The organism is Vibrio sp. 2033 (genome assembly GCF_033339735.1).
Window position 1 is genome coordinate 115,343 of sequence record NZ_JAWOVC010000009.1, and the last position, 51,659, is coordinate 167,001.

Consider the following 51,659-nt stretch of genomic DNA (forward strand, 5'->3'; position numbering starts at 1 on the left):
TAGCCTATTGTTTTTCTGTTACTTTCAAGTACCTTGAGCAAGGTTAAGATGCATAGTTGTGCATCTCAATAACATGCCATACTTCCATAAAACGAATTAACTATCGGGGTACTCGGTGAGCAAGTTTCAAGATCTCTCCACTCTAATCCAGCAAATTGGCCAAGCCGAAGAAGCGGATCAAGTCGCAACGCTCAATGAATCTATTGAAGCGGGCCTCGAGCCCGGCGCGGTTGCCCTGATTCTAGAAGCCTTTCCAATCGACGATCGTGTTCGCTTATGGCGAGCTTTACCACTAGAGCTACATATCGACGTGTTAACGGAAATGCGTGCGGACGTACGTTTCTCTATCATCAACGCGTTATCTGAAGTCGAGCTAAAACTCACTCTCGCTAAACTCGACAACTTGTCGCTCATCGAATGGGCCGATTCGTTGCCAGAGTCGATCATCAACGAAGCGCTCTCGTTGATAGAAAAAGATGAGTTGGAACTTTACGATCAAGCAAACGAGTATGCTGATGAAGAACTCGGCCACTGGGCTGAACGTAAGATCATCACCCTGCCCTTCAACATTACGATTGGGACAGCTAAGCAGTTAATGGAGCGCTATAGCTACGACACGCCTCAACAGGTATATCTGATTAATCGTAATAAACAGTATCGTGGAACGGTCAATTACTTCGATATCTTACGTGGTGACCCCGATACTCGCTTAAAAACACTCGTTATTGAGGCTGTGACGGTTCTAGACAGTAAAATGATGCTTCCTGAAGCGGTAGAGGCATTAGAACACAGCACACTGCCCGCTCTCCCTGTAACTGATGCAGACCAAACACTGATAGGTGAAGTCGATTGGCAGTTTGCATTGAGTACACAGCGTGAAATCTACGAAGCACGTTTGATGGCCGGTACAGGTATGGATGAAGGCGATGACTTGTTTGCGCCAGTATTAAAAAGCTCGCAAAAGCGCGGTGTTTGGTTAGGCATCAATTTGCTTACTGCGATTTTGGCGTCTGTCACTATCGGACTATTTGAAGATGTAATTGCGCAGGTGGTGGCTTTGGCGGTGCTCATGCCAATTGTTGCATCCATGGGGGGCATTGCTGGCAGCCAAACGCTCACTCTAATGATTCGTGCGATGGCGCTTAATCAGATCACCCCAGGTAACCGTTTCAAGCTATTGAAAAATGAGTTGGGTATTGGCTCTCTGAACGGCATTGCTTGGGCGTTAATCATCGGCGGGCTCGCCGGATTGTGGTTTCAATCTCCGGTTCTTGGGGGAACCATCGCGCTGGCCATTATCGTCAATATTATTACCGCAGCTTTATTTGGTGTGCTGATTCCCATTATTCTGGATAAGTTTAAATTGGACCCCGCTTTGGCTGGCTCGGTGATTCTAACAACAGTGACAGATGTAGTTGGTTTTTTCGCCTTTTTAGGAACGGCGAGTTTAGTCATGCTTTAAAAGGTTCATTGTTTATTAATCAATCATTAGCATAATAGAGTCAAATTGCATAACGCAGTTGCAAATTGCAAACATACTCAAACTTTAAGCAACGCATGTCACAGAAACTACGTATTTTAGGGCATATTAAAGTTGGCACAGTAACTGCATTATATAAATCGACCCTTCTTAAGCCGAGGGTCACCTAGCCAACTGACGTTGTTAGTGAACTTGATTTTGTTCACATGTATATAAGCCAATCGCACTCTTTGCGGTTGGCTATTTTTTTATGTGGCTATTGCCCTCTTATCCTCTGACCGAGCTCGGTTGTACTTTTCTTACCCACAACAGATTGTTTACTGTTTATAAAATTCAAATATTCGCCCACTAAGCCATTAGAAATGCCAGCTTCAACAAAAATAAATCACCTACATAAAATAAAACCAAGAAAACACACCCAAGAAAAGAACAAATAACGTCCAAACCAAAAACCTCATCATGAAATCGTTTTCTTTTCATAGAAATCGACTGAACAATCCAGAGTTATAGATAAATTTAACCCATAAAAACAAATAGCAATTCAAAACATTAATTTCACATAGAAAACCTGTCTATAAATCATAGAAAATACGTAAAAACAAACTTTCCAATTTTAGAATTTAAAAACCAAACCATTGTTATTAAAAGAAAAAATACATATAAAAAACCAAGCAAACGTTTAAATTTCAATTTTATAATTGACTATTAAATTTACATCACGATAATACGCGCCGTTTGCCTGAAAATCAGGTGCTATAATTTAATATTTCAATGTGCGGAGGCAATAATGGCTGGAGACAATAACTACAGTCTTGGACCAGTTCCCAACACGGCCAGAAAAGGCGTGGCGTCACTAACCATGGTGATGTTAGGACTCACTTTTTTCTCCGCAAGTATGTGGACAGGGGGTTCTCTCGGTACTGGGCTCTCCTTTAATGATTTTTTCCTCGCTGTTCTCATCGGTAACCTAATCCTCGGTATTTACACTTCTTTCCTCGGTTACATCGGCGCTTCTACTGGTCTCTCTACCCACCTTCTTGCTCGTTTCTCTTTTGGTTCTAAAGGCTCTTGGCTTCCTTCCGCTCTTCTTGGCGGTACTCAAGTTGGGTGGTTTGGAGTTGGTGTCGCCATGTTTGCGATTCCGGTGCATAAAGCAACGGGCATCGATACCAACACGTTGATCCTTGTATCCGGTTTGCTCATGACCGCGACCGTTTACTTTGGCATCTCCGCACTGATGGTGTTGTCAGCAATTGCCGTTCCTGCCATTGCGCTACTTGGCGGCTACTCTGTCATCGAGGCAGTAAATAGCGTTGGTGGTATTGGCGAACTACAACAAGTTCAACCAACCGAGCCACTCGATTTTTCAATAGCTCTCGCGATGGTTGTCGGCTCTTTTGTCAGTGCTGGTACATTAACGGCGGATTTCGTGCGCTTTGGTAAAAAGCCGCGCAGCGCCGTGATGATCACCATGGTGGCATTTTTCATCGGTAACTCGTTAATGTTTATCTTTGGCGCGGCAGGTGCGTCGGTGACGGGTCAATCAGACATCTCTGAAGTGATGATCGCGCAAGGTCTTCTTATTCCAGCTATCATCGTTCTTGGCTTGAACATCTGGACGACCAACGACAACGCGCTCTACGCATCAGGTCTTGGATTTTCCAACATCACAGGCTTACCAAGTAAATACATCTCGATGGCGAACGGTCTTGTTGGCACACTTTGCGCTCTCTGGCTCTACAATAACTTTGTTGGCTGGCTGACCTTCTTATCTTTGGCAATTCCACCGATTGGCGGTGTGATCATCGCTGACTTCTTCACGAACCGTAAACGCTACGCAAACTTTGAAGCCGCCCAATTCCAAAACGTTAACTGGGCTGGCATTATCGCTGTCGTGATTGGCGTTGGTGCGGGACACTTCCTGCCTGGCGTAGTGCCGATTAACGCTGTACTTGGCGGCGCAATTAGCTTCCTGATTCTTAATCCTATTCTTAACAAAAAAGCACTGGCTACACAGCCAGCGTAAGGAACCATCATGACAACACTACTGATCAAAAACGTAACGCTAAAAGGACAAGAAGGTCTGCAGCAAATTTTGATTGAAGATGGTCAATTCAAGCGCATTGAAAGCAACGATGTGGAGCTTAGTCATAACGGTGACATCATCGATGCTGAAGGTGGTATGGCGGTTGCGCCTTTCTGCGAGCCACACATTCACTTAGATACAACTCAAACCGCAGGCGAGCCTAGCTGGAACATCTCTGGCACATTGTTTGAGGGTATTGAACGTTGGGCTGAGCGCAAAGAAATGCTGTCGATTAAAGACGTGAAAGCGCGCGCAAAACAAACCTTAAAATGGCAGATAGCAAACGGCGTACAACACGTTCGTACCCACGTCGATGTTTCAGACCCTACCCTAATTGCCCTAAAAGCGATGGTAGAAGTGCGTGAAGAGATGAAAGAGTGGGTAGATATCCAAATCGTCGCCTTCCCGCAGGAAGGAATTCTCTCTTACCCAAATGGCAAAGAGCTGCTAGAAGAAGCCGTCAAATTAGGTGCGGACGTGATTGGCGCGATTCCACACTTTGAATTCACACGCGAATATGGCATTGAATCGCTGCACTACGTGTTCGAATTAGCGCAAAAATACGACCGTCTGATCGACGTGCATTGTGATGAAATCGATGACGAACAATCTCGCTTCGTTGAAACACTGGCAGCATTAGCGCACAAGTTTGATATGGGGAATAAAGTCACGGCCAGTCACACCACAGCGATGGGTTCCTACAACGGTGCATACGCATCTCGCCTGTTCCGTTTATTACGCATGTCCGGTATCAACTTCGTGGCAAATCCATTGGTGAACATTCACTTACAAGGCCGTTTTGATGATTACCCAAAACGTCGCGGCGTAACACGAGTGAAAGAGATGCTGAATGCCAACATCAACGTCTGCTTTGGACACGATGATGTATTTGACCCTTGGTACCCACTAGGCACTGCAAACATGCTGCAAGTGCTGCATATGGGTCTGCACGTGTGCCAGGTGATGGGTTACGACCAAATCAACAACTCACTGGATCTGATCAGCACCAATTCAGCACGTACACTGAACATTCAAGATAAGCACGGCATAGAAGAAGGCAAACCTGGTAGTTTACTGATTCTTCCCGCAGAAAATGGTTTTGACGCAGTACGTCGCCAAGTGCCGGTTCGTTACTCTGTTCGTCACGGTAAAGTGATTGCAGAAACACAGCCTGCGACGACTCATATTCATCTTGAACAAGCAGAGCAAGTAACGTTCAAACGCTAAAAAGATCGGCGAAACGAGCAAGGCCTGACGACATCGTCAGGCCTTTTTTCTACTGGTAAACATCACTGCTCGCTCTGTCTATTCTTGTCTCATAAACCGCTGAACACATTGAAAGGCCATATAAAACGGCTCAGTACCAAACGTTGCACAAGGTTCTGGTGGCTGAATCTCAATTACACCATCGCACTTGGAAATTATTCTAAGCGTTGGGCATACTTCTGACTTCATTTTAGTTGTAGATATGAACCATGACGTCATTAAACCAGATAGAACTGCAATTTTTGGAATTTATGCAGCAAGAGATGCAAGTAGATGCAGCTCATGATCTTAAACACGTAAAACGCGTGGTCAAAACAGCGAAACAGCTCTGCAAAGAAGAAAATGCAGACATCGCGATTGTATTACCGGCTGCCTATTTGCATGATTGCTTTACTTACCCGAAAGATCACCCAAATCGCAAAGAGAGCTCAATCATCGCAGCCAAAAAAGCGGTCGCATTTTTAGAGAGTATCGATTATCCGCAGCAATATCATGATGCCATTGCTCATGCGATAGAGGCACACAGCTTTAGCGCAAACATCAGGCCAAATACGTTGGAAGCTAAAATCGTCCAAGATGCCGACCGTCTGGACGCTTTAGGCGCAATTGGCGTGACGCGATGCATTCAAGTCAGCACTCAATTTAACGCGCAACTTTACAACGACAGCGATATATTTGCCGAAGAACGTGAACTTAACGATAAACAATTCACTCTGGATCACTTTCAAACCAAGTTATTCAAAATCGCTGAAACCATGAACACAGAGTCAGCAAGACGCGAAGCGCAAAAACGCAAAACCTTTATGCAAACGTACCTAGAGCAGTTACACGACGAGGTAACAGCGTAAATGTCAGAAAGCTATACGTTAATTAAAGAGCTTAAACGCCAACTAAAGTTAGCTGGGCTGCATTATGCCGATGTTGCACAACACCTTGATTTAAGTGAAGGAAGCGTCAAACGTTTACTCGCTGAAGGTCAACACATTAGTCTTGAACGCTTAGAACGCATTTGCCAATTGATTGGTTTAGAAATGGCGGAACTGTTTAAGCTTGCGGCTGCGCACAATAAAGGTCTAGAGTCGCTAACGTTAGAGCAAGAAAAGCAGTTGGTTAACGATAAAGCCCTGCTACTCGTGGCAATCTGTGTTGTAAATGGCTATCAGTTTGAACAAATCGTTCAGCAATACACCTTCAATGAGTTGGAACTGGTGCAAAAGCTTGCTCATTTGGATCGTCTGAACATCATCAACTTGCAGCCAAATAACAAAATTCGTTTGCGTATATCTCCGACATTTAAGTGGCAGATGGGCGGCCCTATTCAACGGTTCTTCCAACAGCAAGTTCAAGACGCCTTTTTCCAAAGCTACTTTTCTGGTGAAGATGAAAAGTTCTCCATGGCAACAGGATTGATGAGTGTACCAACCAACAAGAAGCTACAACAGAAACTGCAAAAGGTCATCGATGAGTTTTATCAGGCTTGCCAAAGTGATAGCTCTCTCGATATGGACGAAAAACACGGCACCTCTCTGATTATTGCGATGCGTCGCTGGACGTTCCCTTTATTTGAACCATGGGAAAGAAAACTCACCAATAAGTCTCGCAATTAGTAACTCAATAAACAAATGGAAATAAAAGTAACGAATTTCGTTACTTTTGGTGGCATACAACGTCACTTGAAAGAGAAAGCTGGTTTAATCGTTCATTGAGCATAAAGTGCTCCCATCTCATTCGACTTTGTTTAATCGGGGCCCGTATGTTTTTCTCAAAACGCTTTTTTCCTTACTTTGTGACGCAATGCCTTGGCGCACTCAATGACAACATCTACAAAAACGTTCTGTTATTGATGGTGACATACAGCCAAATTGATAACCTACCAATATCCGTCAATCTATTCGTTAATTTGGCGGCAGGCTTATTCATCCTACCTTTCTTTCTATTCTCAGCGCATGCTGGTGCCGTCGCTGACAGCATGGACAAAGCCAAATTAATCCGACGTCTAAAGCTCATCGAGCTGGCTATCATGTCTTGCGCAGCAACCGCTATTGCCACCCAAAGTGCCATGCTGATGCTGGTTCTGCTGTTTATGACAGGCACTCAATCGGCCTATTTTGGTCCCGTGAAATACGCCTTGCTACCACAAGCGCTCAAACCAAATGAGCTTGTTAAAGGAAATGCTTGGGTTGAAATGGGCACGTTTCTTTCGATTCTTATAGGTACGCTTAGCGCAGGCCTGCTGCTAGCCATTCCTAATGGTACCTTGATTGCTTCTTGTACCGTGATTGCCTTGTCTTTGCTTGGGTTCATGAGCAGCGTGAATATTCCAGCGATGCCTAGCCAATCAAATGACAAAGCGAAATTTGAACCGATTTCTGGTTTAAAGAACACGTTAAAAGTGGCAAAAAAGCAGAGAGGCATTTGGATGTCTATTCTAGCCATCAGTTGGTTTTGGTTCATGGGTGCGACTTACCTAACTCAATTCCCTAACTTCGCACGCGAACATTTGTTCGCAGATAGCACTGTCGTTTCTTTACTGTTGGCATTGTTTTCCATTGGTATCGCTACAGGCTCTTGGTTGTGTGAAAAACTTTCTTTCAACCACGTTGAGCTTGGTATTTTGCCATTCGGTATCCTTGGTCTGACAGTCTTTGGCGTCGACTTGCTATGGGCAGTCCCAAGTTATCTATCACTTCCGGTGCACTTTTATGATGTGCAAAACTTCGTTGCTGAATCAAAACATCTACGCGTCATGATTGACCTGTTCCTTGTTGGTGTAAGCGGCGGTATCTTTATTGTTCCTCTTTATGCGTTCATCCAATCGCGTTCAAACAAAGGGGAGTGTGCACGTGCCATTGCTGCTAACAACATCATGAATGCGTTGTTTATGGTGGTGTCTGCTTTGGTTTCGATCGTTGTACTCAGCGTACTGGAGCTTTCTATTGTGGAACTGTTTGCCATGATGGCAATAGGTAACTTCTTCGTGGCGATCTATGTCTATCGCCAAGTACCGGAATTTACACAACGCTTTATCAGTTATTTACTCAGCCATTGTATGTATCGTGTGTACGTAAAGGGGCGCCAACATATTCCTGAACAAGGTGCTGCGTTAATCGTGGCTAACCATGTTAGCTATGTCGATGCATTGATTTTGATGGGAACCTCTACTCGCCCGGTTCGTTTTGTGATGGACAAGTCCATCAGCGAGCTACCTGTTCTTAAATATGTATTCCGTCATGCCGGTGTTATCCCGATCTGTTCTCCACGTAAGTGTGCCGACACTTACCGACGAGCATTTGAACAGATTGAACAAGCACTTAACGACGGTGAGGTTGTCTGTATCTTCCCTGAGGGTCGTTTAACGTCTAACGGTCAATTGGGTGAGTTTCGCCCAGGTGTAGAAAAAATCCTTGAACGTAACCCTGTTCCTGTCATCCCTATGGCGTTAAAAGGGCTTTGGGGTTCTTTTTTCAGCCACAAAGGCGGACATGCTCTCACAAAACGACCGACTCGTTTTTGGTCAAAAGTGGATGTTGTTATCGGTGAAGTGTTAAGTCCTGCGTCTTTAAATCGTCATCAATTACAACAACAAGTACAGGATTTACTGGGCTGAGTCGCTTGCTATACCGATCAAACTTTGCAGCAAAACGTAAATATGCACCACAAAGGGCAAGTAGTTCTTTGTTAATTAGAGTAGGATATCTACAACGTCATAAATCTAGGAGGTATTATGAAAATCATCATCTTACATGGTCTTTATATGCATGGGCTGGTCATGCAGCCTCTTAGCCAAAAGCTGAGAAAACTCGGATACGAAACGCAAGTACTCAGCTATAACACTGTTGCTATCGATGAGTCTTCACTGTTTGATTCTATTGATCATTCGCTTAATCCACTGACCACAAACGTGCTCGTGGGACACAGCTTGGGAGGCTTGATGATTAAGCGCTATCTCGCCAACAGAAAACCGAGCACTAACTTAATCTCTCATGTTGTCGCTATCGGTTCGCCTCTGAAAGGCGCGTCCATTGTAGGTCGAATTCAAGATCTCGGATTGGGTGCAATTTTAGGCAATTCGCCACACCACGGATTAAACAAACATGATGACGCTTGGGATTTCCCTCAAAAACTCGGCAGTATCGCAGGAACGATGCCGATTGGCGCTCGCCCATTGTTGATCCGTAATGACAACACCATGTCGGACGGTACCGTTACCGTAGAAGAGACAAGACTGGACGGTATGCAAGATCATATCGAAGTGAAGCAAACGCATACGAGCCTGATTTACAACACCTTCGTGCCGCAGCAGATTGATCACTTTATTCGCACAGATTATTTCCGTCGATAGCACACTTTTCCATCATACAGATGGAATCGACTTTCCAAGCTATTCAGTTCGCAGTACTATCCTAGCTCCACTTCTTCACAACTTGGATGAAGTGGTACATTTTTAATTGTTCTCAGGGCGGGGCGAAATTCCCCACCGGCGGTATACTTTTTCAAGTGAGCCCGCGAGCGCTCGATTCGTCGAGGTCAGCAGATCTGGTGAGATGCCAGAGCCGACGGTTATAGTCCGGATGAAAGAGAATAAGAATACACCAGCATAGCGAGTCAGATCGCTAAGAATGCTGGTGCACTTCTTTTTGATCGTATTTTACGGCGATCTCTCATACCGCCCTGATTCTGGTGAAATTTAGGAGTTAACCATGAATCAGTCATCACTACTTGCCGAATTCGGCGACCCAATTACTCGCGTTGAAAACGCACTTATCGCTTTAAAAGAAGGCCGTGGCGTACTGCTTCTTGATGATGAAGATCGCGAAAACGAAGGCGATATCATTTATTCAGTCGAGCACCTCACTAACGAGCAAATGGCATTGATGATCCGCGAATGTAGCGGCATCGTTTGTTTGTGCTTAACAGATGCTCAAGCAGACAAACTGGAACTGCCTCCAATGGTGGTAAACAACAACAGCGCAAACCAAACCGCATTCACGGTTTCTATTGAAGCGAAAGTTGGTGTAACAACGGGTGTTTCAGCAGCAGACCGCGTAACGACCATTAAAACGGCGGCAAACCCGCACGCAAAACCGGAAGATCTTGCTCGCCCGGGTCACGTATTCCCTCTGCGCGCACGTCCAGGTGGTGTAATGACTCGCCGTGGTCACACAGAAGGTACGATTGATCTGATGCAAATGGCAGGGCTTCAACCCGCTGGCGTACTGTGTGAAGTGACCAATCCAGATGGCACGATGGCAAAGGCACCGGAGATCGTAGCATTCGGTCGCCTGCACAACATGCCGGTACTGACGATTGAAGACATGGTAATGTACCTGAACCAGTTCGAGTTGAAACTGGCATAGTCAGATCTCAGCTCTTGAAAAAAGCCGCGCATTTGTGCGGCTTTTTTGATCGATCCTCTTTGCACTTGAGTAGTTATACTTATTGAAAACAAGGGGAACAACACCATGAAAGGATTACTGAAACTCGCCGCTCTCGTTAGCTTTCTCTCCATGAATTCGCTTGCTCTTGCATCTGAGTGCCCTGATATTCTTCAAGGTAAGCAAAGGTTGTTAAACTCAACGGAAGAAGTCGATCTATGCGAAAGCTTTAAGGGAAAGACACTACTAGTCGTCAATACAGCAAGTCAGTGCGGCTTCACTCCTCAGTTCGAACAGTTAGAAACCCTCTATCAAACTTACAAAGACCAAAACTTCACCGTTATCGGTTTCCCGAGCAATGACTTTCGACAAGATAGAGGAAGCGAAACAAACACAGCGAAAGTCTGTTATCTCGATTACGGGGTAACCTTTCCAATGATGGCTCGCTCTTCAGTATTAGGTGTAGATGCGAACCCAGTCTTCAACCAGATTACTAACCAAGCAGGCATAAAACCAAAATGGAACTTCTACAAGTTTCTAATTAGCTCTGAAGGTAAAGTTATTGCTACTTTTCCAAGCTCCACATCACCGACAAGTACTACGCTTACCAATATGATAGAGCAACAATTATAAGGTGACGACCATGACAACACGCTCAACCATGCTACAACTCGGTTACTTAGGCTTGGTTCCATTTGTGTTTAGTTTAGGGCTGATTTTCACTGACATCTCACTCTTCAATTTAAGTGGTCAGCAATTTTTCATCGCATATAGCGCCGTTATATTAAGTTTTTTATCCGGCATCCTTTGGGGTAATGGCATTGAGCATTACTACCATCGCCTTAGCCGAAATGTATTAATTCTCAGCAACCTTTTTGTCTTACTGGCTTGGGGCGCATTACTGCAGGGCCACAAACATTACGCAGTCGCAACCCTACTATTAGCAATTGGGTACCTTGCTGTTTGGTATGCAGAAAAGCTCGTGAGGAAAGTCGAACAAGACGCCGAACCCAAGGGATATCAAGGAATGAGGAGCAAACTGACCTTCGGCGTAATCGTAATGCACGGATTGGCTTTAGTTTCATAACCTGGTCTGTCCAGTACTAAGATCACAAAAAAACGTCTTTTTATAAAACAATGTTCATTTCGTGAATGCACACATATTTTGAACACTGTTTTGTTTCATTTATGAATCAATCCACATATAAGTAATTCAAAGCATTCACAAAGGATATGAATATGTTTTTTCGCAAACTTTTGTTTAGCACTGCGATGATCAATGCAACGACAGGTTGCGTGTCTTACCAGGCACAACAAGCCGCCGCTCAAACAGTAAATAATACAGGCGCTGTGCTTACCAATGTGATTAAAACCACGATTGCTCAGCCATGTAATGTTGCAATCACTGCTGCTAGCTTGTTTTATCCGCATGCCATATTTATGACTAGTGTTCCGACTCAAGCATGTACAAGCGTTCTTAGATAATACGAAAGTGATAAGCATAAAAAATGGCGACTCTACCGTCGCCATTTTTAAGCATCAATGCTATTTACAGTTACAGCGTCAATAAGTAATTAACTAATTGATTGTACTCGTCGTAAGTACGAATTTCGTTGGCCAAAACAATGTATTTATTGTTCACAACCACACCCGGAACCCCTCTTAACGTGCTGGCAGAGAATTGCTTATCAAAACCTTTCTGCATTGAGTTTACGGCGAAACTGTTGTACGCCGCATCAAACTTCTTACCTTCTACGCCATTATCAACGAAGAGTTGTTTCAGCTCAGCTTCGTCTTTTGGCGCTTGTCGCTTTTGATGAATTTGGGCAAACATGGCAGGAATCATTGTATCTTCAACTCCTAGCGACACCATCGTCGCGTAGGACTTGGCCATCGGAATCGCCATATCTCCGCCCATGAACCCCACATGCACCTTTTCAAACTTTGCCTCTTTTGGCAGAGCAGGTTTTAAACGCTCAATAAGCGACTCAAACTTGTAGCAATGTGGGCAATAAAAAGAAAAGAATTCCGTCACAACAGGTTTCGATGCTTTCTTTACATCCAGAACTTTGTAGTGCTTCCCTTCTTCAAATTGCGCTGCATGAGCGGTAAAAGTCAGTAAAAGTGCACTACATAAGGCAAGTAGTTTTTTCATTGTTTATTTCCTTGTGGCATTCAAATGCCAAATCATTTCATTTGGTAAAAAGGGGTAAACCCCAAGTAATTTGAGATGAGGAATTAAACAATCGGAGGACGATAAAGCTTGGTGATCACTGTCACTACTTTTTCGACTAGAGGCCTACCAATCAAGGCAAGGCTATAAGGAAGAAGCAGTAAGTCGTTTTGAGATAAGTTGGCGGGAATTTTGACCATGCAGGAAGAGCTACAACTCGTGTGAGATTGTTGTGCCTTATTGATGGCTGACTCATCGTGATGTGATTCTACGCAGTCGTCATTGACGCCAAGTTGTTTGTGTAGAGCAGCCTGTTGAACAATAAGATCGCGTACTTCAATTGTTTTCATCGGAACGGAAGCCTGCGCCACAGGAGCGACACTACTCAAAAGCATAGCAACTAAGCAAACTATCGCAGTCAACAATGTACGGTTAAACTTCAACATAGCTACATCAAGGAAAATGGTGATTTAAGATAATACATGATAACGGTTTGACTTCAAGATACGGACTCTCGGCTCGCTAACAAACTCTGTTCTTTGACCATTTTAGGCTAGTGAATTTTCTCTCTAACGCTCCCTCAGTACACGAAACCAGCACAACGAACTATTCACCGTTCGGATACTCCCCTCATCAGATACCAGCAACAATTCGATAAAACTTGAAATCATTATGAAACACGAGTAATAGTTAGAACAGTTTTTGTACGAACAAGGAAAGATCAATGCTTAAAAAGAGATTCTTTAAGACAAAAGATGAAGTCGAAGTCACGTTCGAGCTAGATAAAGATCAGTGGGACTCTGTCCAAATTGCTGGAGACTTCAACAACTGGCAGCCAGAACCGATGAAATTAGTGAAGAAAAGTCGTCAGTTTAAATTTAAAACCCGCTTACCTAAAGCGCAGAATGTTCAGTTCCGTTACTTGCTCGATGACGCGAAGTGGGAAAATGACCCACAAGCTGATGCTTACGTTCCAAATGCATTTGGCAGCGACAACAGCGTCGTGTGTACCACCGAATAAGCGGTAATTTCGCTTTAAGATTCCATACCTAGGCGCAAACGTTGCGCCTTTTTGCATCTCTCTAAATGTGATAGGTGATTAGATTTAAATCATTAATTGGCAATTTTATCCAGTTAACTCATCCGATAACCTTATTCTGAGAAAGCTTTATTTGAAATAATTCGTAAATTTGTTTAAGTTCCATTGATATTAAATATTGTATACATCACTTAAATGAACGCACAACAAATCAAACCATCTCTAATCATTGTGGAAGACGATCCCAAATTACAAACTATGTTGGGTGAGTATTTTGTTGAACAAGGTTTTCAGGTCAAATGTATCGACAATGGGACGGACGCACCTAATGCGATTATTGACACACAACCAGACGTGGTGCTGTTAGATTTGATGCTACCCGGGCAAGATGGTCTGAGTGTATGTCGTCAAATCCGAGAATGCTACAAAGGCAAAGTGTTGATGCTGACAGCAAGTGATGATGACTTCGATCATGTCGCCGCATTAGAAATAGGCGCAGATGACTTTGTTACTAAACCCATCAAACCTCGCGTATTACTGGCTCGTATTCGCATGCTATTAAGAAGAAAAGAGGCGGCGCCTACCGAGTCCGAAAACGGCCTACAAATTGGTGTTCTGTGTTTAAACCGATTGCGTAAATCGTGCGTAATGAACCAAGAAGAAATTGCGCTGACAGACGGCGAGTTCGATTTGTTGTGGGTTCTTGCTACGCATGCTGAAAAAACACTATCACGTGAGTGGCTGACCAAAACACTACGTGGTATTGAATACGATGGAACAGACCGCACCATTGATAATCGCATAGTGACACTGAGAAAGAAGCTAGGCGATGCTTCTTGCTCACCACAAAAAATCATTACCGTTCGCGGCAAAGGCTACCTATTTATGCCTGATGCATGGAATGAATAATGAGACGGATTTATCTGGAAAGCTTTGTTGGCCTTATCATTCTGTTTATGGCTAGCTTGTGGGGATACGAGTTCTTAGTTTATGAGATAAACACAGATTATGACTACCTATTACAAGAGCATGAGGGTCAAGCTTTTCACGATCTGATCTACCCTATCTATAAAGAACACGGATTAGAATATACTCAACAACAGTTGGAACAATTTGCCACATCAAGCCATCGTTTGTTGGTGCCTCATACGCTTGAAGAGCTTCCAACAGACATCAAAAAGGCGTTTGAAAGTGATACCTCCGTTAACGTCGCTTACGATGAAGAAAGGGATATCTGGTTCCGCCTAGATGCGAGCACGCCTATCTTTAAAATGAGCGATAATCCGAATAGTCCTGTGGTTAAAGCAGCCAACTTTGATGACAATATCGTTTGGTTGTTCTTTTTAGCTGGATTTGCTCTGTATTGCATATTGTTGATCTGGTTCTTAAGCCGTCGGATTCGAGAGCTAGAGAGAGTGACCGTTGAGTTTGCCTCAGGTAACTTCAAGGCTCGAGCTAGTACCTCAAGCGCTAAGTCTGTTGGGACGTTAAACAAAAGCTTTAACACGATGGCCGATAAAGTATCTCGCTTGATCACTAGCAATAAAATGCTAACTAACGCCGTTGCACATGAATTGCGTACCCCAATCTTCCGCTTACAATGGCAAGCAGATTTGTTATCGGATTCAACCTTAACTGAACAACAGAAAAAGTATGTTTACAGTATCGTCGAAGACATTGACGAGATGGAAGAAATGGTTGAAGAATTGCTTTACTACGCAAAGATGGAGCGTCCTGACACAGCATTACAAACTCAAGAAGAAGTCGTCCTATTCAACTTAGTCAAAGAGTTACGACAGAGATGGCAAAAAGAGACTACGCTCGCTATCTCGCTTCAAGAAGTAAACTCAGAAAACGTTCTCGCGTTTGCTGACCCAAAATTGTTAAAGCGAGCCTTAGATAACTTGCTGCGCAATGCAATGCGGTACGCAGATAAGCAGATTTTAGTAGAGATAAAACACGATCAGCACCGCTGCTTCATCAATGTTCATGATGATGGCATAGGTATTGAAGAAAAGCATTGGCCTCATCTATTCGAACCATTTTACAGCGCGGATGAATCTCGCAACAAAAAGACGAGCGGGTTTGGGCTCGGTTTGGCGATTGTCAGACAGATAATGGAGCTTCAACGTGGAGAAGTTTCGATTTGCCATAGCCCACTTGGAGGAGCTTGCTTCACACTTAGCCTCAAAAAATCAGACAGTTAACTTAACCTTCCTACCCCGTTTACAGAAGACGACACTTCAATACACTCAAGCGACAGAGCCCAACAATAAAACAGTGTACATTTAATCCATAAGATTCACACACTAAATGGATAGTACTCATGTATAAATCTTTTATCCTGATTATGGCGCTTACTTCTACGCTTACAGCTTGCGCCTACAACCAAAAACCTGTCGTCGACATGACCAATGTCGACCCTAGTACATATGAACAAGACTTTCTTTACTGCCAAGGCTATGCAGAAAATGTCGACAAATCAGAGGCAGCGAAATCTGAAGCCACTAATGGGGCAGTTACAGGCGCATTGATCGGCGCAGCTGCTGGTGCGCTAGAAGACGGATTAGGTGGAGTGGCTGTCGGTGCTGCTGCCGGCGGTGCTGTAGGAGCTGGAGCTGGTGCTTTGAGTGGAACAAATGATTCAACCAAAACTCAATCTCTCGTATTGCGTAAATGCCTCCAGCACAAAGGCTATACCGTCTACGATCTTGATTAAATAAGCACTTTTCTTAAATTATCGCGCGATGGATTCTATTCACAAATGTTTCACGCTGTAACGATTAATCTCGTTACCTCTCTGGGATATGTGTTCCATCCCAATGCTTAAATAGTAAGGTCATATTTTGAAGCCAGGTAAAACAGGTATACGCCGTGTCATGGATGCGACCGGCTATTCATTTCAAGGATTGAAAGCCGCATGGACACACGAAGCCGCTTTTAGACAAGAATTGATTCTCGCCTTGGTGCTTTCCGTCTGTGCTTTTTTCCTTCCTGTCACCACATACGAAAGAGTGCTGATGATCAGTAGCCTGTTCTTGGTATTGATCGTCGAACTCATTAATTCCGCCGTAGAAGCGGTTGTCGACCGTGTTAGCGATGACTGGCACGAGCTCAGTGGTAGAGCCAAAGATATTGGCTCAGCAGCAGTATTTGTTGCGTTAACTCTTGCCCTTTTTATTTGGGCTTCGTTCTTGCTCTAATTTTTATTCAAGACACTCATTATGAAGACACATGATTTACAACAGAGAGGTATCTCTTACGTTACCTTTACTTTCCTGTTGGCGCTGTATTTCGCTCTCGTCGTAAATATCCCTATTTATAAAGAACTGATCGGCATCTTTACACACTTAGATAATGTCAAGATTGGATTTATTATCACAATACCAATTTTCTTTCTTGCCGCGCTCAATTTCCTTTTTAATTTATTTAGTTGGCCTTGGATCGGCAAGCCGTTCTTTATAATTTTAATCATTGTTTCAAGTATGGTGAGCTACGCAAGCTATAACTATGGCACACTTTTCGATTCTGGAATGATTGCCAATATTGTTGAAACCGATTCGAGCGAGGCGAGTTCTTACCTGAGTGCTCACTCTGTAATTTGGACGCTGATTATGGGAGTTATCCCAGCGATAATTGTCTTTAAGGTCAAGCTGCAATCTCAACGTCACCAATTACTGTACTTCTCTGTTACCAAATTAGTATCGATGCTGTCGTCGCTAGCTGTCATCGCCGTCATTGCCAGCGTGTACTATCAAGACTACGCATCTGTAGGGCGCAACAATAGCCACCTAAAAAAAATCATCATACCCACCCAGTTCGTTTACAGCGCGACCGGGTATGTGAAGGAGAAATATTTCACCACGCCAGAGCCATATCGAGAAATCGGCACAGATGCAAAGCAGTCAGATAGCGCCGTACAGCAAGCACAGCACAAACCAACACTACTGGTTTTTGTCGTAGGAGAAACCGCTAGAACGCAGAACTACCAACTCAATGGCTATACACGAGAGACAAACCCTTATACTAGTAAATTGGATGTTATCTCATTTCAAGACGTCGCATCTTGTGGCACCGCGACTGCTGTATCTGTGCCTTGTATGTTTTCACAGCTCACGCGAAACGAGTTTGAACGCACCAAAGCGGATAACCAGGACAATGCTCTCGATATAATGCTGCGCGCTGGGGTTGACCTCATTTGGAAAGAAAATGACGGTGGGGATAAAGAAGTAGCCCACAAGATCAAGAAGATTGAAGTGGATCGAAAGCAAGTAAGCCCTATGTGTAATGGCCAAACTTGTTACGACATGGCGCTATTAGATCATTTTGATCAGGAAGTCGCGGATATGCACGGTAACCGAGTGGTCGCCATGCACCTTATAGGAAGCCACGGTCCGACCTACTTTCAGCGTTACCCAAGAGACAACGCCTTCTTTAAACCAGACTGTCCACGTGCAGATATCGAAAACTGTAGCATCGAACAAATAGTGAACACATATGACAATACAATACGCTACACCGATCTTGTATTGGCAGAAACCATCAAAAAACTTAAAGCGTTAGAGTCTGAGTATAATACCGCGCTAATTTACATATCGGATCACGGTGAGTCACTAGGCGAAAACGGATTGTTCTTACATGGTATGCCTTATGGCCTTGCACCAGATTTCCAAAAACGTGTTCCTTTGATTATGTGGCTGTCTTCGGGCTTTAAACAAGCGAAGCAGATCAATACCGACTGTTTGTATAAACAAGCACAGAATGCAGGCCAATACTCACATGATAACGTGTTCCACTCTTTATTAGGCATTATGGATGTACAAACTCAAGCCTACGATAGCAAGTTAGATATATTCAAAGCCTGCCGAGCCGTTTCCTAAATCATTCAATAAAGCCTGGCTCAAAGTGTGAATCAGGCTTTTTCTAACAAGGTATTTAAACTCATCGCCGCGCCAAGCGTTATACTGACAGTCCGCGATCCATACATCGAGATAAGGACTAGGATGAAAATTGGTATTATTGGTCTAGGGGATATCGCTCAGAAAGCATACCTTCCTGTTATCACTCAGCTTCCAAATATCGAACTTGTATTTTGTACCCGCAACCCAAACACACTTGAGAGCCTGGCTAAGCAGTATCGAATCTCAGAGATCTGCCAAGACTACCAGCAACTTCTGCACTTTGGCGTCGATGCCGTCATGATTCATGCGGCAACAAGCGTACACCCTCAAATAGCGGCATTTTTTCTGCAGCATGGAATTCCAACCTTTGTCGACAAACCATTAGCGAATAGTGCTGATGACGTGGAAAAGCTGTACGACATTGCCGAAAAAGAGAGACAGCCACTCTATGTGGGCTTTAACCGTCGTCACATTCCACTTTACAACCAACATATGCCACAAGTGCAGCAAGGCAACATATCTGACTTAAAGTCGCTACGCTGGGAAAAGAACCGTCACCAACTACCGGGGGATGTTCGTACCTTTATATTTGATGATTTTATTCACCCATTAGACAGCGTTAACGTCACAGCCAAAGCCGATCTAAAAGATGCTTATGTAACTCATCAACTTGAAGGTGGTCAGTTGGCGCGTTTAGATATTCAGTGGCAACATGGAGATACTTTGCTCCACGCCTCGATGAATCGCCACTTCGGTATCACTACAGAGCGCGTTCAAGCTTGTTATGCAAACAAGGCAGTTGAGTTCGACTCCTTCGTTGAAGGCAAACTATGGCAAGCTAACCAAGAGCAAAAAATCAATTTGAAAGACTGGACGCCAATGCTGACGAGTAAAGGTTTCCATTCGATGTTGCTCGATTGGTTTGGCGTCGTTGAGTCTGGAAATATTGCTGATGAAGTAGTAACACGCAACATTGCTAGCCATCGATTGGCAGAGCAAATTTGTCAATATCTCGAGAAAGTTGTCTCTAGATAATGCGATTCTTGGCTATATGCTTGATTGAGTATTACGCTCTATACTAAAAAGACTTGCCTTAAGGAAGGCATTCATTCTCTGTTAAGACTACGGCGATTATTCTATCAATCAGGTGAATGAGGGCACAAAAGCACACATCGACAAAACAGACGGTTTAGATTTGTTTTACGGTGCTCTCAGGTATCTGAATCATCACATTCAAGAATAAAGGAAATAGAATGAGAACACTTGGTAACATCATTTGGTTTGTATTTGGTGGCGTATTTATGGGGTTGCTATGGTGGTTTTTTGGTATTTTGGCCTTTATTAGCATCATCGGAATACCTTGGGGGCGTGCGTGTATCGTTATGGGTAATTTTTCCTTTTTCCCATTCGGTAAAGAGGCCATCTCACGCGATGAATTGACCAATGAAATGGACATTGGCACGAGTCCGCTCGGCGTTATTGGTAACGTCCTTTGGTTTGTATTTGCAGGCCTTTGGTTAGCTATCGGTCACGTACTTTCTGCCGCAGCATGCTTTGTCACCATAATCGGCATTCCGTTTGCGCTCCAACACCTCAAGCTAGCGGTTATTTCACTCGCACCAATTGGTAAAACGGTTGTATCGTCAGAAGAAGCTGCAATGGCTCGATACAACATCAATCGTTAGCAAAAAGCTAATGCGCTTTCTATCCTCTGGGCAGTCATGCTCAGAGGGTAACGCCCGTCAAAAGTAAGCCTATAATCGCTATCGCATATTCAATAATGGCTGATTGTATATTCATACCGTCACCTTTACGTTGAAGTTTATCCTAGCTCAGCACTGCTTTACTTTTATAATTAATTAATACGCCCAATCGAGTTCAAGATGCTAGACTCATAGCGTCGTCACTGACTCAAACTCCAAGAACGACGTAACGAAAAAGCGAGCTATCCTATGCTCGAAATATGGATTCTTTCCCCCTCGAAGTAGAGTTCAACAACAAAAAGACGAACTATAATCATAGCCAAAATTAATGCTTTTCGACCTAAAATATCTCACATCAATCAAAGAAAGCTTCTAAGATTTTCTCTTTTTGAGTAAATATAGAGAGTTACAGTAGCGAAATTCTTCTCGGTAAAACTCCCCACTCAATCTCATGATCAGTTTTTTTAAAAAACAACAAAAATTCGTTGTTATCTAGAGTAATTATTTTATTTGTCGCAGAGCAATTCCATCAATATCATTTGCGACATCGGAGTGCTAGAGCATTGAACTTTTTAGCATTTATCACAGGTATAGAACGTAAAAAACCTTTTATTACTTATTTTTCTTTTTACATATGTTCTAACTCAACGTCTATTCAGACAGGAATATACCGTGGATAAATATCAAGCAGCTTATGCTAAGCGTCTAGAGAAACTAAATGGGGATCCATCTCCTAAAACGATAGCCCGCCTTTCGGCTTGGGATGCGTTTTTTAACAAGGAGTACGAGCTCCAAGACTTGGAATACCAGCTATCGGACGCTGCGCACCAGCACTATGAACAGTCGCATGCGAAGAGCGACATTAGCTTCAAAGAATTCAAACGAGCGTTCTATAATGAATCCATCAAAATTTACAATTTAACTGATGGCGCTTCTATCCAGAAAGTATTCACCCCATTACTTTTGCTTACAACGCTCTGGATAGTGTTTGTATGCCTATTTAACAAGTGATCATCAAACTATTCCAACAACGATCAGTATGGGACTACAGGTATGGCTCTATGTAAGGGGGCTAATTCGCTCGGTCTCCTTCACTAAATTAGCGACTCAATTACCCGCAATTCCATAGGCTAAAAGTGACAAGGGCATCCGTTGATGCCCTTTTTATTCAAAGGAACGCAACCTAGACCTTTGGCCCACTTGGGTATAAAACCATTATGCGTTAAGCTGCACGCTATTATCCGATTGATAAAGAGTGGAGCGAAGTGATGGAAAAAGTAGGCTCTCGAGCATTGATTGTCGAAGGTGGAGCCATGCGAGGCGTATTTTCATGCGGCATACTCGATCATTTTCTTGCTAGCGAGTTCTCTCCATTTGATAGCTTTTGGGGAGTGTCTGCGGGTGCTAGCAACTTGGCTGCCTACTTAGCTAAAATGCCCGGACGTAACTTAAAAATCTACCTCGATTACAGCTTAAGAAAAGAATTTATCTCTCCATCTCAACTTCTACGTGGTGGTGATATGATGAACTTAGACTGGATGTGGAATGTCACCCTCGAAGAACTTGGCATCGATAAATCTGCGCTCAAAGCTGATTCACGACCTTTCTTTTTAGGCGTGACGCGTCAAGACAATGGGCAAGCGGAGTACCACCTTCCTGATGTCGACGACTTGGCAGAAACAATGAAAGCCAGCAGCGCACTGCCTGTACTTTACCGAAATGGCGTATCACTGAACGGAATTCAATACGTTGATGGTGGCGTCTCAGACGCACTTCCTGTTGCAGAAGCAATAAAGCGAGGAGCCAAAAAGATTATGGTTTTACGCAGTCAGCCCGCAAGCTATCAAAAGCCAAGAGGAAGATTCAGCGCCCTAACTAAGAGGATGTTGAAAGAAACGCCCGGATTAATTGAACCGATGTTGACACGTGAAGTTCGCTACAATCAGACCTTAGCGCTGATCAACAACCCTCCACCTGGTATCGAAATCATTCAAGTGTGTCCTCCTGAAACATTCAAGTTGAAACGGCTGAGTCGATCGCCAGCACCACTGCGTCATGCTTATGAGTTAGGAATTGAAGCAGGAAAGGAAGCCATCATACGCTGGAGTCAGAAGTAGAAAAAAGCCACGTGGATTAAACGTGGCTAACGCAAATTCGATGGCAGTGGATTATCGTATTTGCTTCTGGTCGAGCCCAATATTCAGGCTCAAAACTGTTTTAATTTGCTCGCTAACTGAAAAAGCGAGTAGGCTGTCAAAACTAGTAAGTTTCAAATAACCCAGAGTTGTAGTCTTGGATAGCTTGTTCTATCTGTTCCATGCTATTCATGACAAAAGGGCCATAATGCACCACGGGTTCATTAATTGGCTCACCAATAAAGATCAGTGCACCACTCTCTTTTTCGGCCTGCAATTCAACCCATTCACCTTTCGATAAAATGGCCATTTCGCCTTGATTGATCTCACGACCTTTTAATTGAATACGACCTTTATAGACATAGAGCATCATGTTGTTGTCTTGCTCCGTGTTCAAATTCAAAGCTTGACCACCCATCGCTCTCCAATCGGCTACCGTGGCAGCAACACCTGTCTCTGTTAGCGGCCCCTGAATTCGTTCGTTGTTTATAGTCATATGACCCGCAATCAAACGTACAACCCCCGTATTCGGAGTATCAAACTCAGTGATCGTTTCAGGTTGAAAGTCATGATATTGAGCTGGCTGCATCTTATTTTTCGCAGGCTGGTTAATCCAAATTTGGAAACCATGCAATTCGCCTTCCTTCATAATAGGCATTTCGCTATGGATGACGCCTCTTCCTGCCGCCATCCACTGTGCACCACCGGAACGAAGCTCACCAACATTATCCATATGATCACGATGCTGGAAATGACCTTTCAACATATAAGTAAGCGTCTCAATACCGCGGTGCGGATGCGGAGGGAAACCGCCGATATAGTCAGCGCGGTCTTCTGATTTGAGTTCATCCATCATCAAAAATGGAGAAAAGCTAGCATGATTGAAACCCGCTACACGGCGAATTTTCACTCCATCACCATCAGCAGTAGGTTGCGCAGGAATAAGCTGACGAATTTCTCTGAATGTACTCATACTAGTTCTCCTAGTTTATCTTTGTGACCGCTTGCAAGTCGCATGTTCAATCTATGGCTATCGATAATGTTCTATTTTAGGTTGATGAGCTAAAATTATGAGCCATACTATTCGTTCTACTTATTCAACTTTTTCGAACAATACAATTTATCGAGTTAATAATGAGCACATTTAATTTATCTAAAATAAATGTAGCTATTTTCTAAACAAGGTGTATAGTGTGCCTTGGCTCTTAGAAGAGAGCTGTTAATGCAACATTTAGTTTAAGTTTCCTCTCAGTAAAATCTTGAATCCCCAATTCAGACACCTGCGTACAACTTCCTCTTGATTGAACATTCAATAGCTTAGAAAAGATCCACAAAACAAATCATAATTTTAATGTTTAATTCAAAGGTATTTTTATGTCTAAAGTAACTGGTTCAGTAAAATGGTTTAACGAAACTAAAGGCTTCGGTTTTCTATCTCAAGACAACGGCGGCCAAGATGTATTCGTACACTTTAACGCTATCGTTTCTGACGGTTTCAAAACACTGACTGAAGGTCAGAAAGTAAGCTTCAATGTAGAGCAAGGTAAAAAAGGTCCTCAAGCGACTGAAGTAACTCCTCTATAAGACTGCTTTTCTTGGTGTAGCATGCCCATGCTGCACCAAACCTCTCTCCTTCAAAAATATTCTTTCATCAATCACTCAGCCTAATTTTAGGCATTGCTTTGTGCTATCTAAAATAAACTGAATAGTACTGCTTAATTTATTATTTATAGGAAAAATCATGTCCTCAAAAAGAACTGGCCGTCAAAGGCATTGGTATCAATTACTTAACAAAGAGAAAATCACTAAAAAACAGGAGAATAAATGTTAGAAATTGAATTTAATTTAGAACAACCTCAAACCTCTTGGAACGCTAAAATACATCAATTAAATGGTGATATTTTACGAAGGCACGTATTACCGAAACTTCTTTCTCATAGCTTCATGATCGATTTTGAATATTGTGAGAAAACGCAATCTGGAACTATTCTCTGTGATTCAGGTTCAAAGTTAGGAAGTTTTACTGTTAACTGATTCAGTTTTCATGCATTAATGGATAATGCAACTAATTTGGAAGGTATCCAATGGCTAGAAAAAGTAAGAAGCAGTCAGAAAAAGACAAAAAAGAGTCTGAACAAAACGCGGCGGCGGTAAAGCAGAAAACTCGACGCCGCATAGAAGACATTATGGAACAAAGAGAATTTGATAAGTTATTCGATCTATAAATGCTCTCTAGTGCTTTCTCTGCCTTTATCGTTGTGCAAGGTACCGCCACCTACCTTTGCTCAAACGAATCTCCACTCTTTTAGACTACTCTTCTAATTAAACGTGCCTCTCACACACGCAAAAACAACTGGCTCCTCTATACTCAAGTGACTTGCAAATAGTCGTTTCGCTCACAGGAAAACCCGTGACTAATGACAGTTAGGTTATTTGCGTATAGCCAAAGCGATATTTTTGCGTATAATCCCTCTCGTTTGCTTCGTATAACCCCAATGATATGGTTTGGGGGTCTCTACCAGTTCCCGCAAAGTGCTGATTACGAAGAGTTGAGATCATCGTGGGTCTTACTCTTTGTGATAGCGTTCGATTTATTTCTATCTATACCTATTCTTAGAGTAACTGCATCCACAATACACATAAGGTGGAATATGAACGCATTTATTCAAGGTCTTCCAAAAGTAGAGCTGCACTTACATATCGAAGGTTCACTTGAGCCGGAACTCTTATTCAAATTAGCAAAACGAAACGGCATCGAGATCCCTTACTCTTCTCCGAGTGAACTACGCAGCGCATATCAGTTTACAGACTTACAATCATTTCTCGACCTCTATTACCAAGGAGCGGGAGTTCTGCGTACGGAGCAAGATTTTTACGATCTCACTTGGGAATACTTACTGCACTGTAAAGAAGACAACGTTATTCATACCGAAATCTTTTTTGACCCTCAAACACACACAGAACGCGGCATAGACTTTGACACTGTTATCAATGGAATCGCTCGTGCGCTAAAAGATGGTCACGAAAAACTTGGCATTACCTCGCAAATTATTGCGTGTTTTCTCCGTCACCTTTCAGAAGAGAGCGCCATAGAGACCCTACAGGCTATTCTGAAACACCGTGATAAGATCATTGGTGTTGGACTAGATTCTTCAGAACAAGGTCATCCGCCAGCTAAATTCAAGCGCGTATTTAAACAAGCAGTAGAAGAAGGCTTACTTACCGTTGCTCACGCAGGTGAAGAAGGCCCCGCACAAAATATTAGCGATGCAATTGAAATGCTTTACGTGAGCCGCGTGGATCACGGTGTTCGCTGTGTTGATGATGAAGCATTAGTTGAATCCTTAATCGAAAGCCAAATGCCACTGACAGTGTGTCCGTTATCGAATCTTAAGCTATGTGTATTCGACGATATGAAAGATCACAATATTGTGGATTTGCTACGAAAAGGTGTCGCTGTAACGATTAACTCAGACGATCCTGTGTACTTTGGTGGCTACATGACGGATAACTTTCTGGCCGTCAACAACGCACATCCAATGAGTAAGAGTGAACTTGCCCAATTTACAATGAACGCGATTGATGCCAGCTTTATCGATAACGAGTTAAAGGCGAAATATCGTCACCTTGTTAGCCAATACGTAAACCAGCACGAAGCTTTGCAATAAAGGCATCAGTGCCACGCCTTAGGCCAAACGCGTAGGTATTAAAACCCTACAAAAACTCTGTGGTTAACCGCATTTATAAACGCTAGACTGAGAAAGCTAAACTAGCACACAAAAAGGAATAGAATCATGATTCAACAAGGCCAAGCTCTACCAGTTGCAACTCTAAGTGAGTTGACTGCCGATGGTATGGTGAACCACGACGTTACAGAACTGTTTGCGAACAAGAAAGTCGTACTCTTTGCTGTACCTGGCGCATTCACCCCTACCTGTTCAGAAGCCCATCTACCAGGCTATGTGGTATTAGCTGATGAGCTAAAGGCAAAAGGTGTTGATTTAATTGCGTGCGTTTCTGTAAACGATGCATTTGTGATGCAAGCGTGGGGCGAAGCTCAAAACGCTTCTGAGATTTTGATGTTGGGTGATGGCGACGCTAGCTTTACTAAAGCATTAGGTCTTGAAATGGATACAGGCGGCTTTGGTGGTATTCGCTCACAACGTTACGCAATGATCATTGAAAACGGCACAGTGACTAAGCTAAACGTTGAAGAGCCAAAAGAGTTTGAAGCAAGCAAAGCAGAAACGATTTTAGCGGCGCTTTAAGCTTACTCCTAAATACAAAAACGGAAGCCATCGCTTCCGTTTTTTGTTGGTTAACGCATTCTCACAACACTCGTTTGTTGCTTACGCTGCATTTCCGCAAAAGTCAGCACAAACGGGGATGACTGCTTTACACGGCTTGGTAATGAAGAAAGCGCATTGTAGGCATCCTGCTTCGTTTTAAAATCACCAACAGTTACCGTATACCAACGCGTGCCTCGGCTGTTTTTCCAGTTAACCCAAACCGGATGCTTAGGATCGATATAGCGAATATAATCTTTCACATCTTTTTCTTGCTTTAGCGCGAGTACCTGCATCGTGTAATGGTTTGGGTTTAAATAACCATATGCATCCTGAGAGGTCATGACTCCAACACATTGGCCGCTATCGACCTCCTGCTGGTAAGGCATAGCGCAGCCCATGAGCGATAAAATCAATGTCAAAGATAAAATCTTGTGCACGTGTCACTCCATTCTTGTTCTAGTTTCTTTTCTCTCGCACCCAAAAACACAAAACGCTCTTGGTCAGGTAAAAACACACCCTTACAAGAGGGCCTGTGTTTTAACGCAACGAGTATTCCAAAAACGTAAGGCGACCACGTTGGTCGCCTTAGTAAACTGATTTAATAGAAAATTAACAAGATAGAGTGATATAGACAGAAGTTCGCTACTGTTTAGAACCAGCTAGCGACCAATTGCTTAAACCAGTCTAAAATTCGCTTGAATAAACTGCCTTCCTCCACGGACTCCAATGCAACGAGCTCGGCTTCATTTACGACCTTACCGTCGACTTTGTAAAGCACTTTACCAACCACTTGTTGCTCAGAAATTGGCGCAACTAAATCACCGTTGTATTCAACTTCCGCTTGCAGATTTTTTACATCTCCTTTTGGCAAAGTGAGATAAACATCGTTAGCTACGCCGACAGTAAGCTCGTCTTTTTCGCCCATCCAAACTCGAGCTTTCGCAAGTTCCGCACCCGCCTCAGTCGGCATTACCGTATCGTAAAAGCGGAAGCCATAACTCAACAGCTGCTTGCTTTCTGATTCACGAACATTCTCACTCTTCGCTCCCATCACTACGGCAATCAAACGCATATCACCTTGTGTTGCAGAAGTCGCTAGACTATAACCCGCGCCGCTTGTATAACCAGTTTTCATGCCATCGACATTCATACTACGATCACGAAGCAAGCCATTACGGTTGTATTGAGTGATGCCATTGTAAGTAAACGAGGTTTCGCTATACAGCGGATAGATATCAGGTAAGTCACGAATAATCGCTTGGCCCAACTTGGCAATATCATAAGGTGTCGAATATAAACCGTCACTGTCTAGGCCGTGAGGGTTGGTGAATGCCGTGTTAGACAATTCAAGCTTGGCGGCCCAACTATTCATCAAACTCACAAACCCTGATTCACTTCCCGCAACATGCTCAGCAATAGCGACACTGGCATCGTTACCAGATTGAACAATCAGACCACGGTATAAGTCAGACAAAGAAACGGCAGTATTGACTTCAATAAACATTTTTGAAGAATCTGGGAAATTTTTTGCCCAAGCATTTCGGCTGATGACAACCTCATCATTCAACGTAATATTGCCTGTATTAATTTCTTGACCAGCTACATAAGCAGTCATCAACTTCGTTAAACTCGCGGGGTTTAAACGTTTGTGGGCATCACGTTCAACCAGTACTTTCCCCGTATGGAAGTCCATCAAAACATAACCACGAGAACTGAGTTCTGGCGCATTTGGCACAACTGAAGGCGCAGCATAAGCCAACGAGGATACAGCAGCGAACCCTGTAATTAACACTGTGTGTAATATAGTACTTTTTCTCATCATGACATCTTATCTTAGTAGCATTTAAGGCTTACAAACGGTACCCGAATTAATTCAAAGCGCGGGATTACCTAGTTAAAAAACGAGTATATTGAAACGGCGCTCAGTTACAGCCACCTTGTTACGATTGGTTACTTTTACTCAATGTTTGTCGAAAATAATGAGAGGTAGGTAGAGCTTTCGTCTTGAAGAATGAAACAGGAGCGAAAATAATTCCGTAACGCTATGTTTTTTGAGAGGGGAGAAAAAGCGCGCAAGTCAATTCAGGGAGTAAGTTGGTATAGGAAAAGTAGTTGAGCTTTTATCCATATCTAAATAGGAAACAACAAAAACAATCAACAATAAGTCCAGCTAATTACTTACCAAGAAAACATATTGAAAACGCATCATAAAATCGTAATTAATTATCGATAAATTTAAAAACCTAATATTATAATTTATGTAAATTTCATTTATTATTAAACTGGAGAAAAATACAGCTTTCCTTTTTTAAAACTAAGAGACGATTTTTTCGATGTTTTTAGGTTTATCTCATCAGAGAACTTGGTATAACAGTGAGGGATAAGACATCCGGACTTAGCGCGAAAGGATAACCCACTGTTATTTAAGTTCACACGCTGCTTTTTAATGACTAGAGACTTTAAACTGCGGTTACCTTCGGTTTGTGCGGCTATTCTTTGACGTATCCCAACCCAGTACGACTCAAACGACGACATCATACATATCCTCTTTCATGATATAAGCATTAATAATTAAACATCGCTAAAAGCTAAGCTTGTCTTAAATAAAAGTACTAGAAATTGATTTTATTTCTTCAAAACAAATCAACCCGCATATTCCACATAAATTTAGTGGTTATGTCAAATATTAATTATCATTAATTTTATTTATAATGGATATAAAATCAGTTTATAATTTTTAAATAATTTAATTATTAGAAAGCAGTATGACCAGTCCATATTTAACATGGAAATATGAGCTTTGTTTTGCATCATAATATATAAATACATTAAAAATTCATCTACGAACTAAATGCTCTTCAAGAGGTGATATAAATTAGCATTTCGAGACTAAATGAGAATAAAAATAGCGCACCGTATATGGTGCGCTATAGATTTGATTAAGGTCACTGTATAAGCATAGATAAAACTAAACTCATTTGACGTAGCTAGGCCAAGATTGCTTATGGTTTAAGTTTCAATACTTTATCAATATCTTCTGCGCTGTGGCGCTCAGGTAACTGCTCCCATTCTTCACCCCATGAACGGTTCACAATTCGACCACGTTTTACCGCTTCACGCTCATCAATTACTTTTGCCCAACGCACAACGTTTTTGTAGCTTTCTACGTCTAAGAATTCAGCCGCATCGTAAGCACGACCCAACACAAGGTTGCCGTACCATGGCCATGTTGCGATATCAGCGATGCTGTACTCATCGCCACCTAGGAATTCATTGTTCGCAAGACGCTTGTCTAATACATCTAACTGACGTTTTGCTTCCATTGTAAAGCGGTTGATTGGGTACTCGAACTTCTCTGGTGCGTACGCGTAGAAGTGACCAAAACCACCGCCTAGATATGGCGCAGAACCTTGCAGCCAGAATAACCAGTTCATTACCTCAGCACGCTTAGCGCCTTCTTTTGGTAAGAAATGATCAAACTTCTCTGCTAGATAAAACAAGATGTTGCCAGATTCAAACACGTTCACTGGCTCAGAACCCGAACGGTCAACCAATGCCGGAATTTTAGAGTTTGGGTTAACAGCCACAAAGCCAGAGCCAAACTGGTCGCCATCGCCAATCTTAATCAGGTATGCATCGTATTCTGCTGCCGTTACGCCAGCCGCCAAAAGCTCTTCAAACATGATCGTCACTTTCTGACCATTTGGGGTACCCATTGAGTAAAGTTGGAATGGGTGCTCACCAACTGGAAGCTCTTGCTCATGACGTGCGCCAGAATCCGGACGGTTGATGCTCGCCCACTGACCGCCGTTTTCATTATCGTTTGTCCAAACTTTTGGTGGAATGTATTCGTTAGCCATTGTTTTCCCTTATTGTGTTTGAATGCATCTTCAAACTGACGGGTCTTACGCGCCAGCAAGCATTATTAACATCACCTCTTCGCCAACTGCGATTAGGCATACTCAAGATATTAGGTCGAATTCGCTAAATAAAAGTCCTGCAATCTCTTTTAGTTAGAACCTTTGGTTATGGGATTTTCTTTCACGCTATAAGTAAAAACGTCGCGATAATGTGAACTAGGTTCGAGATGCCAATAACGAAGAACAGATCAGATTCAACGGCCCATCCATCATCTCCGTCTGAATCAAACTCGTATCGTGGCAACAACTGATCGAGAAAGCGAACCCGTGTAGGTAATCTGCCAATAGATCCAAACTGTCTTTCTCCACTTGCGGAGACAGTGCCAAAGGCTGAACAATGATTTGATAGCGCTCGGTAAACACTTGAGCAGGGCCATACGATGTCATGCTCAGCATGGTTTGCAATAACCCGTTGTACTCACGCAGCAGTTCAATGTAGCTAATACACAAATTTTTGAGTTCGCCTTGCCAATCTTCATTCACTTTCGGTTGATAAATTTCCTCCACCAGCGATGTGGTCAACGCTTCAAGCAACGCATTCTTGTTTTTGAAGTAGTAATAGATCGCCATAGGATCCACATTTAATTGCGTCGCTAACGAGCGAATACTTGGTACCTTGCTATCCTTTTTCATCAATGACTTAGCTGTATCTAGGATGCTTTCTGCGCTTAACTGCGACTGCTTAGCGGCTGGTCTCCCGCGTTTCTTTTCGTTGACAGACATTTGATCTTCTCGATAAACTCATACTTATTCTACATTGTAGAATTAATTTTAAACCATACTTTAGCTTGGCTCAAGCATCACCATTTTGATGAGGTACTCATGGCAAATATCGTATTTATTGCAACCAGTCTGGACGGTTACATCGCAGATAAGCAGGGCAAACTCGACTGGCTACATTCAGTACCAAATCCAGACAACATTGATACTGGTTTCTTCTCACTGATGGAGCGTATTGATGGCTTGGTAATGGGGCGCAACACCCTAGATGTCGTACTGAGCTTTGATTGCGATTGGCCATACAGCAAACCTGTGTTTGTACTCAGCAATACCATGACAGAAGTGCCACAAGGCTACGAAGACAAAGTCTTTCTAGTAAAAGGCGAGCAAAAAGATGTGCTTGCGGAGCTAAACGCAAAAGGCTTTAACGATCTTTACATCGACGGCGGAGTGACGATTCAGAACTTCCTGAAAGAAGATCTTATCGATGAAATGGTGATCACGCGCTTCCCTATCCTACTTGGCGGCGGCGCACCTCTATTTGGGGATTTAGAACAACCGCTAAACTTCAAAGTCACCAAGAATGAAGTTGTTCTGGATACCTTAGTTCAAACAACTTACGTGCGTGATAGGCAGTTAAGTTAGATAGTTAGAAAGAAAAACGCCCTTCACTAAATCAATGAAGGGCGTTTTAATGTATTCGAAACCGTTACTTAGCTGATTCAAACAAACCAGTTATACCTTTCAAAGGGAAAAGCCTTGCTTGTTCCAACCCTATCAACGTTACTTTACTAAGGTCATCAATAAAGAAACGACTGGTCATCGTGTGTTTGCCACCATTAATGAAAATCTCGATGACAGAATTGTCGATATATATATCAATCGTCTGCTTAGCGTCCAATCTTGGTGCTTTTCGAATGCTACCAAATTCTTCTGCGTACAAATGAGACATGTGACGACGGTCCAGCATAAACTCGTGCTCTGTCGCACTAAAGACGATGTTGTCACCTTTGAGGTTACTCAGCTCAAGTTCAAAGCCATCGCCCTCAAGGTCTAATTGGATCAAACAACTTGTGCTTTCCAGTGTATGGGATTGTGCAAAGACCACCTCTTCTTTTCTTAAACTCTTCAGCTCAGGGAGCGGAGCTTGAACAAGAAAACCATCTTTCAACGTTAGTTCTCTAGGAAGAGACAACATTCCTGCCCACTGGTGTGTGACCGATGGTGTGTCGATTTCTGGCAACCCTATCCATGCAATAAGAATGCGACGCCCATTCTCATCTAAATAGGTTTGTGGGGCGTAGAAATCAAACCCATAATCTGGCTGCAAAATATCTTGGTGGTTTTCTAAAATCATCGACTCTAGGTTCAACTGATCACCCACGATATACGCAGCAGAATAGATGTTTTTGAAATCATAAGGATTATTACTGCTCACGCCCTGTGGAGAAAACAGCATCACCGATTGACCATTAATCTCAAAGAAATCAGGACACTCCCACATGTACCCAAGGTCAGAAAACTTGGTCTTGATAGGACCTTTATGCTGCCACGTTTTCAAATCTTTGCTTTGATAGAGCGCCATTGAACCATGCTCAGTTTTGGTTTGAGCACCCACCACCATCAAATAGTCGTCGCCTTTCTTCCAAACTTTTGGATCACGAAAGTGCTCCGTGTAATGTTCGTTCTCAATGACCACACCATGCTTTTCAATGTTGCCATCTGAATCCATGGTGGCAAAGCACTGTGCTGGAATTCGATTCCAGTTTTGGTCACGCTTATTACCAGTAAAAAACAGCAAAGCCTTGTTGTTTTCCACCAAAGCACCGCCCGAATAGACACCATGTGAATCGTAGTCTTGGTCGGGATGAAGACCCACACCATGATCAGTAAAATGGATGAAGTCTTTAGTAGAAAGGTGGTACCAATACTTCATTCCATGGACTGGTCCCACAGGCGTCCACTGGTAAAAGATGTGGTGCTCACCATTGAAATAGCACAACCCATTTGGGTCATTTAACAGCCCAAATCTAGGGGCGATATGAAAACTAGGAAAGCCTTTATCTTGCTGACGTGAAAGTGTCATTTCTTCGATATCACACTGAGGGATTTGCTCAAGTCGGCGATATCTTTGCTCTACAGTCCAACGGTTGTTTAAGCTCATAATTTTTCTCAACTGAAATTGGATCTGGAGATCATTGCCCAATAAATTGCAGCAATTCTGTCTGGGTCGGAAGCGCGGTCATTGCGCCTTTTTGCGTCGTCGCTAATGCACCACAGCCATTTGCCCATTGAATCGCAGAGCTAACAACAGGATGATTTTTCCAATCGTCATACCTAGACAGGCATGCCAGTAGCCCTCCGACAAAAGCATCACCCGCACCTGTGGTATCAAGCGGACTAACGACTTGACCTGTGATCAGTTCACTCTGACTTTCAAAGACGCGCCAAACACCTTTCGCACCTTGTGTCACCAAGACCAAAGCAATATTCAAAGCGGCTATTTGTTGTAAACCTTGCGCCATCGATGTTGAGTCAGTTAAGAACAAAAGCTCTTCTTCAGAGAACTTAACCACATCGGCCATCGCTACAGCCTTCATCACGACAGCTTGGATTTCTGATTGATCTTGCCACACTTCATCACGCAAGTTAGGGTCAAAGCTAATGAAACCACCAGCGGCTTTTACTCTTTTGATCGCCTCAAATGTGCTGCTTCGACTTGGCTCATTTGCCAGTGAAATCGAGCAGACATGCAGCCAATCACCTTGCTTAAAGTTAGGGATGTCTTCAACAGACATAAACTGATCAGCGCTCGGTTTTACCATAAACGTAAAGCTGCGCTCACCTTGCTCGTCTAAATCCACCACCACTGTTGATGTTCTTTGCTCAGGATCTTTAACGAGAAACTCCGTGCTCACGCCCTCTTGATCGAGCGTTGATTGCATGAATCGACCAAATGGGTCATCACCTACACGTCCAAAAAACGCACTCTTACCAGATAGACGAGCAATAGCTACGGCGACATTCGCTGGTGCACCACCGGGACATTTGAGTAAAGAAGTCTCAGATTCCGGTATTAGATCGACAACAGCATCACCAGTTACCCACACTTGATTCATCTTGCTTACCTTGAAATTAAAGCCCTGATAGTCCAACGTGTTGAACACCTTCACTACCAAGTAAAAATTGAAAAAGGCTAGCCAAGCCATTAGTGCTTGACTAGCACCCCAAACATTTAGGAAAAGAAGTGGATTTTGGGGGACTCCACCCCTAAGGAGTTCAGATTAAGCCGCTGCTTTTCTACCGACTTTAGCGCGGTCACGCATACCAAGAACAATGGTGAGAACAAATGCGGTCAAGAACGCGATCACCATACCCGCGATGTAGTACCCAATCTTCTCTGGCGTAATGGAAATGATGCCTGGAAGACCAGCTGCGCCCAATGCCTGAGCTTTCACATTAAACATTGTGATGAACGCACTTGATAACGCCGCAGCGCAAACTGCCGCAATAAATGGGTAACGTAGTTTTAAGTTAACACCAAACATAGCCGGTTCTGTAATACCCAGCAAACCCGTAACACCAGATGGAATCGCAATACCTTTCATCTTCTTATCTTTGCTCATCACGCCCACCGCCAACGCTGCCGCTCCTTGAGAAACGTTAGACATCGCCGCAATAGGAAAGATAAAGGTGCCGCCCGTCGTCGCAATATCCGCAAGAAGTTGAGTTTCAATCGCAATGAAGCTGTGATGCATACCAGTAATAACAAACGGAGCATAAATAAGACCAAATACCGCACCACCAACAAAGCCAGCAGTGTTGTATAGCCAGTTCAGACCATCACCCAATAGGAAACCAATATCACGCGTGAACGGACCGACGACAGTAAACGTCAGCAAACCCGCTATGAAAATCGCCAGTAATGGCGTTAAAAGGTTGTCTAAAACAGAAGGTATGACTTTACGTAAGCCTAGCTCAACCTTCGCAAGAATGAATGCCGATACCAAAACCGGTAACACCGAACCTTGGTAGCCCACTTTTTGGATTTCAAAGCCAAGAATATTCCAAACCGGAATGTTGCCAGACACAGATGCGCCGCCGAATCCCCAACCATTCAGCAAGTCAGGGTGAACCATCAACATACCTAGCGCCGCCCCTAAATATGGGTTACCGCCAAACTTCTTACTGGCTGAAAATGCCAGCAGAATAGGCAGGTAAACAAACGGCGCGTTCGCAAACGTGTTGATCATGTTCGCCAAGTCTGTCAGTCCTGGGTTGGCATCAATCAAAGATTTGCCATCAATGAACAAGCCTTGAGCAGTCAATAGGTTATAGATACCCATCAACAAACCACCAGCGACGATTGCTGGAATGATTGGAACGAAAATATCAGACAGCCCTTTCACCGCGCGCTGAACAATGTTTTGTTTCTCTGCGCCAGCAGACGCAACGTCGTTGGTGGACATTTCACTCATCCCCGTCAACTTCGCCATTTCTGCATAAACTTGGTTTACGATGCCAGATCCAAAAATGATTTGGTACTGACCCGCAACTTTGAACTGCCCTTTTACTCCTTCAAGGCTATCAATCGCTTGTTCATCTATTTTTTGCTCATCTGCAACGGCAAGGCGTAAGCGTGTCGCACAATGCGCAAGTGCGGTGATGTTGCTTTTACCACCTAATAGAGTTAACAACTCTTTTGCTACTGCCGGATAATTCATTTCATACCCCATTGGATTATTATCTGAGCTTGCGAAATTTTAGGGAACGTTTGCAAAACAGATTTTTGCTCAATAAAACCAAATGATCAAAGATAAAGCAGAGAGAATGTGAGAATGATCGTCAAATTCTCTCCCTAAGAGCAGTATAGGAGGTTAGAATCGCTACTTATCAAAGAGCTTTTCATCTTCTCTTTGCAAACAATCCCAAAAACGAAAAACAGAATGGATAGGAACAATGGCGAGTCTGCATGATGTCGCCCGTCTGGCTGGCGTATCAAAATCAACAGTGTCACGGGTTATAAACGATGAATATGGCGTAAAAGAAGCGACAAAACTGAAAGTCCGCCAAGCAGTAGCGGAGTGTGGCTATGTGCCAAACCAAGTCGCTAAAGATCTAAAATCTCAAAAGACCAATCTGGTTGGTGTCATTGTTCCTCGGGTTTCCTCTCATGCCACATCCCAAGGTGTCGATGGATTAACCGATGTCCTTGAAAAAGCAGGGAAACATGTCTTACTTGCTAGCACTCACCAAGCCCACGAAAAAGAACTGGAATACATTCAGATCTTTAACCAAAAACGGGTTGAAGGGATCATTCTTTACGCCACCCACCTCGATTCCAAGCTGGTAAAAGCAATTCAAAACTCAGCCGTTCCAGTTGTGCTCGTCGGTCAAGATGGTTCCATGTTTAATATTCCAAGCATCATTCATGATGACGCACGAGTAGGGTTTGAAGCGGGAAATAGACTGGTTGCAAAAGGTTGCCAAACCATGGGTTTTATTGGCGTGCAAGGTGACGATATCGCGGTAGATAAGCAACGCTCTGAAGGATTTGTTCAAGCGCTGCAACACCATGGTTTTGAGATCGCCTTCCATGCTCGTGGTGACTTTACCATCGATTCTGGCTATTCATTGGCAAAACAACACTTAACAAAGAACCCTAAGCTAGATGGCTTGTTCTGTGCGACAGACCGTATTGCTATCGGTGCGATGAGAGCGATTCAAGAGCTCGGGTTAACACCGGGTAAAGACGTTTTAGTGCTAGGAGTTGGTGATGATGAGCTCGCATCAGTGTGTACCCCAACCTTATCAACATTTAACTATGCATTTGATAAAGCGGGTGAAAATGGTGCGAAACTGCTACTAGATAGAATTGCCAACAGAAGTTTTGAAATGAGTAAGATGGTACTAACCTTCAAAACAATTGAGCGTCAGTCCTGTTAATGAAAAAGCGCCAACTGAAATCAGTTGGCGCTTTTCTTATTACTCTTTGTCGGTTAGATCCCTTTAGAACCAAGTTTCCATTTGCAGTGCAAACAGAACTTCACCACCATCACCCATCGTTGCAGCACCCGCATCCTGGCTAATCGAGTAGCCATTCAAGTCTTCGCTCCAATCAACGTAGCTAACTGCAAAACGTAGCTCCGGACGGTCAAAGAAACCTGCAGCGGTAGACATCTTAAGCGTTGGTGCGATTGTCGCTTTGTAAAAACTGCCACTTGCTTTATCAATCGCATTGTCTAGGTCCATGTATTGGTATGAGCCTTCATAAACCATCTCAAAGTTCTGCGTAAACTCTTGCGCTAAGCGGATGTTGAACGATGCCCACGTAAATTCATCATTTTTAGCAAAGCGATCTTGGCTGTGTTCTGCTAGCAACGCAGGTGCTACACGCCAGTTGTCGCCGATGCGTGTTACACCATAGCTGAACAAGCGTACGGCTTTTGCGTCTTCTAACAAATCTCCGTTTGAACCGATGCCTTTAAGTTCCGCACCCAGTCCATCACCCATCAAAATACCGGTTTTAGAGAAGCCTTCACTCATGCCAAAGAAGGTATCGCCATGGTAAGCAAACATCGCATGTAAACCTTTGTCCGCTGCGCCTTCTACGCGATCATTGTTATCAGCTGACGTCATGCCGCTCAGCATCAATTGCCAATTACCAAAACGGTTGTTCATTGTCGCGATATAGTTTTCAACATCAGTTGACGAGCTATCAATCTCACCAAAATCACGACCATAGATCGAGAAGTTTGCTTTCCATGAATCGTTCATTTGGACGTCATACACGCCAGCACCAGTACCAGATAGGAAAACGATATCCGAGTCAAAGAAGTGAATGTCAAAGTTATCACGGTCAAATCGTTTACCTGCCCAAAACGTTGCGTCAGCAAACGCACTTGATTCAGAGAACATGCTCAACTTGTTTAGCTCAGCATATACCTGACGAACGTTTAATTGACTCTCACTCGCTGTCCATTCGTTATTGGTTTCCGTACTATCTGCCAACATGATTCGGAACAATGCGCTGGAACCATCATCTGCAAAGCGTTTGTGAATAAGGTTTGCTTCCACATAATGATCATCCTCAACCCCTAATCGTCCAATTGGCGCGCCAATAGCACCAGCTGCCGTCATGTAAGGACCAGTACCCACTGCACCATTCAGATCATCATTAATGAGCAGCCCGGAACGAGCGTAGCCATGAAACTCAAAGCTTGAGGCTTTCTCATTTGCTTCTGTGGATACTTTTTCTGTCTGTTCAAGTCTCTGTTCTAATTCATTAATTCGCTTTTCAAGAGCGTCAACATCTGTTGTTGCGAATGCAGGTGCTGTAACCAGCCCAAGCGCTACTGCCATCGTCAAAGTGTGTAGTTTCATTTCCATAGTCTCACGTAAATTTATACTTAGGTTATTTGCAAACGTTCCCAAGTAAAATTGCAAACTTATGGTGACTTTAAATACCTATCTAAAGTCTGAATTTCAGAGCGCTCAGACTCAGAGCGTCTCTACCACTTGTGTCAATGATGGCGATAATATATAAACTTTTCGGGAACGTTACCGTTAAGAGGCCATTTTGTTACTTCTATCGCGTTCAATTGTGTTACTTACAGAAAAATCATTAACCAGCGCACATTTGAATTAATTGTTAGCGCTAGAGGAAGTAGTTTGAAGGTGACAGGCTACAAGGAAGGAGTTTAGTGTTCATTTGAGAGAATAGTGCTCACTCGCTTCTCTATGCTCCTTGATGGTAACTCATCTCTATTTATTGATGAAAAGTAGCAGCTAAGGTTGAACGTAACTAAGAGCGAAGCGGATCTCGATACCTTGGTTCAAACGACATGAAAGGCAGTTAAGGCCCTTAACTTTCGTGAAGAGCGTTTTGTTATTCTAGTCCAAGCTAACGAAACTCATTTTTGGACAAAAATGAGTTAGATTTCTTGCTCAAACTCACCGATCTAGGATTAGCAACACTAAACCATATTTTCTAGCAGCAAAATGTAAGACCTGACTCCATCGTGTTTTGTAGCTACGAATGCTTATATCCCACTGCCTAGTGGTGCTTAGTTAGGCAGTGAATAATCAATATGAGCTATGAAGTTTAAGTGAGCCTTGTGATTTGGTCTCTGACGATATCTAGAGCTGATTGCAATTGTGGGCGGCTTAATGGACCTGCCAGTGATATCCTCACTGCTGCCGGCACTTCATACCGACCCACAGCAAACATTTCCGCTTCTCTCACTCTGACCCCATGTTTCAACAACGATTGGTTAAAATGATACCCTGTTAACGGCTCTGGCAAAGGTAGCCAGACATTGTAGCCAGGAACGCCGATATGGATTTCGGGAAATACAGTCTTCCAGATCCGATGACGAGCACTGAGTTCCATCGCGATCTCTTCATCTACTGCCTGCATAGCTCCACTGGTTAGCCAACGACATACCAGGTCGATGATTAGAGGGCTAACATACATACAACTGGCTCGTAGCGCACGTTGCAATAAATCCTTAAAGGGTAGTGGCAAAATGATAAATCCCAGTCGTAATCCCCCTGCGAAGTACTTAGAAAAACTGCCCACGTATAAGGTAATATCTGGAGCGATAGCAACTAAGGGACTCTTTCGATCAGGCGGTGGGCAGTAGAGAACATCGTCCTCAATAATCAACACATTGTAACGACGACATATCTCTATGATTTTTAGTCTTCGGCTATCCGTTAACTGAGCTCCGGTCGGGTTCTGTATTCCCGGCGTTAGATAAAGCAGTTTTGGGCGATGCCTCTTACAGTGCAAAGCCATATCTTCTGGATCCAATCCATGTTCATCGACTTTTACTGGCACTAGCTTTCGTTCGGATTGCTGACATGCATAGATGAACTCTGGATAACACAGCCCTTCAGCAAGAATTGTATCTTTAGGGCGGCTCAGAGATTGAATAATCAACGATATCCCGTGTTGCCCTCCATGAGTCCAAACTAGACGCCGTGCATCAATATCGATATTGAATTTGGTCATCAGCCATTGTCGAAGAGTCTCGTTATGACCCTGAATGCCATCAGCGGAGTAGTAATCCAGCACGGCTGCCTGCGCAATTTCCTTGTGTGATAGCTCTTTCAACGCATTCGCCAGAAATTTCGGCTGCGATAATAGCAAAGGTCGGCAACGTGCCAGATCAATGCCTTTTTCTTCCAATACCGGATGATAAAAGTGGTTCAGTTCAGTTTCTCTGTTACGTACATAAGTACCGCTTCCTACTTTTGGTTCCGTTAAGCCCCTCCGCTCTAGCTCCCTATATGCCCTCGTCACCGTTCCAACCGTCACACCTAAGCGATAAGATAAAATACGCTGAGGAGGTAATTTCGTATCTGGTTCGAGTTCACCACTCTCTATCACCTCTGCAATCGCTTCAGCCAGTGCCATAAACTTAGGTCCGGAACGACCCGATATATCAGGGACTAACATTGTCTCTCTCCGAAGGGGTACAATTAATTCTTGTATTCAGGATAAATAAGGCCTGACGAAAATGAAATCAAAGAATTGTCACCATGACGCATTAACTGTAGGTCTCTCTCACTTCATCCCTTTATTCTTGGCTTATCAGCACTAATTTGAGAAGAAAAGAAATGACAACATTATGGGAACTCACTCCAGCGATGAGTTTATTTGCGTTTGTCACCGCCATAACACCCGGCCCAAATAATTTATTGCTCGCCAACTCTGGGGCACAATTTGGTATAAGGAAATCATGGCGACACCTAATTGGTATCCGTATTGGCGTAATAGGGTTAATTCTGCTTTGTGCGTGTGGTGTCGGTGTAGCCCTCCAGACTCATCCAAGTTGGTATCTAGCCATAAAATACATCGGTCTGGTTTACATGTTCTGGCTGATGATTAAGCTGCTATGTACCAACCCTTTCTCGGGCGAACCCACTAAAAGCAAACCAATCAACGTAACTCAGGCTACGTTGTTTCAACTGGGTAATATGAAGGCTTGGATGGCATCACTTGCTTTGGTCACAAGTTATAGTCTCCCTTCTAACTATTGGTTCTCTGTTACATTGATTACTTTCGTGTTTACGACATTCGGACTGTTTGCAAATATTACTTGGGTCTGGATTGGTAAAAAAATTCGTATTTATCTCAATACCGTATTAAGACAGCGCATGTTCAACATCAGCCTAGCGACGATCACATTCATATCATTGTTACCAGTTTTGGGGCACTCTGCCTGAATGGCAAAGATTAGAATTTTGTATGCCTAAAAGTGTAGATTATCTAAATTCGGATTTTGAATTGTAACGCACTTCGGGGCACTTCTGTGCTACGAAGTGCCAACTGTAAAGGTTCTGTACAGAAATCATTTACGGGAATTTGAATATTAACAAGCAATGAATTTATTAAAAGCATGGAAAGTAGATCGTGTTTGATAACACAGCTCAAAGTCCACTAGAGCTCTAGTTCAACAACATTGCTTAAGTGTGTCTATACACAAATGCAACTCGAAACTAACCAAACTCGCAAACATTGTGACACAGGCATATCAGAGGTTTTGCCAGTGCCCTTTTCCCAGAGGTGATTACTTAGCTAGCTACTGTTCCACAAACGTTTGCCAATAACACATATCTGCCCCCCCAAATTTCATCATTAAAGTCATAAAGTGGATTGTGAAGTGCCGCTCTACCGCATTAATCGACGCCATTAACAACTATGTTATAGCAGCTTTTTACCTCACGTTGCATTAAGGGGACCTCTTCACTATCAACGGACAACGCATATAGAGTACATACATCTTAATTGAAGTACCCCCAACCCAAAGTATTATGATTTAAAACTAATACCAAAATTTAACTCCAGTTTTGGTATTCCACACTTTTCGTGTCGTATATTTGAGCGCCAATACTAAAAGCAACGCTGGATTTAGTACATGTACTCAAAATGTGCATAAACTTTTGTTGTATTCCTGTACCTACTCAACAACATTATTGCCACCTTTAGCTGTCGCCAATGCTACCTTCTAGTTAAGTTCAGGAGAGTTGTTTCCACGTCTTTCAGTTATAATATGTTTCAATGATTCTAAAAGCCTGTCAAAACAGGTCAATAACTGAAAACCATGTTCGAAGATTAGGGCGACTTCTGTTAAGCCTTGTGCTTAAGCTAATTAAAACAAAGTTGAATTCTGGAGTTTGAGGTGATAATGGAACAAATATCAACCTAAACCTAAACCTAAACCTAAACCTAAACCCAAAAACTTTACGACAGAACATTAATTTTAGAAAGTTCTATAACACGATCTGCTCGTTCGATAGTTTGCTTTCGATGTGCTATTACGACCTTAGTAACTCCAAGTTGAGCTAAGTTATTATTGACCGAAATTTCATTGTTTTCATCTAAATGACTTGAGGATTCATCTAAACATAATAACTTTGGTGATTTATACAATGCTCTGGCTAAAAACAAACGTTGCAACTGCCCGCCGGAAAACGCGCTCCCCATGTCCCCTACTAAAGAGTGATATCCCATTGGCATTAAGTCTATATCATCCGAAATACAAGCCATTTTGCAGCAATCGAGCATCTTTTTTTCATCAAGGCTAGAATCAAACATCGTAATATTTTCTGCAATCGTACCGGATAACAAGCTATCATTTTGCATCACAGAACCAATACAGGATCGATACTCACTCAAGTTAAAAGCAGTGATATCAATGCCATCAAGAAAGATCTTCCCTTGAGTAGGCTTTAGTAACCCTAATAAAAGCTTCATCAAGGTGGTTTTGCCACATCCAGAAGGCCCTGTAATTGCGATACATTCACCAGGTTTTACATCGAAAGACACTGACTTTAAAACCCACTCTGTATTATCTGCATAGCGAAAGGCAAGGTTTTCCACTGTCAAGTGCCCTTGAATTTGTGTAGGTAAGACAGCTTTTGCATCGGTACTTTCTCGATTTTCTAGTGCTATATCGGAGAGCCGTTCAAGATGGAGCCCAAGTAATTTAAAGGAGATTACGTTATCAATGAATGCGAACATACTTGAAGTAAACTGTCCTTTGTAAGCAATAAATGCTAGAAGCATTCCAACTGTCAACTCGTTCTCCATTGTTGCTAATGCACCAAAGTACACAACCAATATTGATTCAAGTCCAGATAGTAGGTTGACCAACACTCCTTCAGAGATACGTAGCTTACCCAATCGAATGTCAGTATTGATAACTTCCGCGTATCGGTTGAGCCAATTGTTTTGCCTCACCGACTCATGGCTAAATAATTTTATAGTTTGAATCGCCCTAATAGACTCAAGAAAATTAGAATCTTCCTTCGCACTAGCAACAATCGACTCTTCTGTAACTTGACGGCAAGGATAGTAAAAAAAAACCTGAATAATAAACGATGTAAATACAAACCCTAAAACTAAGGTCGCTAACATAGGGTGATATAAATACATCATGATAATAACGACTATAGCCATGACACCATCAATAAATGTCTCGACTAAACCTGTCGTAAACAACTCTCGAATAGAATTGAGGGAACTAAAGCGTGAAACAACATCGCCGACATGACGTTTTTCAAAATATAACAAAGGTAAACGTATCATATGCTGAAATAGATTTGCACCCATTTGAATGTTAAGGGCACTACTGAGGCGAATTACGATCCAGCTCCGAAACGCACTGATTAGAATTTGGACTAGATTGAGTAATGCAAACCCAGAAGCAAGTACAAATAGCAGAGGTTTATCGTTACTGAGTAAAACATTATCTATCACCCATTGCATGTAATAGGGGGAAATCAATGCCGAAAATTGTAATAGCAATGAAAGTATCAATAACGTACCTAAAGTTCGTTTAAGGCCTGTCACCTTTTCCCACAACTGATTGATACGAATTGTTTTACTAGTATCATTTTTCTCAAACTTGGCGGTAGGAGTGAGTTCCAACGCTATACCCGTAAATGATTGACTAAACTGTGCGAGAGTGAGTTTACGTCGACCAAAAGCAGGGTCATTGATATAAACGTGCCTTGACGAGACTTTCGTAAGTACTACAAAATGATCAAGATTCCAATGTAGAACACATGGTAATGCAAGGTGTGAGATATCTTCGGCTTCACATTTGACTCCGCGGCCCGCGAGATGTAGTTGATCTGCTATGTGAATTACTTGCTTGAGATTCATTCCTTGTAATCCAAGCTTCATGTGACTACGCAGAGAGCTAACGTTTACTTTATGACCGTAGAACGATGAAATCATGGCCAAGCATGCTAAACCACACTCTGATACCTCTGACTGTAATATGATAGGTACACGCTTAAGACCTGAGAAAGAAAGTAGATCTAGGGATTGAGTTGTGATCTTGTCAGATATATTTGAGACTTCCATTAACCTAATTGCCCTTTAAGCGCGTAAATGGGGTCTAGGAGCCATTCTAGCAATGTTCTCTTCTCTAGTATAATGTCTGCATCAGCTATCATACCTACCTTAAGTGGAAATTCTTTTCCATAGGCGGTAACTGACTGCTGATTTATCTTTGCTCTAACACGGTACACTGCTTCATTAATTTTAACCGGTAGCACTTTGTCTGTTGGCAAGATCAATGCTTTATCCATATTCACAACCGCCCCCGTTATCAAACCAAATTTTTGGTAAGGAAAAGCATCAAATCGAACTTGTACTATATCTCCATTCTGAACAAAACCTGCAGAACGTGTCGGAAGTAGTAATTCAATTTCCAACGATGAATTCTCAGGAATGATGCTAAGAATGGGAGATTGGTTATTTATACGCATGCCTAACGATGGATGAATTGCAGTTACCACTCCTGATTCTGGTGCCATTTTTACAAATTCATATTGGTTTTCTAACTCGTATTGCCTTGTCTCCAATTCGGAAATTTGTCTTTCTAATAGAGCTTTCTTTATTAACATCTTTTCTGGCAAGCTTTCTAATTCAGACTCCAATTTAGATAAATCAACCATAGTTATTGCTATTTCTCTCTCAAAACGATCATTCGTTTCCTTAGTTTCGAGATATTCTTCTTGAAACATAGAAAGCTGTGTATCAGAAATATACCTTTTTTTAAATAGTTTTAAGTTTTTTAAGTATTGTTCTTCTTTAATAGTCAGGCGTCTTTTATTCGTGGCTCTTGCTTTTTTCACAGAAGACAAACTCTGATTTAATTGTACAATCTGTCGCTCAATCCGTAACCGTTCATTTCCAAGAATTTTCTCTCTTGTCTTAAGCTCTACCCGAAGTGTTGATATCTGCTTACCAATTTCTTTACTCAATGCATCAGATAGTTCCATACCAGTTGCTAAACTTTGACTATTTCTGACCTTGATTAATGGTTGCCCAGCGGTAACGTATTCGGCCTCTTGAACATATAGTTCATCTACAACACCTTCTCTATCCGAGAACACTTTAACTAACCCTTTCTCTGGAATTAAGTACCCTTTAACTTTCTCTTTACGTGAGTACTCAGAATGTGTGAGAAACATTACGACCAAAATAAATATCAAGAATATCATTAAAGAAGAAGTATAAATTGATATAGGCTGAACAATTATTATATTCCCAGTAATTCTGGTTCGCTTAGATTTAACAACCTCATCCCTAAACAGCATTGATTCCATTCCAAAATTATAGAATTTAGATATATCTATAGTATGCCCTAATCATATAAATGGAATAGTGAATAATTCACAAAACATGTGCCAAATGTCACACATCATGAATTTATGTAATAATTATGTTGAAATCATTCACTTTGAGAGCGTATAAGTCATACAGCAGCGCAATATTTCATTAACAAAACTAGTTTTATTGTGTTGTTTGCAAAAGCACCGGCTTTTTAAGGTCACGCTAATATAAGTTAAATTGACAAGGATATAAATAATGAAGAAAGTGACTTGCTCTAAAGTTCAAACTTTAAGTGAAGAAGATTTAAATCAAGTTGTAGGCGGCTTTGACCCCAGAAATCCAAATGATTATACAAATGCAATAAATGAGATTGTAGGTAGTGCGTTAGGCGGTGGTCAGTATGGTGGTTCTGGTACAAATGCAGCAAACATTAAGAAAGGTAACGATATGGGTCAAAGCACTCCAATTAAAACCGGAGGCTGTAATACCCGAGCCAGTGGCAGAGGTCGAGGTTCAAGTAGCAGTTCGAGTAGCGGTTCTGGCCTAAATGTAATTCGCGTTTTCGCTGCTAAAGCATCTTAGAAACTTAAAACTAATAGCCAAACTTAAATATAACTGTACCATAACTTTCCATATTTTTACCAAATAAGGTTGTTTTTGTTAATTATTTAGTTGATTTAGTTCTTTATATGAAAATGTTTCTCATTTCAAAAGTTACAAATCAAGTTTGGCTTATTCTATAGATTTTTAGGCTTTGGCTTATACTGTTTGGTATTGAGACTAAAAATTTTTTGGTTGACTGTACGGATTAATTATTAGTTAACAAATAGCTAATTAGATTTATCTGCGTCAAAGTAATTAAACTTTAATAACTTTTAATATGAAAAAAAAATCACTCTTCTTTTTGGGATTTTTTGCGTTATTGTTCTTCTTGTCGTGGTTATTGTTTTCTAACGCAAATACTTCTAGAGAGAATGAACTAGTAGTGCATAAATGTAGTAAAAATGATACATTAACCACCACTTTAAAGTTTTTCGTCGAGCGCTCAATTGATATGAGTGAAGACGAGATTTTACTCCAGATTTCCGAATTAGTGGCCACCTCCAATCAAGTTTTGCAACGTTCATGTATACCTATTGAACGTCTCTTGACTAGTGTTACTTTTGTTGATAATGCTTTCACTCCGCACAGTGCGAAAGAATTTTCACTTTTATACGATCGCCTGATAAACAATTTGTCTGACCAAGAAAAGCAAGAGCATCTAGGGTCATTAACTGACTTTATAGTTGTTGTCGTTAAGACTCTACCATCAGAATATAAAGGTTACACTTATCCTGGAGACGTTGCTCGAATGGCTGCTATTACACTAAATGGTAACCAATATGTTCTTGAACATGAACTAGGCCACCTTGCAATGGCAGGTCATGAGAAAGGCGGACTCCAATGGTTTCAGTCAGCACAATCCCAAGCGCACGCTTACCATTGCGGACCTTACCGTACAGTAATGAATGAGAACCTAAAAGATGGTTTTGTGATTGGTTTGTATTCGAACCCTGATATTAGTATTGGTGGTCAGCAATGTGGAGTGCAAAACGAAGCTAACAATAGTGAGGTGCTCAGGCAATGGGTTACTTTTACTCAAGAGAAGCAAAAATTGCTAGAGAAAGTACGAGGATAATTAATTGGTCGACTTATTTAAACGAGCGGTCTGCACGTTCGATAAATTTATAGATGAAGAGAACTATGATCTAATCAATGAGATTATCTGCAAAGAAAACATAAGAACGAGAGAACTTTCTAGCTTAAATATGTATGAAGTGCCAAATTCGTGTCATTTTATCTGGCTTGGTAACCTTAACCTAAATAGCTTGGATTACTTAAATATCTGGCAAAAAAAAACTTCATCTTTGACACTTTGGATAGACAGTCAAACACAATACTCTTCTTTGAGAAATGAATTATTGAACTTAATTTGCAATAAAAATGGCTGTAATCTTATAAAATCACAAAATATTTTATATCAATTTGCAACAAAAAATGGGATTTCAAGCTTAGATAAAACATTAGAGTCATACTCTCAAATTTATTTCCCAGAATTAGTATTCAAACTTCAATTAGAGAAAGATAAATATAGTCATAATTTATCAATTTTGGAAAGTAAGTTTGAAGTCAAAGATATACGTGGAGATTTTGAAGCTATTTTTTTTGATGATGATTTCAAAAAGTTCTACTTGTATGAAACGATCTTAAGGGGTAATTTCGCAGCTGCAAGCGATATATTAAGAATATTGATCCTTAAGTTGTATGGTGGTGTTTATATTGATGTGGATACACTTCCTAAATTGGAATACAACTCCACATTACTTCAACATACAAGCCAACTGACCCCTTCTCTTTTAAATTTAGTTGATGTTGTACTTAGTCACACCGCCGCATCTCAGTTGCTAGGTAGCAATCCTAAGAATGAACCTGAGTTAGATGGTTGTATTGAGCTGCTCAATGCGCATCACCCGAAGGTCTTATCTGAGTTAGAACAAGTCATCTCTAAGGGGCTGCATTTTTCAATGTTTAAATATCCTGTTGTACACCGGCACCTTTTATCGATATCAGCTTCTAAGAACAGTTTGGGTGAATTTAATAATAATCTCATAGCTGCTCATCCAAACTCAAAAGCGCTGGGGATAGTATTAAGAGAAATGAAAAAACGCTATCGACACTGTGAAACTCACGGCTACATATTTGAGGCGTTATCTAATACTAGGATGAATGACGATGATTATTACCGAAGACTCCAGCACTATCGTTATGATGGACTTAAAAAAGGAGTTGATGAAGAAGTAACCCTTATACTAACTGGACCATCACTATTGTTAGAAGTCATGATTGGATGTGCTTATCAATTGTGCAAACTAGACAACGAAGCAAGCCCCAGTGCTATCTCCTATGCTTTTAAACTTAGACAGTTTGGTCTTTCTTATTCAGAGCAAACTATGTTCACCCTCAAACACATAAACTCTTCTTGGATGAATAAATGAGATTATTACTAATTTTGATATTTAGCTTCTCCAGTTATACGTATGCTAACGAAAAGTCCATTTTAGGCAGTTGGAAATGCATCAAAGACGGACCCGCCGCAGCCACTATTGATAAGACCATCTACAGTCAAGAATCCTTTCAAAGTGATATATTCACACTACTATTAAAAGTCCCCGGTGGAGAGGTTTTACGATACAAGACAGCAGTAAAAGGGCAATGGAAATTGTTAGATAATACTGTGCATCACCAAATCCAAGAGATCCAAATTACAGCGCTCAATGAACTAGCATCTTCTTATGTCAAAGTACTTAGAAAAAAGGCAGATAATATCACTGGATACAGCTCAAAAATTCACAGTGTTGGTCCTCGCTTTATGAGTTTTTGGGTCTCCTCACAAAGTCTTAGCTACTGTTTTAAAATATAATGTGCTTTATTGCGTGGTTTAGTTTCAAAGCCAAGCGAATTTTTTGCGAAATTCAACTTGAGATTGAACACTAACAAAATTGTCTGCATTTTAAACGATATACTGAGTTTCGAGTATGCCTATTCCTGTTAGTTTGTTGAGTTATTTTATCATGGCGTATGTCTCCGAAAATTTCGAAGCGTTAGTGAAGCGCATATGTAGGAGAGGAATAAAGTTTCATACTACTTCCTACTACAAAGTCTGACTCACGCTACAACTGAGTGATAAAGTATCAAACTGGTTGTCTTGAGCATCCACAGATTGAGCGGTCCCATTCAAACACGTTTCTGGACATTTTTGAGTTAGTGATTTTGCTAAATTAGCGAAATACTGATTAGTTTATGTATGGATGGGCTTCAAATGCGTGGCCAAACTCCTTTGGCCACTACAAACGGTAGGATTAGTATCCCATTAACCAACCAAGGTGTGTTAGCTCCAAGAATGGTAAGAATGCTGAAAATTGGCTAGGACATTCGTGACGTGCACCACCCAGTGGACGTTAATGATATTACCCCTATGAAGATGCCCCTGCGCTATGTGACGAAGTATTGGCAGTGATTACCAAGCTTCCTCAAAAAGTAAACGGCTATTTACTTTCATTGATTACCAGTTCGCTAGTGGCCATCTTCACTAAACCTTTAATCGCAAGTCTCGGGTGGAAGAACATAAGTTTTGCTTGAGAACTTCAATGCAAGCTCCCGTTCAGATACACATTCAATATAGCCTTTCTCATTAAGCTCTTGTTTTGTTGATACATTCGTATGCCAACCATATGCAAAGGAAGCCAAGAATAAGCAGCTTAGAACTAGCACAACCGCTTTAGGTAACCATCTTAAGCATCGGCCAGTAGTGAATACTATCAATGACAATAACGATGCAGTGATCATTGCGTAGCTAAGAGCCAGTAATGACGCGTCATTTAGTGGGCTGTATATTTCGACCACATTTGGGAGACTTTCTGAGTCGTAAAGGCCATTGGTAGAGAACGGGACTATGATCAATGATGATGCTATGCATGCCGCCAAAAATAGTCCAGAGCGAAAACGATTAATTTTCATCAATCAACCTCTCAATTTCTTTTTTCATTGGTTCGGTGAACTTGTATTGGTCATCAATAGCCGAAACAACTTTACCAATACCGAAAGCAGTAAGCACAAAGAAACCCAACAATAACGCTGTTGGTGGCGCTGCAAACGCTGCGGTAACTCCAACTCTAAGCCCTATCGTTATGCCTTGAGCAATCACACCAGCAACCACACCTTTTGATACATCCGATGTAAACTGTCCTACTACCTCACCTAGCGTTTTTTCATCGTGCAATATGTAATCAACTGCATTAACCGCACCAATGAACACAAGTTCTACATAGATATTGCTGCTCAAGAAACTGACATTGCCTCGAACGGTGTTTAGGTCGTGGCCAATTTTAAGCATTTTAGACGTTGCTTCCTGCCAACGGACACCTAAATCTAAATATCGAGGCTTGTAGTTCTCAACCACAATGTTCATTACACCATTGATATTGACGGCTTTGGCGGTTGCCCCAAATCCACCGAGAGCTTTGGCCACGTCATAAGCGTCTTTAAGTCCCTTGCTAACGCCAGTGTAGTCCTTACCTATAGTGAGCTGTCCGTGCGTGTCTTTAATGAGCAAATCCAAATACTCGTTGGCTTCTTCAACGGTTAGTACGGCAATACTGACGTTCTCTTGTTGAGAGGTGTCCCATTGATATTCTTTAGCTTGCTTTTGTAAATCATCGTCCCATTCTTTTTCTGTTAAGCCATAAGCTTGTTGGGCAGCTTTGCGTTCAGCAAGAACGCGCTCTCTATTTTCAGCCCATCGTTTCTCATCGCTCGCGGTATATCTCAGCTCTTCCTGACGTTCTAGGCGTTGACGTACTGTACGTTCTCTTGTGGTTTTTTGTCTTTCTACTGGATCTACAGGAGCGGATTCATATCTCATGGGGTTTAGTTTTACTAGTAAATGAAAAAGGATAATAACAATATTTTCAGTGCTTTATCATTCCCCAACAAGATGCCTCGAGGAATTAACTGGTTAAATAGGCAAATTATCAAGTCAAACAAGCAATAGTGAAGGGGCAGTTATGTTGGTTTGTATTCTATCGGATAACTTTTTGTAGGGTAAATTTACATCAGCAAGATATGAAAGAGCATTTACTCTGAATGACTTTGGGGCAAAACCTTCTTAGAACTATTACATACACAACGTGCCCACTACGAATGTGTTCACGGGTAAAAACACCATATGTATCGCTTCAACTAAACAGGTACCGTACACAAAGACCACAGCCAACATCGACCAACTTCTTGGATTTGTATCCAACTTTTTGGCTCGATAAGTAAATTACCACCTTCTAAAGAAGGTGGCTTTGTGTGAGCCCCCTAAAAGGGGGCCTTTGTTTAGTCCAGCGCCAA

At 42.2% G+C, this 51,659-nt stretch carries 49 protein-coding genes and 2 riboswitches (1 of these 51 cut by a window edge); of the genes, 34 read left to right on the top strand and 15 right to left on the bottom strand.

The features are described 5' to 3' along the window. The 12 genes from R7P74_RS13770 to R7P74_RS13825 all read left to right on the top strand — a co-directional run. Positions 1 to 3 carry the 3' end of an ABC1 kinase family protein gene (locus tag R7P74_RS13770; protein ID WP_318122918.1) on the top strand. It extends 1,320 nt beyond the left edge of the window, so only the last 3 of its 1,323 coding nucleotides appear in the window; its start codon lies beyond the left edge, outside the window; it ends in the stop codon at positions 1 to 3. Positions 4 to 115: 112 nt separating this feature from the next. Beyond that, entirely contained in the window at positions 116 to 1,462 is a 1,347-nt protein-coding gene (locus R7P74_RS13775; protein WP_005373641.1) for a magnesium transporter, read from the top strand. Between the two features lie 805 nt (positions 1,463 to 2,267). Next, the gene (gene codB / locus R7P74_RS13780) at positions 2,268 to 3,506 is read left to right on the top strand and encodes a cytosine permease (protein ID WP_047101164.1); all 1,239 of its coding nucleotides are present in this window, start codon (positions 2,268 to 2,270) and stop codon (positions 3,504 to 3,506) included. Positions 3,507 to 3,515: 9 nt separating this feature from the next. After that, positions 3,516 to 4,793: a cytosine deaminase gene (locus tag R7P74_RS13785; protein ID WP_238952745.1), complete on the top strand. Its 1,278-nt coding sequence runs from the start codon at positions 3,516 to 3,518 to the stop codon at positions 4,791 to 4,793. A gap of 248 nt (positions 4,794 to 5,041) precedes the next feature. Then, positions 5,042 to 5,680, top strand: a complete 639-nt coding sequence (locus R7P74_RS13790) for an HD domain-containing protein (RefSeq protein ID WP_238952746.1) — start codon at positions 5,042 to 5,044, stop codon at positions 5,678 to 5,680. Continuing rightward, entirely contained in the window at positions 5,681 to 6,439 is a 759-nt protein-coding gene (locus tag R7P74_RS13795) for a helix-turn-helix domain-containing protein (RefSeq protein ID WP_047102733.1), read from the top strand. Positions 6,440 to 6,585: 146 nt separating this feature from the next. Further along, positions 6,586 to 8,439: an MFS transporter gene (locus R7P74_RS13800; RefSeq protein WP_238952747.1), complete on the top strand. Its 1,854-nt coding sequence runs from the start codon at positions 6,586 to 6,588 to the stop codon at positions 8,437 to 8,439. A gap of 117 nt (positions 8,440 to 8,556) precedes the next feature. Further along, complete coding sequence (locus R7P74_RS13805) at positions 8,557 to 9,174, top strand: hypothetical protein (protein WP_005373653.1); 618 nt, start codon at positions 8,557 to 8,559, stop codon at positions 9,172 to 9,174. 104 nt (positions 9,175 to 9,278) lie between these two features. Then, a riboswitch (FMN riboswitch) is annotated at positions 9,279 to 9,419 on the top strand. 113 nt (positions 9,420 to 9,532) lie between these two features. Further along, the gene (gene ribB, locus R7P74_RS13810) at positions 9,533 to 10,189 is read left to right on the top strand and encodes a 3,4-dihydroxy-2-butanone-4-phosphate synthase (RefSeq protein WP_005373655.1); all 657 of its coding nucleotides are present in this window, start codon (positions 9,533 to 9,535) and stop codon (positions 10,187 to 10,189) included. A 105-nt stretch (positions 10,190 to 10,294) separates the two neighbouring features. Beyond that, the gene (locus R7P74_RS13815; protein WP_033906358.1) at positions 10,295 to 10,840 is read left to right on the top strand and encodes a glutathione peroxidase; all 546 of its coding nucleotides are present in this window, start codon (positions 10,295 to 10,297) and stop codon (positions 10,838 to 10,840) included. Positions 10,841 to 10,850: 10 nt separating this feature from the next. Continuing rightward, the gene (locus R7P74_RS13820) at positions 10,851 to 11,294 is read left to right on the top strand and encodes a DUF3429 domain-containing protein (RefSeq protein WP_017819861.1); all 444 of its coding nucleotides are present in this window, start codon (positions 10,851 to 10,853) and stop codon (positions 11,292 to 11,294) included. Positions 11,295 to 11,446: 152 nt separating this feature from the next. Then, the gene (locus R7P74_RS13825) at positions 11,447 to 11,692 is read left to right on the top strand and encodes a hypothetical protein (protein ID WP_005373664.1); all 246 of its coding nucleotides are present in this window, start codon (positions 11,447 to 11,449) and stop codon (positions 11,690 to 11,692) included. Between the two features lie 70 nt (positions 11,693 to 11,762). On the opposite strand, the gene R7P74_RS13830 is transcribed toward R7P74_RS13825, so the two are convergent. Together R7P74_RS13830 and R7P74_RS13835 are read right to left on the bottom strand one after the other, a co-directional pair. Continuing rightward, positions 11,763 to 12,362, bottom strand: coding sequence for a thiol:disulfide interchange protein DsbA/DsbL (locus R7P74_RS13830; protein ID WP_005373667.1), 600 nt, complete (start codon positions 12,360 to 12,362; stop codon positions 11,763 to 11,765). A gap of 83 nt (positions 12,363 to 12,445) precedes the next feature. Continuing rightward, on the bottom strand, positions 12,446 to 12,826 hold the full coding sequence (locus R7P74_RS13835; RefSeq protein ID WP_238952748.1) for a hypothetical protein: 381 nt from the start codon (positions 12,824 to 12,826) through the stop codon (positions 12,446 to 12,448). A 278-nt stretch (positions 12,827 to 13,104) separates the two neighbouring features. On the opposite strand from R7P74_RS13835, the gene R7P74_RS13840 reads away from it, so the two are divergent. The 10 genes from R7P74_RS13840 (at position 13,105) to R7P74_RS13885 (ending at position 22,140) form a co-directional block, all read left to right on the top strand. Further along, the gene (locus R7P74_RS13840; RefSeq protein ID WP_005373671.1) at positions 13,105 to 13,401 is read left to right on the top strand and encodes an isoamylase early set domain-containing protein; all 297 of its coding nucleotides are present in this window, start codon (positions 13,105 to 13,107) and stop codon (positions 13,399 to 13,401) included. Between the two features lie 213 nt (positions 13,402 to 13,614). Beyond that, positions 13,615 to 14,328, top strand: coding sequence for a response regulator (locus tag R7P74_RS13845; RefSeq protein ID WP_005373673.1), 714 nt, complete (start codon positions 13,615 to 13,617; stop codon positions 14,326 to 14,328). After that, on the top strand, positions 14,328 to 15,626 hold the full coding sequence (locus tag R7P74_RS13850) for an ATP-binding protein (protein WP_005373675.1): 1,299 nt from the start codon (positions 14,328 to 14,330) through the stop codon (positions 15,624 to 15,626). Before R7P74_RS13845 ends, R7P74_RS13850 begins: the two co-directional genes overlap by 1 nt. A gap of 119 nt (positions 15,627 to 15,745) precedes the next feature. Further along, a complete protein-coding gene (locus R7P74_RS13855; protein WP_248486491.1) occupies positions 15,746 to 16,138 on the top strand; it encodes a glycine zipper family protein in 393 nt (130 codons plus the stop codon). 127 nt (positions 16,139 to 16,265) lie between these two features. Further along, positions 16,266 to 16,622, top strand: coding sequence for a diacylglycerol kinase (locus tag R7P74_RS13860; RefSeq protein WP_017635149.1), 357 nt, complete (start codon positions 16,266 to 16,268; stop codon positions 16,620 to 16,622). A gap of 21 nt (positions 16,623 to 16,643) precedes the next feature. Further along, complete coding sequence (locus R7P74_RS13865) at positions 16,644 to 18,299, top strand: phosphoethanolamine transferase (protein WP_239939187.1); 1,656 nt, start codon at positions 16,644 to 16,646, stop codon at positions 18,297 to 18,299. Positions 18,300 to 18,422: 123 nt separating this feature from the next. Next, positions 18,423 to 19,355 (top strand): Gfo/Idh/MocA family protein, encoded by a 933-nt coding sequence (locus tag R7P74_RS13870; RefSeq protein WP_115386524.1) that lies wholly within the window; start codon positions 18,423 to 18,425, stop codon positions 19,353 to 19,355. Positions 19,356 to 19,573: 218 nt separating this feature from the next. After that, on the top strand, positions 19,574 to 20,005 hold the full coding sequence (locus R7P74_RS13875; RefSeq protein ID WP_005373685.1) for a YccF domain-containing protein: 432 nt from the start codon (positions 19,574 to 19,576) through the stop codon (positions 20,003 to 20,005). 690 nt (positions 20,006 to 20,695) lie between these two features. After that, positions 20,696 to 21,034 (top strand): hypothetical protein, encoded by a 339-nt coding sequence (locus tag R7P74_RS13880; RefSeq protein ID WP_017635147.1) that lies wholly within the window; start codon positions 20,696 to 20,698, stop codon positions 21,032 to 21,034. Positions 21,035 to 21,291: 257 nt separating this feature from the next. Further along, complete coding sequence (locus R7P74_RS13885) at positions 21,292 to 22,140, top strand: patatin-like phospholipase family protein (protein WP_054577745.1); 849 nt, start codon at positions 21,292 to 21,294, stop codon at positions 22,138 to 22,140. A gap of 142 nt (positions 22,141 to 22,282) precedes the next feature. Here R7P74_RS13885 and R7P74_RS13890 read toward each other — a convergent pair whose 3' ends face one another. Continuing rightward, the gene (locus R7P74_RS13890) at positions 22,283 to 23,131 is read right to left on the bottom strand and encodes a pirin family protein (protein WP_318122919.1); all 849 of its coding nucleotides are present in this window, start codon (positions 23,129 to 23,131) and stop codon (positions 22,283 to 22,285) included. Positions 23,132 to 23,532: 401 nt separating this feature from the next. Here R7P74_RS13890 and cspE point away from each other — a divergent pair, with 401 nt between their 5' ends. The 5 genes from cspE (at position 23,533) to R7P74_RS13915 (ending at position 26,426) form a co-directional block, all read left to right on the top strand. Then, positions 23,533 to 23,742 carry a transcription antiterminator/RNA stability regulator CspE gene (gene cspE, locus R7P74_RS13895; protein ID WP_005373691.1) on the top strand — a complete coding sequence of 70 codons (210 nt, stop codon included), beginning with the start codon at positions 23,533 to 23,535 and terminating at the stop codon, positions 23,740 to 23,742. A 240-nt stretch (positions 23,743 to 23,982) separates the two neighbouring features. After that, positions 23,983 to 24,192, top strand: a complete 210-nt coding sequence (locus tag R7P74_RS13900) for a hypothetical protein (protein WP_005373692.1) — start codon at positions 23,983 to 23,985, stop codon at positions 24,190 to 24,192. Positions 24,193 to 24,242: 50 nt separating this feature from the next. Further along, positions 24,243 to 24,383, top strand: coding sequence for a PA3496 family putative envelope integrity protein (locus R7P74_RS13905; protein WP_017633782.1), 141 nt, complete (start codon positions 24,243 to 24,245; stop codon positions 24,381 to 24,383). A 237-nt stretch (positions 24,384 to 24,620) separates the two neighbouring features. After that, positions 24,621 to 24,720, top strand: a riboswitch (purine riboswitch). 89 nt (positions 24,721 to 24,809) lie between these two features. Further along, a complete protein-coding gene (locus tag R7P74_RS13910; RefSeq protein ID WP_017819853.1) occupies positions 24,810 to 25,826 on the top strand; it encodes an adenosine deaminase in 1,017 nt (338 codons plus the stop codon). A gap of 126 nt (positions 25,827 to 25,952) precedes the next feature. Then, a complete protein-coding gene (locus R7P74_RS13915; protein ID WP_005373699.1) occupies positions 25,953 to 26,426 on the top strand; it encodes a peroxiredoxin in 474 nt (157 codons plus the stop codon). A gap of 50 nt (positions 26,427 to 26,476) precedes the next feature. Here R7P74_RS13915 and R7P74_RS13920 read toward each other — a convergent pair whose 3' ends face one another. The 4 genes from R7P74_RS13920 to R7P74_RS13935 all read right to left on the bottom strand — a co-directional run bounded on the left by R7P74_RS13920 (position 26,477) and on the right by R7P74_RS13935 (position 31,090). Next, positions 26,477 to 26,884 (bottom strand): SPOR domain-containing protein, encoded by a 408-nt coding sequence (locus R7P74_RS13920; protein ID WP_005373701.1) that lies wholly within the window; start codon positions 26,882 to 26,884, stop codon positions 26,477 to 26,479. Positions 26,885 to 27,096: 212 nt separating this feature from the next. After that, on the bottom strand, positions 27,097 to 28,266 hold the full coding sequence (locus R7P74_RS13925; protein WP_318122921.1) for a D-alanyl-D-alanine carboxypeptidase family protein: 1,170 nt from the start codon (positions 28,264 to 28,266) through the stop codon (positions 27,097 to 27,099). Positions 28,267 to 29,449: 1,183 nt separating this feature from the next. Next, on the bottom strand, positions 29,450 to 30,307 hold the full coding sequence (gene yghU, locus R7P74_RS13930; protein ID WP_005373705.1) for a glutathione-dependent disulfide-bond oxidoreductase: 858 nt from the start codon (positions 30,305 to 30,307) through the stop codon (positions 29,450 to 29,452). 216 nt (positions 30,308 to 30,523) lie between these two features. Next, on the bottom strand, positions 30,524 to 31,090 hold the full coding sequence (locus R7P74_RS13935) for a TetR/AcrR family transcriptional regulator (protein ID WP_054576133.1): 567 nt from the start codon (positions 31,088 to 31,090) through the stop codon (positions 30,524 to 30,526). A 99-nt stretch (positions 31,091 to 31,189) separates the two neighbouring features. On the opposite strand from R7P74_RS13935, the gene R7P74_RS13940 reads away from it, so the two are divergent. Then, positions 31,190 to 31,732 (top strand): dihydrofolate reductase family protein, encoded by a 543-nt coding sequence (locus tag R7P74_RS13940; protein WP_054576134.1) that lies wholly within the window; start codon positions 31,190 to 31,192, stop codon positions 31,730 to 31,732. Positions 31,733 to 31,796: 64 nt separating this feature from the next. Here the strand turns inward: R7P74_RS13940 and R7P74_RS13945 are convergent, their stop codons facing one another. The 3 genes from R7P74_RS13945 to R7P74_RS13955 all read right to left on the bottom strand — a co-directional run bounded on the left by R7P74_RS13945 (position 31,797) and on the right by R7P74_RS13955 (position 35,811). Continuing rightward, the gene (locus R7P74_RS13945) at positions 31,797 to 33,251 is read right to left on the bottom strand and encodes a sucrose-6-phosphate hydrolase (protein ID WP_064354873.1); all 1,455 of its coding nucleotides are present in this window, start codon (positions 33,249 to 33,251) and stop codon (positions 31,797 to 31,799) included. A 31-nt stretch (positions 33,252 to 33,282) separates the two neighbouring features. After that, the gene (locus R7P74_RS13950) at positions 33,283 to 34,206 is read right to left on the bottom strand and encodes an aminoimidazole riboside kinase (protein WP_225474196.1); all 924 of its coding nucleotides are present in this window, start codon (positions 34,204 to 34,206) and stop codon (positions 33,283 to 33,285) included. Between the two features lie 165 nt (positions 34,207 to 34,371). Next, complete coding sequence (locus tag R7P74_RS13955) at positions 34,372 to 35,811, bottom strand: sucrose-specific PTS transporter subunit IIBC (RefSeq protein ID WP_025767958.1); 1,440 nt, start codon at positions 35,809 to 35,811, stop codon at positions 34,372 to 34,374. A gap of 235 nt (positions 35,812 to 36,046) precedes the next feature. Between R7P74_RS13955 and R7P74_RS13960 the strand changes: the two genes are divergently transcribed. Then, positions 36,047 to 37,033 (top strand): LacI family DNA-binding transcriptional regulator, encoded by a 987-nt coding sequence (locus R7P74_RS13960; RefSeq protein ID WP_005373712.1) that lies wholly within the window; start codon positions 36,047 to 36,049, stop codon positions 37,031 to 37,033. Between the two features lie 63 nt (positions 37,034 to 37,096). Here R7P74_RS13960 and R7P74_RS13965 read toward each other — a convergent pair whose 3' ends face one another. Further along, positions 37,097 to 38,470 carry a carbohydrate porin gene (locus tag R7P74_RS13965; RefSeq protein WP_225474204.1) on the bottom strand — a complete coding sequence of 458 codons (1,374 nt, stop codon included), beginning with the start codon at positions 38,468 to 38,470 and terminating at the stop codon, positions 37,097 to 37,099. Between the two features lie 721 nt (positions 38,471 to 39,191). After that, positions 39,192 to 40,550, bottom strand: a complete 1,359-nt coding sequence (locus R7P74_RS13970) for an aminotransferase-like domain-containing protein (RefSeq protein WP_225474197.1) — start codon at positions 40,548 to 40,550, stop codon at positions 39,192 to 39,194. 161 nt (positions 40,551 to 40,711) lie between these two features. On the opposite strand from R7P74_RS13970, the gene R7P74_RS13975 reads away from it, so the two are divergent. Further along, entirely contained in the window at positions 40,712 to 41,320 is a 609-nt protein-coding gene (locus R7P74_RS13975) for a LysE family translocator (protein WP_225474198.1), read from the top strand. A 1,018-nt stretch (positions 41,321 to 42,338) separates the two neighbouring features. Here R7P74_RS13975 and R7P74_RS13980 read toward each other — a convergent pair. After that, a complete protein-coding gene (locus R7P74_RS13980; RefSeq protein ID WP_225474199.1) occupies positions 42,339 to 44,468 on the bottom strand; it encodes a peptidase domain-containing ABC transporter in 2,130 nt (709 codons plus the stop codon). Next, complete coding sequence (locus R7P74_RS13985; RefSeq protein WP_262634369.1) at positions 44,468 to 45,718, bottom strand: HlyD family efflux transporter periplasmic adaptor subunit; 1,251 nt, start codon at positions 45,716 to 45,718, stop codon at positions 44,468 to 44,470. Before R7P74_RS13985 ends, R7P74_RS13980 begins: the two co-directional genes overlap by 1 nt. Positions 45,719 to 45,980: 262 nt before the next feature. Here R7P74_RS13985 and R7P74_RS13990 point away from each other — a divergent pair, with 262 nt between their 5' ends. From R7P74_RS13990 to R7P74_RS14005, 4 genes are all read left to right on the top strand, one after another. Beyond that, entirely contained in the window at positions 45,981 to 46,307 is a 327-nt protein-coding gene (locus R7P74_RS13990; RefSeq protein WP_171346316.1) for a hypothetical protein, read from the top strand. A gap of 298 nt (positions 46,308 to 46,605) precedes the next feature. Then, the gene (locus R7P74_RS13995; protein WP_171346317.1) at positions 46,606 to 47,403 is read left to right on the top strand and encodes a hypothetical protein; all 798 of its coding nucleotides are present in this window, start codon (positions 46,606 to 46,608) and stop codon (positions 47,401 to 47,403) included. A gap of 4 nt (positions 47,404 to 47,407) precedes the next feature. Next, the gene (locus tag R7P74_RS14000; RefSeq protein WP_225474201.1) at positions 47,408 to 48,760 is read left to right on the top strand and encodes a TcdA/TcdB catalytic glycosyltransferase domain-containing protein; all 1,353 of its coding nucleotides are present in this window, start codon (positions 47,408 to 47,410) and stop codon (positions 48,758 to 48,760) included. Next, the gene (locus R7P74_RS14005) at positions 48,757 to 49,185 is read left to right on the top strand and encodes a hypothetical protein (protein ID WP_225474202.1); all 429 of its coding nucleotides are present in this window, start codon (positions 48,757 to 48,759) and stop codon (positions 49,183 to 49,185) included. Before R7P74_RS14000 ends, R7P74_RS14005 begins: the two co-directional genes overlap by 4 nt. 1,086 nt (positions 49,186 to 50,271) lie before the next feature. Here R7P74_RS14005 and R7P74_RS14010 read toward each other — a convergent pair. After that, positions 50,272 to 51,186 (bottom strand): hypothetical protein, encoded by a 915-nt coding sequence (locus R7P74_RS14010; RefSeq protein WP_225474203.1) that lies wholly within the window; start codon positions 51,184 to 51,186, stop codon positions 50,272 to 50,274. Between the last annotated feature and the right edge of the window lie 473 nt (positions 51,187 to 51,659).

Bases quoted from the DNA above. Each gene is read 5' to 3' on its own strand.
- R7P74_RS13850 (WP_005373675.1), top strand. From the start codon at position 14,328: ATGAGACGGATTTATCTGGAAAGCTTTGTTGGCCTTATCATTCTGTTT.
- R7P74_RS13990 (WP_171346316.1), top strand. From the start codon at position 45,981: ATGAAGAAAGTGACTTGCTCTAAAGTTCAAACTTTAAGTGAAGAAGAT.
- R7P74_RS13855 (WP_248486491.1), top strand. From the start codon at position 15,746: ATGTATAAATCTTTTATCCTGATTATGGCGCTTACTTCTACGCTTACA.
- R7P74_RS13865 (WP_239939187.1), top strand. From the start codon at position 16,644: ATGAAGACACATGATTTACAACAGAGAGGTATCTCTTACGTTACCTTT.
- R7P74_RS13890 (WP_318122919.1), bottom strand. From the start codon at position 23,131: ATGAGTACATTCAGAGAAATTCGTCAGCTTATTCCTGCGCAACCTACT.
- R7P74_RS13965 (WP_225474204.1), bottom strand. From the start codon at position 38,470: ATGAAACTACACACTTTGACGATGGCAGTAGCGCTTGGGCTGGTTACA.
- R7P74_RS13945 (WP_064354873.1), bottom strand. From the start codon at position 33,251: ATGAGCTTAAACAACCGTTGGACTGTAGAGCAAAGATATCGCCGACTT.
- R7P74_RS13950 (WP_225474196.1), bottom strand. From the start codon at position 34,206: ATGAATCAAGTGTGGGTAACTGGTGATGCTGTTGTCGATCTAATACCG.
- yghU (WP_005373705.1), bottom strand. From the start codon at position 30,307: ATGGCTAACGAATACATTCCACCAAAAGTTTGGACAAACGATAATGAA.
- R7P74_RS13845 (WP_005373673.1), top strand. From the start codon at position 13,615: ATGAACGCACAACAAATCAAACCATCTCTAATCATTGTGGAAGACGAT.
- R7P74_RS13925 (WP_318122921.1), bottom strand. From the start codon at position 28,266: ATGAGAAAAAGTACTATATTACACACAGTGTTAATTACAGGGTTCGCT.
- R7P74_RS13995 (WP_171346317.1), top strand. From the start codon at position 46,606: ATGAAAAAAAAATCACTCTTCTTTTTGGGATTTTTTGCGTTATTGTTC.
- R7P74_RS13985 (WP_262634369.1), bottom strand. From the start codon at position 45,718: ATGGAATCAATGCTGTTTAGGGATGAGGTTGTTAAATCTAAGCGAACC.
- R7P74_RS13870 (WP_115386524.1), top strand. From the start codon at position 18,423: ATGAAAATTGGTATTATTGGTCTAGGGGATATCGCTCAGAAAGCATAC.
- R7P74_RS13900 (WP_005373692.1), top strand. From the start codon at position 23,983: ATGTTAGAAATTGAATTTAATTTAGAACAACCTCAAACCTCTTGGAAC.
- ribB (WP_005373655.1), top strand. From the start codon at position 9,533: ATGAATCAGTCATCACTACTTGCCGAATTCGGCGACCCAATTACTCGC.
- R7P74_RS13905 (WP_017633782.1), top strand. From the start codon at position 24,243: ATGGCTAGAAAAAGTAAGAAGCAGTCAGAAAAAGACAAAAAAGAGTCT.
- R7P74_RS14005 (WP_225474202.1), top strand. From the start codon at position 48,757: ATGAGATTATTACTAATTTTGATATTTAGCTTCTCCAGTTATACGTAT.
- R7P74_RS13915 (WP_005373699.1), top strand. From the start codon at position 25,953: ATGATTCAACAAGGCCAAGCTCTACCAGTTGCAACTCTAAGTGAGTTG.
- R7P74_RS13955 (WP_025767958.1), bottom strand. From the start codon at position 35,811: ATGAATTATCCGGCAGTAGCAAAAGAGTTGTTAACTCTATTAGGTGGT.
- codB (WP_047101164.1), top strand. From the start codon at position 2,268: ATGGCTGGAGACAATAACTACAGTCTTGGACCAGTTCCCAACACGGCC.
- R7P74_RS13960 (WP_005373712.1), top strand. From the start codon at position 36,047: ATGGCGAGTCTGCATGATGTCGCCCGTCTGGCTGGCGTATCAAAATCA.
- R7P74_RS14010 (WP_225474203.1), bottom strand. From the start codon at position 51,186: ATGAGATATGAATCCGCTCCTGTAGATCCAGTAGAAAGACAAAAAACC.
- R7P74_RS13885 (WP_054577745.1), top strand. From the start codon at position 21,292: ATGGAAAAAGTAGGCTCTCGAGCATTGATTGTCGAAGGTGGAGCCATG.
- R7P74_RS13830 (WP_005373667.1), bottom strand. From the start codon at position 12,362: ATGAAAAAACTACTTGCCTTATGTAGTGCACTTTTACTGACTTTTACC.
- R7P74_RS13840 (WP_005373671.1), top strand. From the start codon at position 13,105: ATGCTTAAAAAGAGATTCTTTAAGACAAAAGATGAAGTCGAAGTCACG.
- R7P74_RS13970 (WP_225474197.1), bottom strand. From the start codon at position 40,550: ATGTTAGTCCCTGATATATCGGGTCGTTCCGGACCTAAGTTTATGGCA.
- R7P74_RS13935 (WP_054576133.1), bottom strand. From the start codon at position 31,090: ATGTCTGTCAACGAAAAGAAACGCGGGAGACCAGCCGCTAAGCAGTCG.
- R7P74_RS13825 (WP_005373664.1), top strand. From the start codon at position 11,447: ATGTTTTTTCGCAAACTTTTGTTTAGCACTGCGATGATCAATGCAACG.
- R7P74_RS13790 (WP_238952746.1), top strand. From the start codon at position 5,042: ATGACGTCATTAAACCAGATAGAACTGCAATTTTTGGAATTTATGCAG.
- R7P74_RS13940 (WP_054576134.1), top strand. From the start codon at position 31,190: ATGGCAAATATCGTATTTATTGCAACCAGTCTGGACGGTTACATCGCA.
- R7P74_RS13815 (WP_033906358.1), top strand. From the start codon at position 10,295: ATGAAAGGATTACTGAAACTCGCCGCTCTCGTTAGCTTTCTCTCCATG.
- R7P74_RS13820 (WP_017819861.1), top strand. From the start codon at position 10,851: ATGACAACACGCTCAACCATGCTACAACTCGGTTACTTAGGCTTGGTT.
- R7P74_RS13805 (WP_005373653.1), top strand. From the start codon at position 8,557: ATGAAAATCATCATCTTACATGGTCTTTATATGCATGGGCTGGTCATG.
- R7P74_RS13835 (WP_238952748.1), bottom strand. From the start codon at position 12,826: ATGTTGAAGTTTAACCGTACATTGTTGACTGCGATAGTTTGCTTAGTT.
- R7P74_RS13800 (WP_238952747.1), top strand. From the start codon at position 6,586: ATGTTTTTCTCAAAACGCTTTTTTCCTTACTTTGTGACGCAATGCCTT.
- R7P74_RS13875 (WP_005373685.1), top strand. From the start codon at position 19,574: ATGAGAACACTTGGTAACATCATTTGGTTTGTATTTGGTGGCGTATTT.
- R7P74_RS13910 (WP_017819853.1), top strand. From the start codon at position 24,810: ATGAACGCATTTATTCAAGGTCTTCCAAAAGTAGAGCTGCACTTACAT.
- R7P74_RS13785 (WP_238952745.1), top strand. From the start codon at position 3,516: ATGACAACACTACTGATCAAAAACGTAACGCTAAAAGGACAAGAAGGT.
- R7P74_RS13975 (WP_225474198.1), top strand. From the start codon at position 40,712: ATGACAACATTATGGGAACTCACTCCAGCGATGAGTTTATTTGCGTTT.
- cspE (WP_005373691.1), top strand. From the start codon at position 23,533: ATGTCTAAAGTAACTGGTTCAGTAAAATGGTTTAACGAAACTAAAGGC.
- R7P74_RS13795 (WP_047102733.1), top strand. From the start codon at position 5,681: ATGTCAGAAAGCTATACGTTAATTAAAGAGCTTAAACGCCAACTAAAG.
- R7P74_RS13980 (WP_225474199.1), bottom strand. From the start codon at position 44,468: ATGGAAGTCTCAAATATATCTGACAAGATCACAACTCAATCCCTAGAT.